This is a genomic window from Pseudofrankia coriaricola, assembly GCF_032027725.1.
Lineage (GTDB): Bacteria > Actinomycetota > Actinomycetes > Frankiales > Frankiaceae > Pseudofrankia.
The window spans coordinates 1-44,400 of the sequence record NZ_JASNFO010000080.1 but is presented as its reverse complement, the minus strand read 5'-3'; the positions used below and the strand labels follow the sequence as shown (position 1 = coordinate 44,400).

Here is a 44,400-nt window from a genome sequence, read left to right as displayed (position 1 = left end):
TTTGTGCCGCCCACCCCGGGGCGGGGGCGGGGGGGGGGTTCCGGGCCCCCGCCCCGGCCCCGGCGTCGGCTCCGGCCCACCGCCGGTCAGGCTGCCGTGCGTCGCCACGCGAGTGGCTGTGCGGCGGTCGGCTGACGGGCCGGAGTAGCTCGCCGCCTGCCGCTCGATGACCGGGTGGGAGGCGGGTCCGGCCCGGGCGCAGTCAGCCTGGCCGTTTGAGCATGATTCGCGACCGAACGTGCAGAGACGGACACGTTCGGGAAGCGGTACACCTCAGAGTATGAGCGAAACCTCCGGTGCCGGCACAGGCGACGCCGCGCACGAGCCCACCTCCGACCACGAGCCCGCCTCCGCCCACGAGCCCGCCTCCGCCCACGACGCCACTGTGCGGCGGTCCTTCGGCCAGCAGACCCGGCTGTTCAGCGGCGAGACCGCGGTCTTCGCCGCTCCTCAGGCGGCACCGCCGCCGCCGTGGCTCGGCCCGTTACACTCCGACATGATCGTTCTCGACCTGGCCTGCGGGGCGGGCCATCTCGCCGAACAGGTCGCCCCACATGTGCGGCAGGTCGTCGGCATCGACCTGACCGGCCCGCTGCTGCGCCTCGCCGCCGAGCGGCTGGCCGTGGCGGGCATCACGAACGTGCTCCTGCAGGAGGGCAACGCCAGCGCGCTCCCGTTCCTGGACGGCTCCTTCGACCTGGTTCTGTCCCGGGCGGCGCTGCACCACTTCCCGCGGCCCGGCGCGCCGGTCGCCGAGATGGTCCGGGTGTGCCGGCCGGGCGGGGCTGTGGCGATCTCCGACATGATCGCGCCCAGCGCCGAGCTGCGCGAGCCGTTCGACGCGCTCCACCGCAAGATGGACCCGTCGCACGCCAGCGCACTGCTCTACCCGGAGCTGGCGGAACTGCTGCGGTCGGAGCTCGGCGAGCTGGAGCACGACGAGGTCGTGGGCCCCGGGAGCCTTCCCCTCGAACGGATCCTCACCGACGTGGCCGACCGGGACGCCGTCTACGCCGACCTGCGCGCCGAGCTCGCCGGCGGCTCGCCCACCGGTTTCGGCCCGACCCTCACGGACGGCCAGATCCAGGTCTCCTTCACGACCGCGACGTTCAGGGCGACCAAGGCGGCGGCGTAGCGGGCGGCCCAGCGGGTCCCGGTGGGCTCAGTCATGTACATGACACTCGACCACTCCGACATTGATGGATTATCGCTGTCGTGGAAGATGATCGGACCTCGGTGCCGGACGAGTTGTTCGAGACGCTCAGCCGCGCGGACGCGTGGCCGCAGTGGGAGGAGCAGGCTCCCGAGGTTCGGTCGATGTACATCCGCTGGGTAGCCAAGCCGAGAAGAGCCAGCGAGCGACGCTCGCGAGCTGACGTGACGGCCTACCACGCATTCCATGGAACACTCGACAAGGCGATCCAGCGGCCGCGCGTGTGGAAGGCCCTGCTCGAGTTCGTCGGGGATGCGGTTTCCTGACCGGTGCCCTCGTCCGGCACCACGAATGCCGCGGTCCGGCGGGCGGGCGCTCGTCGCGGTCAATGAGTGCGGTCGACGCGGGTCGCCCAGCAGCCACGGCTCGCGTTGTGCACGTGGACGTGGTCGCACGCCTCTTGGGCGAAGAAGCGATCGAGTGTCGCGGCGAGGTCGGTGCCCGCGATCACGGCTGCGTCGGTCATCATCGCGTCTCCGTCGAAGGCGCGGACAGACAGTTGCCGGCCGGTGAGCTGCGTCGGGAGGGCGTGCGGGTCCTGCGGGGGATCGCAGGGGGCGCGGTGCAGAAAGATGGGGCTCGCCGAGCGGTACGGGCTGTCGGCCGTGAACGGGTCGTGCGACACGAGGACCACCTCCTCGCCGACGGCCGCGTCCCGCAGGCACTGCCGGCACGGGTAGCCCGGATAGGCGTCGACGGTGTACACCGGCGCGTCCGGGTTGGTGGCACGCAGCCGGTCGGCCTCGCCAGGATCGATCGGCTGGAGGCGGTAGGCGGTGGTGATCGTGGTCATGCCTCGATGATTCGGTCGACGGCCCGGCGTGTCTGGCGGGTTTTCGCCATCTCGCTTCCGAGCGGGTCACGTCACGGTTCCGGTGCCTGCCAGCCACGGCTACACCGGGGTTACGAGAGTGCGTCCGAACTTGTGGCAGTTCGGTTGGCCGGGTCACAGGGCGTCTTGGCGGTGCGCCGCCCCCACTCGCCAGGATGGGGTCCATGTGGTTGGCGTCGCCGTTGCCGGTGGGGGAGAGGCTGTGGGCCGAGCTGGGCTCGCCTCGGCGGGCCCGCCGGCTGGGTAGCAGCCCGCGATCGCGGGTGTGGCGGGTGGAACTGTCCGGCACACCCGTAGTGGTCAAGCAGCTCATCGACGCGCCGGAGGCCACCGAGAGATACGCCCGCGAGGTGGCCGCGCTGAAGCTCGCGGCCCGCGCTGACCCGCCCGTGGCGCCGATGCTGCTCGGTACCGATCCGGACGAGCGAGTCCTGGTCCTGGAATATCTGGAACATCGGCGCCCGCGCGAGGACTGGGTGGTCGACTACGCCGAAGCGTTGGCCCGGCTGCACGCTTCGACAGGAGCCGAGGACACGGGCGCCCTGCCGGCCTGGTCCGGCCCGACCCATGACGACGTCGACTCCTTCCTCCGACTTGCCGAGGCGCTCGGCGTCACCGTGCCCGCCGGAGTTCGCACCGAGCTGGACGACGTCGTGAACCGTCTGGCCCGCTCGCCGGGCAGTGCCCTGCTGCACGGCGACCCCTGCCCGGGCAATGACATGCACACCAGCGGCGGTGTCAGGTTCATCGATTTCGAACAGGCGGCGCTGGGCGACGGGCTGATCGAGCTCGCCTACCTGCGCATCGGGTTCCCGACCTGCTGGTGCGTCACCGCCCCGCCGCGGCCATCGCTAGAAGCGGCGGAGGCCGCCTACCGCGCGGCATGGCGCCAGGAGACCGGTCTCGATCTCTCCGGCGATCTCGTCGACGCGTGTGCCGGCTGGCTGCTACGAGGCGATGCGCTGGTCGAGCGGGCCCGGCGTGGGACCGCTGACCACCTGGCCAGGATCCCAGGCCGTGACTGGCGTTGGGGCACGGCGACGGCCCGCCAGCGGCTCACCCATCGCCTCGGAGTCCTCAGCCAGTTGGCCGCTCACGGTGGCGAGCTGGAAGGACTGGGACAGCTCGCCGCGACCATGCGCGACACCATCCTCACTCGCTGGCCCGCGCTGCGACCGCTGCCCACGCGACGACCATGACGTGGCTGCCGGCTCGGCGGCGAGATAACGGGCGGAGGGGAGCGCCGGAGCGATCCGTCGTCTCCCGTACCCACGACCGTCAGTCCTCGCCGGAGAACCGCTCCCAGGCCGCCTGCTTGGACACGCCGAGCGCCGCTCCGATCCGGGTCCAGCTGATTCCCCGGCCGCGTAGGACGTCCACGTAGTCATGGACGGCGGCATCGGCGTGGGCCACAACCGCCTGAACCTTGGCCAGGCCGGCCAGCAGGTCGTCGTCCGGCCGCTCGTCCCACGCGCCGAACGCGGGCGCGGGTTCGTCGGCGATGATCGTGTTGCACAGGTCCACACACTCGTTGCAGATGTAGACACCTGGGCCGGCCACCAGCTTGGTCACCACGGCCTTGTCCTTGCCGCAGAACGAGCAGCACAACTTCTCCAGCCGGCCCTCGCCTGGCACCGGGGTCCGTGTAGTCGCCATGGCGTCAGGCTAATCTTGACGGCCAGCATCGTCAAGGTTGCCCTGACGGACCCGAACCGCCGCCGCGTCGCCCGACAACCGCTTCGCGGAGGATGTTCCGCAAACGAGATCATGACTTGGACAATGGCCCTGGCAGCCGGCCTCGGCGGCAGCGTCATGGCCGACATGAGGCCGTCGCGGGCCGCGATCACGCTGCTGAACTACCACCTCGACCAGCTCATCCGCCCCGGGCCGCCCGCGTCCTGAGATCCGGAACCGAAGCCGAGCTCTCCATCGCCGGCGTCAGGAGTCGGTTTCAGGAGCCGACTGTGAGGAGGGTCTTGCCGACGGTGGCGCGGGCGGCGATGGCCGCGTGCGCGGCCGCGGCCTCCTCCAGGGGGAAACGCTGGCCGATCAGCGGGCGCAGCCGGCCGGCCGCGGCCGCGGCGAGCGCCGACCGGAGGTGGCGGTGGTTGTCCCGCGGGCCCGGCCGGTCGCGGACGACCGTGATGCCCCGCGCCGCGGCCGCCTCGTCGGGGACGCTTGCCCAGGAGCCGCTGGTCAACCCGTAGGAGATCATCCGGCCGCCGGGGACGAGCAGGTCGACGGCCGCGCGGCCGACCTCGCCGCCGACGCCGTCGAGGAGGACGTCGACGCCGCCGGTCTCGGCCCGGACCTGGTCCGGCCAGGCGGGGTCGAGGTAGTCGACACCGACCTGGGCGCCCAGCTCGCGGGCGAGCGCCACCTTGCGGGCGCCGCCCGCCGCGGCGACGACGGTCGCGCCGGCGGCGCGGGCGAGCTGGACGAGCATCGAGCCGACCCCACCGGCGGCGCCGTCGACGAGCACGCGGTCGCCGGGCGTGACCGCCGTCGCCGCGACCAGCCAGGTCGCGGTGCGCCCGTCGGCGAGCACGGCGGTCGCCGCCTCGACGCCGAGACCGCCCGGCACCTCGGCCAGGTTGTCGACGGCGACGGCGGCGCGCTCGGCATAGCCGCCGAAGCCGCCCGTGCTGGCCACCACCCGCAGGCCCTTGAGGGCGGGGTCGACGTCCGGGCCGAGCGCGGTCACGACGCCGCCGACACCGTTGCCCGGGATCATCGGCGGGCTGACCGGGAGCGGGCCGGGGGCGTTGCCGGACCGGATGAGCGTGTCGAGGAAGGTCACATTCACCGCCTCGACCTCGATGACGACCTGTCTGGGCCCGGCGACGGGCTCGGGCGCCGTCCCGGTGACCAGGACCTCCGGACCGCCGAACCTGGTCAGGTACACCACCCGCATGCCGTGCTCCTCCGCTCTCGCCCGCCGTACGCCCTAGCCAGTTCACAACCTGCAGTGGGCATGAGGTCAATCCCACCCCAGTCGAATTGTCGGTGGTGTCCGTGACAATCCGCGTCGGGGGCAGGGTGGTCACGGCTCGGAGGTGCGGCGATGGCGTTCGATGTGGAGCTCGCGGAGCGGGTCAGGGACGTGCTCGGGCCGCGGCCGGGGCTATCCGAGAAGCGGATGTTCAGCGGGCTGGCGTTCCTGCTCGACGGGAAAATGATCTGCGCGGTGATGAGCCGAGGGCTGATGCTGCGGGTGGGTCCGGACGCCTACCCGGCCGCGCTGATCCAGGACGGGGTCGGGCCGTTCGAGATGCGCGGCCGGGCGATGACTGGCTGGGTGCTCGTCGACCCGGAGGCCCTCGCCGACACCGACGCGCTCATCGAGTGGGTCGACCTGGGCGTCCGGTTCACCGCCACCCTGCCCGCGGGCGGCAGCAGCAAAGCGAGATAGCCCCAGGGGTGCCGCGTGGGATCGCCGCTGTGCGGCGGCGGGTGACCATGCGGCGCGTAGGCGTGCCTCCGCGGAGGCCCGTTCACGAGCGAGCGAGGTGTCAGCTATGCGTGTGCCACGGCTTCGGGTTGGTGCGTTGCGCGGCAGGTGACCGCGCTGGCGCGCAGGCGTGCCTCCGCGGAGGCCCGGCCCACGAGCGAAGCGAAGTGGGTTGGACCGCAGCGGAGGTCGCCGGAGCGCACGTGAGCGGAGGAGGACGGCGCGCGGAGGTCCCTTCCGCCGCGAAGCAAGGAAGGGGCCGGAGCGCGCCGCCCGGACGGAGCGAACCAGAGACACGGTCAGCCGACGCGGTCCGCGGGGCCGGACTTCACCGCCTCGACGAGGTGGCTGATCTGGGACTCGCTGAGCTTGCCGCAGCTGGCCAGGTCGGCCTCGCTGATCATCCCGACCAGGCGGTGGTCCTCGATGACCGGCATCCGCTGGATGCGGTGCTCGCTCATGCGCTGCAGGACCTCGTCCACGTCGGCGCCCGCGTCGACGTAGAACGGCTTGCCCTGGGCGAGCTGGCTCGCGGGTGTCGTCGCCGGGTCGGAGCCGGCCGCGACACAGCGCACCACGATGTCGCGGTCGGTGATGATCCCCTGCAGCCGGTCGTCCTCGCCGCAGATCGGCAGCGCGCCGACACCCAGGTCGCGCATCTTGCGGGCGGCGTCCTGGAGCGTCTGGCTCGCGCCGATGCAGGTGGCGTCGGGATGCATGATCTCGCGTGCGGTCGTCGTCATCACGGTCCTCTCGTTGACGCGTGGTCACCGCGGACGCGAGCACCGTTCCCAGCCGCGTCCTCGCACGGGGCCACTCGGATGGCCGGCCGGCCGGCGCGGGCACGGTCGCCGTTGGCCGCGCCCCGGGGCCGCCCTTGTGTCGGTCGACAGCGCCGGTCGGCCGCCGGCTGCCCGTCGCCGAGACGCCGGTGAGGACCTGCGCCCCGGGCAGGCCATCCCTGGGATGACCGAGGCGCGGCGGGCCGGCTGGCCGCCACCTGCATACCCGCTCGCCCCGCTCACAAGCCCCGCCCCCCGGGACGTTGATCGCTCTACGCGGCCCCGCGCGGTGTGATCTCACCCGCGGTCACTGTGATCCGCGGCGGCGACGAAAGACCGAACTACTCCGTACGCAGGCCGTCCGGGCGCATGAGGCGGTAGAGCACGGGCAGGCTCGCCGCCGTCGTGCCGAGGACGACGGCGGCGGTCGCGACCGAGATGGTCGCGATGTTCGCCCAGTCGAAGCTCGGCGGCAGGCCGACCATCCGCAACAGCGCCGCGCCGAGCCCCATCCCCAGGCCGACCGCGAGCGCCACCCCGAGCACCATCGGCACCCCCGCCTGCCAGAGGACGGACGCCGCCAGGGTGCGCCGCCTGGCGCCGAACGCCACCAGCACCGCCAGCACCCGGCGCCGCTCCCGCAGCTGCTCGACCATGGTCACCAGCAGGCTCGCGCCGACCATGCCGAGCACCGCGGCGATCCCGACATACATCGACATCCGGATCTGGCCGAAGATCGGGTCGACGACCGTGCGCTCGAATCCCAGGACATGCGCCAGCGGGTCGACCCGGGCGGCGGCCACCGCGACCTTGTCGTAGGCGTCCGGCTCATCGCGGTCGACGTCGATGTAGCCGTAGGGGACCAGCGTGTCGAGGAGCTCCGGGCCGACGGCGCGCGGGGTGGTCAGCACGAGCGTGCTGACCGGCGCGTCCGGACGGGTGGCGACGACGCCCGCCCCGGCGGGGATCACCCAGGCGCGGCCCGCGTCGGACAGGCCGGCCAGGTAACCGCCCGCGCGCACCTGGGTGCCGGGACCCGGCAGGGCGGCGGCCGACGGCGTGCGGGCTGTCGGGTCGGCGAGCTGCTCGGGGCTGATCACGGGCGGCGCGCCGCCGCTCGAGGAGGCGCCCGGGACCGCGAGGAAGGTGTCGCCGTCGGCGCAGCTGGGCAGGGTGGCGAGCCGCCTCAGAGAGGCGCAGTCGGCGACCGCCAGGGTCGCGGACAGCTGGCTGTTCGCCTGGTCGCCGCCGATCGGGGCGACGGTCGTCATCCCGCCCGAGGCCCACGCCCACACCTGGCGCGCCGCGGGCACGGACGCCAGTGCCCGCCCCAGGTCGGCGGCGGTCGAGCCGGGGGAGCCGGTCTCGACCATCAGCCTGGTCACGCCAGGACTCTCGCCGCCCGGGCCGAAGCTGACGCGGCGGGTGAACCGGTCCTCGGCGACGGAGAAGACCATCTGCAGCGCGATGGCGCCGGTGACGGCGACCGCCACGGCCGCGACCGCCCGCACGGTCGTCGCGCTGTCCAGCTGCAGCCGGCGCACCGCCAGCTGCCAGGCCAGCGGGCCGGGGCCGAGCCGGCGCACGGCCGCGTCGAGCACCCACGGCAGCAGGACGGTCACCCCGACCAGGACCAGCACGACGCCGGCGGCGAGCTGGGCCTGCTTCCCCCGGCCGAAGACCTCCTCGCCGCCCGCGTGCAGGGGCAGCAGCAAGGCGATGCCGACCGCGGGCATCGCCAGCCGCCACCACAGCCGCCGCCTCGTCGTCGGGGCGAGGCGCACCACGCCGAGCGGCTCGATCACCACCCGGCGCAGGGAGAACAGGGTGATCGCGACCGCGCTCGCCGGCACCGCGACGAGGACCAGCGCGGCGAGTGCCGGGCTCGGCCGGATGTCGCCCGCGAACACGCCACTGCCGAACAGCGTGACGCGCTGCGCCAGCGGGCGCCCGGCGGCGAACAGCGCCACGCCGGCGGCGCAGCCCGCGAGCGCGCCCGCCAACGCCCCACCGGCCGCGATCCGCCGCGCCATCCCCGGGTCGGCGCCGACGAGCCGGACCGCGGCCAGCTGCCGGTCACGCGCCTGCGACCCGAACCGGACGGCGGCCGCCGTGAACGCGCCGATCGGCAGCAGCAGCACGGCGACGATCACGATGATGAGCATCGTCAGCACGGCCGGCACCGACGCGTCCCGCTGGGGGGCGCCGAAATGGTCGATCCGGAACCCCTGGCCGCTACCCGGCGCGGCGTCCGGCCGCCGATCCCGCGGCTCCCCGATGTAGACGTACAGCTCGTGGGGACCGGCGAGCCCCGCCGCGCCGATAACGCCGACCCGCTCGAAGGGCAGCCGCGCGGCGAGCAGCGCGCCGCGTGGCCCGTCGAGCAGCCGGGCGAGCGCGGGGGACACCATCATCTGACCGGGGCCGGGCAGGGCGGACAGGCCCGGTGGCACCGGCGGGTGCGCCCCGTCCGGCCGCACCACCAGCCCGACGACCACCTGGCCGTGCGTGGTGGTCTCGTACGGCTCCGCCACGACGGTGGTGTCGCTGGGGGCGAGCGGTCCTCCGACGAGGTAGGACGACGGGTCACGGTCGGCGCGCCGGTCGTCGCGGGCGCCGAGGATCGCGGGCGTGGACGCCGCGACCAGCAGCAGCGCGACACCGAGCCCGACGCCCACGCCCGTCATCGCGGTGCGCAGCCACGCCGACGGCCCGCCGGCCAGGGTGAGACGCGCCCCCAGCAGCAGCTGCGCGAGCGACGCGCGGGCCCTGCGCCCGGCCGCGGCCCCAGTGGTGGTCGCGGTGGTCCTGGTCACGACGGGGGCGTTCATCCGGCCAGCGACCTGGTCCGGCCGTCGCGGACGACGACCTCCCGGTCGGAGTAGGCCGCGACCCGGGCGTCGTGGGTGACGAGCACGACCGCCGTGGCCGCCTCCCGGGCGGCCTGGGTGAGCAGGCGCATCACCTCCTCGCCGTTGAGCGAGTCCAGCGCCCCGGTCGGCTCGTCCGCGAAGATCACCCTTGGCTCGGTGACGAGCGCCCTGGCGACGGCGACCCGCTGGCCCTGCCCGCCGGACACCTCGCCGGGCCGCTTGCCGGCGACGTCGTCGACGCCGAGCCGCGCCAGCTGCGCCCGCGCGCGCTCGCGGGCCGCGCGGCGGCCGACCCCGCCGAGACGCAGCGGCAGCGCGACGTTCTCCGCGGTGGTGCGGGGGGGGACGGGCTGCCCCCTCCTCACCCCCCCCCCCCCCCCCCCCCGCCGCGGCCCGCCCCCCCCCGCCTCCGACATCGCCGACAGCCGCCGCGTCCCGTAGTGGACCTCGCCGGCGTCGGGGCCGATGATGCCGGCCAGGCAGTGCAGCAGCGTCGACTTGCCCGAGCCGCTCGGCCCCATCAGCGCGACGATCTCGCCCGCGTCGACGCGCAGGCTCGCCCCGTCGAGCGCCGGCGTCGCCCCAAACCTCTTGCGCAGCTCCACGGCGGCGAGCAGGGCGCCTGACGTTCCCGAGGGGTCCGCCGGCCCGGCCAGGCCCACCCTGGCCGGCCCCGTGCCTGGCGCGCCGGCCGACGCCGCGGACGCCGCGGACGCCGCCACGGCGCGGGCGGACGGGTCGCGGGGGGTCATGGCCGGGCCTCCTCGGCCTGGGGCGACCGGATCGCGTTCCGGAGCGCGTCCAGCCGGGCGGCGGTCAGCTCCAGGAAGCGCAGGTCGGCCTCCAGATGGAACAGTGCGTGGTCGCAGACGAGCTGGTCGGCGAGGTCGCCGCCGGTCTTGCGGCGGGTGAGCGTGCGCATCGCCGTGAGGTGCTCGGCGCGCTGCCGGTCGAGGACGTCGGTGGCGCTGCGCCCGGTGAGCAGGGCGACGACCAGCTTGGTGTACAGCCCGCTGTGCAGGTACAGGTCCGGCCTCTCCGGCTGGGTGAGCCAGTGCTCGACGTCCGTGACGCCCGCCTCGGTGATCGCGTAGCGCTTACGGTCCGGCCCGTCGCCGGGCGTCACGCCGTCGACCTCGACCAGGCCGTTCTTCAGCAGCCGCGACAGCGTCGCGTACACCTGCCCGTAGTGCAGCGGCCGATCGTGCCCGAACCGTTCGTCGTAGCTGCGCTTGAGGTCGTACCCATGGCGCGGCCCGGCTTCCAGCAGCCCGAGCAGCGTGTGGCCGATCGACATGCGCAGGACTATACATGGCATGTATACATGCCATGTATACCCATGCTTCGGTCGTCGGGGGAGGGCGGTCAGGGGAGGGTGAGGACGCGGGGCCCGTCGTCGGTGATGGCGACCGTGTGCTCGACGTGGGCGGCGCGGCTGCCGTCGGTGGTACGCAGCGACCAGCCGTCCGGGTCGGTGCGATAACGGTCCCGGCCGCCGGCGAGCAGCATCGGCTCGATCGCGAGCACCAGGCCGGGGCGCAGCGGGAAGCCGCGGCCGGGCGGGCCGTCGTTGGCGACGTGGGGGTCCTCGTGCATCCGCCGGCCGATGCCGTGCCCGCCGAACCCCTCGGGTATGCCGTAGCGCTCCCGCCGGCAGACCCGGCCGACCGCGTGCGAGATGTCGCCGACCCGGCCGCCCGGGCGCGCGGCCGCGATGCCGGCGGCCAGCGCCTCCTCGGCGGCGGCGATCAGGCGCAGGTCCGCCGGGTGCGCGGTGCCGACGGTGAAGCTGGTCGCGGCGTCGCCGGTCCAGCCGGCGAGCTCGGCGCCGCAGTCGATGCTGACCAGGTCGCCGTCGCGCAGCCGGTAGCCGTCCGGGATGCCGTGCACGATCACGTCGTTGACGGACGCGCAGAGCACCGCCGGGAACGGGGTCGGAGCGAACGAGGGCAGGTAGCCCTTGAACGTCGACGTCGCGCCCGCGTCGGCGAGCACGCGCGCCGCGGCCTCGTCCAGCTCCAGCAGGCTGGCGCCGACGTGCGCGGCCGCCCGGGCCGCCCCCAGCGCCCGCGCGACCACCTGCCCCGCCGCCCGCATCGCCGCGATCGCCGCCGGTGACTTCAGCTCGACCATGCTCATCTCCTCCATCCCGGGCCGTGCGCCGCCATTCCGGCTCGTCTGGTCCGGCTGGTCCGGGTCTTGGCCCGATCTCGCCCCTGTGTGGTCCCGGTCCGCGCAACGACGCGGTTAACGACCCCAATAACTATCCCGGTATTATTATCACGGGACTAGGATGCTGCGCATGGTGCGGACACCGCTGACCAGCCATGAGCGCGCGCGGGGCGAACGGCTCGGGGCGCTGCTGCGGGCCGCCCGCGGCGAGCGCAGCATGGTGCGCGTCGCCGAGCTCGCCGGCGTGTCGGCCGAGACCATCCGGAAGATCGAGTCCGGCCGGATCCCGACACCCGCGTTCTTCACCGTCGCCGCGCTCGCCACCGTCCTCGGCATCTCGCTCGACGAGATCGCCGCGGCCTGCGCCAGTCCCAGCGGCGTCGCCGACGCCCTCGACTACGTCGCCAGCCGCATGTCCGCCTGACCCCGGCGCACCCGCGTCGTGGCCAGGCGCCGGCCGACGCCGCGGACCGGCGGGCAGGGCGGCGTTCGGCGCTGTCCGGCTGGTGACGTTCCGGCGCGGCGGCGGCGCCGGAGCCTAGGCTTCGCGCATGCGGATCTTCGACGATCTGGAAGCCGAGCTGGACGACCTCGACCGGATCCTCGGCGGCCTCGACCAGGCGTCCTGGGCGGCACCCTCGGCGGCGGCCGGCTGGAGCGTCGCCGACGTCGTGCTCCACCTGGCCCAGACCGACGAGACGGTGGTCGAGACCATCGCCGCCGGCCCGGCCGGCGCCCTCCGGTCCGTCGGCGGGGTCGACGAGACCACCTCGGTGGACGAGGCGATGGACGCCTGGGTGAGCCGCGAGCGGGCGGATCCCACCCAGGTATACGCCCGCTGGCGCGCGGCCAGGACCGCCGCCCTCGAGGTGCTGCGCCGGGCCGACCCGGACACGCCGGTCACGTGGGTGGCGGCCCCGCTGCGACCGGCGGCGCTCGCCACGACCCGGCTCACCGAGCACTGGGCGCACGGCCTGGACATCACCGAGCCGCTCGCGATCCCGTTCCCGGACACCGACCGGCTCCGCCACGTCGCCTGGCTCGCGCACCGCACGCTGCCGTACGCGTTCGCGTCCGCCGGTGAGCGGGCGCCGGCGGTCCGTTGCGAGCTGACCGCCCCGGACGGTGTCACCCGCTGGGAGTACGGCCCGGCCGACGCCGCCTGCGTGGTCAGCGGCCCGGCCGGTGCCTTCTGCCGCGTCGCCGCTCGCCGTCTCGCCCCCGAGTCCTCGGGGCTGGTGACGCACGGCCCCGACGCCCCCCGCGTTCTGGACCTCCTGCGTACCTACGCGCTCTGACCCGCGCCCGTGCCCTGAGACACCGTGGTCGACCACAGATTGCGCGGCGGCGGTGGGACTTACAGCGTTGTCCACGCTGTTGACGGCCGGGCCGCACCCGAAAAAGAATCTTGATGTGTAAGCCGGAGGGTCCGGTCACGGTCCGCGCCAAGGCAAATGCGCGGGCTGGGCGCGGAGAGTGACCAGATAAGGCGGGTGCGTGGACCATCGCGCGACGCGCCGCTACCGGGTCTGTGACCTGCGCGATGCCACGGGGTGGGACGTGCCACCGCGGCCTCAAGTCACCGCGAAACGTACCCTCGAGATCTACCTGGCCGTTACCGTGTCGACACATGGAGCTGGAGTACCAGCGGCTGTACCTGCCGCCGTGGACGGACCGGCGGACGGCGCAGACGGTCCTGACCATGCATGCCGAGTTCGGAGGCTGGGAGCTCGAGCGGCTGCGGCTGCTCCCCGACGGCTCGCGGCGCGTGGTGCTGCGCCGCCGCCGACGGCCGGGCAGCCTGCCCGGCTACCTCCCGACCTGACCGGACCTCGCCCGAGGTGGAGCCGCCGGGCCGGGCACAGGCCCGGCCCGGCACTGACTAAGGCACGTATGCCAGCGTGAACGCCAGCGTGGCGTAGACCGTCATCAGCGTGGCCGAGGCCGCCAGGGCGAACGGCCAGACGGTGCGCCGGCCGAGCGCGAGCGCCGCGACCAGGACGAACGGGAACGCGCCGAACACGTAGCGCTCCGAGGAGTCCAGGTTCGAGCCGGTGAACACGGTGAGCAGCACCAGCGCGCACCAAACCGAATAGCTCGCCGGCAGCAGCCGGGTCATCAGCACCAGCGCGACCAGCGCCACCAGCAGCCACGGCACGTGCAGCCCCGTGCCGACCTCGCCGTGGATCGTGCCCTGTGCCGCGTCCCACAGCACCGACAGCGGGTTGCCTGCGGCGCCGTGGCGGGCCGCGTCGCGCTGCATGGTCAGCGGCGCCAGGCCGTCGTGGTACGTCGCCGCGGACCAGGCCACGTAGATCGCGGCGCCGGCGGCCGGGGCGACGACCGCGCCAAGGCGCGGCAGCCACCAGCGTGGGCTGGCCGAGCGCGGCCCGCGGGCCGCCTCGATCGCCATCGGCGCGACCAGCAGCAAGCCCAGCGGCCGGCACAGCCCGCTGAGGAGCCCCGCGAGCGTGGCCAGCCCGAACCGCCCGGAGCGGGCGGCCAGGAACGCCCCGATCGCGAGCAGCATCGCGGGCGCCTCGGCGTAGCCCATCGCCAGCACGAACGCGGGCGGGGCCAGCGCCGACAGCCAGATCACCCGGCGGATCGCCGGGTCCGGGAACCCCTCGGCCCGGGCCAGCCGGGCGAGCAGGACGGTGAGCGCGAACGCCAGCGCGTTGACGACCACCAGCAGCACCGCGTCCTGGCGCCCCGCGAGGCCGGGCAGCGCGCACAGGCCGCGCACCAGCAGCGGCAGCAGCGGGAAGAACCGGCGGCTCTCCTCACCGGCGCCGCCGTAGCCGTGGGACGCGATGCTCTCGTACCAGCCGGCGTCCCAGCCGAGCAGGCCGGAGTGGTCGAGCCTGCCGCCGTTGTCGGCGACCGAGCCGGCCAGGAAGTGGACGAGGCCGAGCGCCGCCGCGACGACGACCCGGCCGGCCACCCAGGCGGCGGCGGCCTCGGGCACGTACCAGCGGGCGAGCCGTCCGCCGCGGGCGACATCGGGAGCGACGCCGTCGGACAGGCCGAACCGCTGCCGGGCACCGGAGCTGCCGCGGGCGGCCGCCGGGTCGGCGAGCACGACCAGCATGTTGTCGATGTCGTCGGTGTAGCGGCCGGACCGCTCGGCGTCCCGGCGCATCGCCCGGTGCGCGCCGGGGCCCCGCCGCTCCACCGGCCGTGCCGCCGCGGGCCCGTACGCCTCGAACCGGGGCCCGGCCGCGTCGCCGGCCCCGTCCCGATCCGGGAAGTCGGCGGCACCCACGTCGCCCGCGCTCGACGGGGCGGCCCTGGTGGCGGCGCCCGCCGTCAGGGCGAGCCGCCCGCCGGCCGGCTCCGCCGGGGCGGTGCCGGCCGCGGCTGGCACCGCCCCGGCGAGTCTCGCGGGGGAGGCGTCCAGCCCCGGCGCGGTCTCCTCGCCAGAGGACGGGGACCTGGCGGGCGGTCGTGACCCGGCCGCCCGCCCATCATCCGGCGTGTCGGTCATGCGGGTGGGAACCGGACGAGCTGGTAGTTCTCGTACACCTCAGCCGGCTTGCCCTGCTCCATCTCCAGGCTGGGTTTCGGCCGCTTGTTCTGGATCTCGGTCTGGATCTGTAGGCAGAGCGTCTCGTAGGTCCGGTAGCCACCGGAGTCGGCCATGAAGATCGTGTGGTCCTTGCCTGCCTCCGCCAGCGCCCGCTCCGCGAGCTTGACGCCGTCGGCGGCCTTGTTGCGCTCCTCGTAGTCGACCCAGTTGACCCGGTCCGGCGGCCCCCACGTCGGCACGAGGTGGACCTTGAGACCGGCCGGGATCGTGCGGGCCAAGCCGGGGCCGAGCTGGTCGGGGCAGATCAGCAGGAGGTCGCCGGGCTTGGCCTCCCGCTTGAGGATCGACGCCACGTCGGTGGCCTGCGTGCGCTGCATCTGGACGTCGGTGTAGCCGCCGATCACCCCGGCCAGAGCGCAGACCGCGACGGTGCACTGGACGAACCGCTTGTGGCGTACGACCGTCGCGCCGAGGCCGACGACCAGCAGGAACGGCACGAACGCCGTCGCCGTGTACCGGTCGGCCCAGGCGTTGCCGACGACCTTGCCGGCCGTGACGGCGACCAGCAGCGTCATCGTGGACAGCAGGAACAGGGTGCGCCCCGGTTCCCCGCCGCGCAGGTCGATCAGGACGAACCGGCCGCCGAGGCCCCGCCCGGCGATGCCGAGCGCGACCAGGCAGGTGATGAACAGCAGCAGGATCCGGCCCACGGTCGACGGGCCGCCGGCCCACTGGCCGTAGGCGTGCGAGATGGCCGCGTAGGTCGCGGGCTCGCCCCACGGCGTGCCGGTGTGCGCCGACTGGAAGCGGAACTCGCTGAGCCACGGGGAGAACACGATCGCCCCGCAGACGATCCCGAGGGCCGCGGCGAACGCCCCGCGCCGCCCGGCGGCGGGGAACCGCGGCCGGGCGGCCGCGGCGGCGGCAGTGCGCGCCGCGGCACCGGCGGCCGAGTGGCGCGCGGCCTTCGCGGCCGCGGCGCCGGTCCCGGGCAGCGAGGGCGGGTCGGCGGCGACGCTGCCCGCCGGCAGGCCCGCGACAGCCAGGCCCTCGTCAACGGCGTCCTGGGTGGCCGGGTCGACGGACGGGCCGTCGTCCGGCCGCCCGGCGCTGGCCCGGTCGGCGTGGCCGAACAGGAGCTTCGGGCGCCACCACAGCAGGACCAGCCAGCCGCCGACCGTCAGCAGCAGGTAGAGGCACCAGTAGTGGGTGAGCGCGAGCGAGCCGGCCGCGAGCGCCACGTAGACCACCGACAGCGCCGTGGGCTTGCGCAGCGCCCGCTCGATAGCCAGGCCCCCGAGCGCGGTCAGCAGCACGATCAGGCTGTACATCCGGGTCTCGGTCGCGAAGCGCAGCGCGAACGGCGAGGTGATGTAGAAGACCACCGCGAGCTGGGCGGCCCGCTGCCCGACGACCCGGCGCGCCAGCAGGTACAGCGGCCAGACGGCGACCAGGTTGATGATCGCCGACAGCGCCCGCACCGCCGAGTTGCCGGCACCGAACAGGCTGATCCAGGCGTGCAGGATCAGGTAGTAGAGCGGCGGCGAGCCGTCCTCGCGCAGGCCGGTGAACATGGTCGGGCCGTTGCCCGTCAGCGGCATCTTGGCGATCGCGACGCTCTGCGCCTCGTCGAGCCACAGGTCCTGGCGGGCGGTGAACCGCACCACGACCGCGACCGCCAGGATCAGCAGCATCACGGCCTGGTAGATCCGATCCGCGCGCCCGGGGCGCGGCCCCGGCGTGTCGACCGGCTCGGGGATGCGCTCCGCCGGCCGGACCGCGACGTCCGTCACGGTCTGTCCTCTCCGTCCCTGTTCGTCGGGGGGCCTGAGCCACCCGAGACCTTCCACTCCCACCGCGGGGCGGGCGGGTCCATCTGTGGTCCCGTCCCGGCTTCCGTGCCAGCAGGAGGGTGTTTCACGGCACTCTCGCTGTTGTCCGTCTGCTGCCTTCGTTTGTCGGTCCGCTGCCTTTGGACCCTGCGTGCCCTGGTCCGCTGTGGTGCCGCCGTGGCCTCCAGCGGCGCCATGCTGCGCCCGGCAGTGGCTCTACCGAGGCCCGAGGCCCGCCGTCGAGGGGCAGGCAAGGTGGCGCCGCCGGCCGCCGGCCGGCGTGCGCGCCCAGTCTTTCACGGGCTGTCGGGGCGTACCGGTTCGCCCCTTGCGCCGTCTGTCCACCGGTCCATCTCGCCTTCCCTTGCGTACCAGTGGTGATCGTCTCATCGCCACGGGTCGATCGCCGCGTCGCGCGGTCCGCCGCACCGCGGCCGCCGCGCCGGCGCCCCGCTAGGTGGACGGCCGCGGTGCGGCGGACCGCCGTCCGGGCCCGTCTGGGCCCGTCTGGGCGTGGTCTGGCAAGGTGCGGTCATGGCCTCACCCGTCCGCGATGCGCGCGTCGTCACCCTCCGCGTGGCCCGGGGGCTTCAGCCCGCGGCCCGCCGGAGCCGGCATGACGGCTGACATCCCCGGCGCGGGTCGCGGTGACGTGGCCGGCGGCATGCCGGCCGCCGAGGCCGTCGGCACCGACGTGAGCGGCGGCGTGAGCGGCGGCGTCGAGACCAGCGCCGCTGCCGGGGCCGGGGCCGCCAACGCCACCGACGTCGCGACGACGGGCCCGCCGGCGCCGGGGGACGGGCCCACCGCTGTCGGCCAGTTCGGTGGCGGCGCCCAGACGCCCGAGGTGGCGCCGCCGGGGCGGTCGTCCGAGCCGGCGGCGGTCACGAGGCCGGTCGCGGGGCTGGTGGCCGCGTGGTGCGCGCTCGCGGTCGGGATCGCGGCGAAGGACGGCCGCTACGGTGGCTGGGCGATGTCGGCGGTGCTCGTCGGCTGGGGAGTGGCGGCGGTCACGGTCGCCCTGCTGGGCGGCAGCCAGGGCCCGGCGAGCTGGCTCGGCCGGCCCGTGCGGCTCGCCGCCCGCCGGCTCGGCCGGTCGACGCCATGGCTGTCGTGGCGGGTGACGTGGGCCGCCGTCGCCCTGGTGGTGGGCCTCGGGCCGGTGCTGCGCCACCCCCGTTACTACGGCTCCGGCGGGTTCGCCGAGCTCGCCGACTGGTGCTCGATCGCCGCGGGCCTGCTCGCCGCGGCCGGCGTCGCCGCGGGCCTGCTCGCCGCGCGCCCGGAACCCTGGCCGCCGGCCCCGACCTGGGGGCTTGGCGCGCTGCGCGGCCACCGCGTCTTCGACGCCGTGGTCGCCCTCGCGGCCGCCGCGGGGGTGGCGACGGTGCTCGCCGCGCCCGACCCCCAGATCGACGTGTTCCACCTGCTCCAGGCGTCCGCGCGCGGGCTCCCCGACGGCGTGAACATGTACCACCAGGTGTGGCTGACCGGCCGGCCCGGCGACCTGCACGGCGGGCTCGTCGACGTCTACCCCTACCTGCCGGCCACCTCGGTGCTGCTCGCCCCGTTCCGGCTCCTGCTCGGCGACGTCCGCTACGGGCTGCTCGCCGCGCTCGTCGTCGCGGTCTACGCCGTCCGGGCGCTCGGCCGGCGAGAGGCGCCGTGGGTGCCCGTCGTCCCGCTGCTGGTGCTGGTCTTCCCGGAGTCCTGCTACGCGCTGGAGCAGTCCTGGACGGAGCCGTTGCTGGTCGCCTGCCTGGCCGTGATGGTGTGGGCGGCGTGCGGTGGCCGGGGGGTGCTCGCGGTCGTCGCGTTCGCCGTGGCGCTGGCGAGCAAGCAGCACGTCGTCCTGCTGGTCCCGGTGGCGGCGGCGTGGCCCGCGTTCGGCCGGCGGCGCGCCGCAGCGGCCTGCGGGCTCGGTCTCGCGTTCGTGGCGCCGTGGGTGCTCGACGACCCGGGCGCGTTCTTCCATGACGCCGTGCGGACCAATCTCGGCTACTCGGTGCTCGACCACTCGCTGTCGGTGACCGGCTGGGCGCACCACTTCGGCGTCAACCTCGGCTTCGGGACGACCGCGGTGGCGCTGGTGGCGGCCTACCTGCTCGCCTGGCGGGCGCGGGGCGACGCGGCCGGCTTCTCCGCCGGCGGCGCGCTGGTCCTGCTGACCGTGGTCGAGCTGAACAAGCAGTCGTTCTTCAACCACTACACCCTGCCGATGGCCCTCCTGGTCCTGGCCATCGCCACCACACTGGCCCCGCCCCGGCCGGCCACCGAGCCTACTCAGGCCAGCCCGTAGACGTCGCACGGCTCTCACTGCCAGGAGGCCCCGTCGGGCGCACCCGTCAGACGTCGCACGGCTCTGACTGTCAAGAGGCCCCGTCGGGCGCACCCGTCCTAGACAACGCAACTCGGCCACCAGCCGTGACAGCGCATCGGCGCACTGCCAACGCGACCCATCTCTGGACCCCGCCCCACGCCGGCCCCGGCCGTACACCTCAGCCCCGAAACCAGGCCGGGAGGGCGCTCAGCGCCCGACAGGCGCCGCCGCGGGCGGTCGCGCAAGCGACCTTCCCGCAGGCGGCGCCCTATCGCAGGGTGGTGAAGCGTTCCAGCCAGGCGCCCTCGTACAGGGGCTTCTTGTTGACGAGGACGCTGCGGTCGCGGCGGACGCCGAGCTGCTCGGAGACCAGGCTGCACGAGCCCTCGAGGAACCGGTAGCCGTCGGCTCCGACCAGGAAGATCGCGTGGTCGGGGCCGGCGAGCGTGTTCAGGGAGCGGGCGAACTCGTCGCTGTTGGCCTGCTGCATCCGTGCGGCGTAGTCGACCCAGTCGACGAGCGCCGGGCCGGTGGAGTCCGCGTAGGCGACCTCGCGCAGGTCGGTCTCGCCTAGGCGGGTGAGCGCCCGGTACACGGCGGGGCCGAGTTGGTCGGGGCAGAACGCGACGACGTCGCCCGGCCTGGCCTGCTTGGCGATCTCCGCCGCTATCTCGCTCGCCTGGGTGCGCTCGGTCCGGGCCAGCTGGTAGCCACCGACGAGGCCCGCGAGCGAGGCGACGATCAGCACCCCGCTGCGCCAGCGCTTCGACGGCAGGATCGACACACCCAGCGCCGCGAGCATCAGGCAGGCGGGCAGCGAGATTCCGGTGTAACGCTCCGCGTACGCGCTGCCGCCGAACATGTTCACCACGTAGGCCAGCGTCAGCGGCGCGAGCCACACCGCGGCCAGGTAGCGGCCCGGCATCCGCCCGGACGGCTTCACGACCAGCTCGCGGCCGCTCGGGCGGCCGGTCAGGCCGATGAGCGCCCCGCCGAGCAGCACCAGGCCCAGCAGCGCCCCCGTCGACTGCGGGCCGGCCCAGTCGAACACCGTGTCCAGCAGCACCTGCGCCTGCACCCGCGGCGCCCACGGCGTCCCGGTGTGCAGCATCTGGAACAGGAACGACGGCATCCACGGGGCGAACAGCACGGCGGAGGCCGCCATCGCGGCGAACGCGCGCAGCGCTGGGCGGCGGTAGCGGGGACGGCGCCGCGACTGCAGCAGCAGGAACGCCGCCACCGTGAAGATCAGCAGGAACGTCCAGTAGTGGGTGTAGACCAGGGCCGCCGTCGCGAGCGTCAGTAATGCCAGCCGCCACGGCGACGAACGGTCCAGCGACCGGACGAGCGCGAGCCCGAACGCGAGCACCAGCAGGACGACCATCGAGTACATCCGGGTCTCGCTGCCGTAGCGGATCGCGTACGGGGAGCAGGCGAACAGCAGCAGCGTCGCCCGGGCGACCCGGCGCGGCGTGGCCTCGTCGCCGTTGCCGTACGCGGCGGCGAGCGTGCCCACCCGGGCGCCGGCGGCCCACGCCAGCGGCAGGGTCCCGAGCGACAGCACCCCGGACAGCGACCGCACGGCGACGTCCCCGTCGCCGAACATCTTGATCCACACGTGCAGCAGCAGGTAGTACAGCGGCGGCGCGCCGTCGTGGCGCAGCGCCGAGAGCAGGCCGCCGACCGGCCGGTGCGCGATCTCGACGGTGAGCGACTCGTCGAGCCACAGGTGGCTTGTCGTCGCGAAGCGCAGCACCCCGCCGACCAGCACCGCGGCCGCGATGAGCACGAGCGGCAGCCGTCCGCCCACCCGCGCGGCCAGCGGGCTTCGCCGTGCCCGGTCGCGCAGCCTCGCCCAGAGCGCCACCAGCCACAGGCCGACGCGGTGGGCGACGCCCAGCGGTCCTCCGGCGCCGGCGGCCGGGTCTCCGCCGGCGGTCCCGCCCGGCGCGCCGTCCGCCGGGCTGTCCGTATCGCTCTCGGGGGCCGTGACAGCCAAGAGGGAGCCTGTCTGCGCGGGGCCCGCCGTCGGGGCCGGCTCCCGGACGCCGGCGGCCGGGACGGAGGGGGCGGCCGACGGCGCGGGTTCCCGGTGGCGCGGCGGGCCGGGGTCGACCGGCGGCGCCTGGCGCGGGACGGTGGCCGTCGCCACGGTGTCCGCGGGTGGGTGGATCGACGCCTGCGCGGGGACGGCCGCGGCGGTCAGCTCCGGCGGGGCTGGTGCCGCCATCGAGGTGTCGTCGCCCGACGGGTACACGGTCGGGCTGGCGGATGGGTCGATGTTCACCCCACGGACGCTACCGAGGCCCGGGATAGACCAACGAGGCCGCCATCCCCGGCCGGTTCCGGTTGGTCTGGTGTCGCCCGCGGCCCGCCGGACCATGCGCCAGACGCCGCGCCCGGCGCCGCCGGTTCGCGGCCGCCCAGCCGACTGGTCGCGGCTCACTCGACGGACTCGGTCACGTGCCGGCCACCACCCGAGGGACCTGCCGTCGGCCCGCGGCGCCGACGCCCCCATCCGTTACGTCCTCGTCGTCGTCGTCCGGCTCGGTGGGCTCGCCCGCCTCGGCTCCGGCGAGCAGCGGCGCGAGCAGGGTCACCCGGCGCCGGCCGCCGGCCGTACGCACGGCCTGGCGCAGGGCCGGGCCGCCCACGCACACGATCGACAGGTGGCCGCGGGCCCGGGTGATCGCCGTGTAGACCAACGGGCGGTTGAGCATCCGGCCAGCCTCCGGTGGGAAGACGGTGACCACCGCCGGCCACTCGCTGCCCTGCGCCCGGTGCACCGTCACAGCCCAGCCGTGCCGCAGGTCGCCGAGCACGCCGGCCGGCACCTCCAGCGTGCCCCCGGGGAACGTGACGAGCAATCCACCGCGGTCGGCGAGCTTGGTGACCACCCCGATCTCGCCGTTGGCGAACCCGACGTCCAGATGGTTCGCCGTCGCGACCACCCGGTCGCCGACGTCGAACCCGCTGACCGCCCCCGGGCCCGGGTTGAGCGCCGCCTTCAGCGCCGTGTTGAGGGCGGCCGTCCCCGCCGGGCCCGCGTGCACCGGGGTGACGACCTGCACGTCGGCCGGCACGATCCCGAGGACCCGGGGGATCGAGTCGGTGACCAGCTGGACGACGCGGCGCGCCGCCTCACCCGCCGAGCGGGCCATCACGACGACCACCTCCCGGTCCGGGCCGCCCGCGGGGGGTGGCAGGTCGCCACCGCGCACCGCCGTCGCCAGCTGCGCGATCGCCCCGCCGGCGGACTGCCGGTACAGCCGGGAGAGCTCCGTGATTGGCGCCACGCCCGACTCGATCAGGTCGGTGAGCAGCTGGCCGGGGCCGATGCTCGGCAGCTGCGCCGGGTCGCCGACGAACAGCAGGTGGGTGCCGTCCGCGCAGGCCTCCACCAGGGCGGCGGCGAGCTCCGCGTCGACCATCGACGCCTCGTCGACGACGACCAGGTCGGCGTCGAGCGGGTAGTGCTCGCCGCGGGTGAACCCGCCGCCCCTGCCCTGCGCGCCGAGCAGCCGGTGCAGCGTGCTCGCCGGGGCGTCGCACAGCTCCTCGAGCCGCTTGGCCGCCCGCCCGGTCGGCGCGGCGAGCGCGACCTCGGCGCCCGCGGCGCGGGCGAGGCGGACGACGGCGGCCACGGTGCGGCTCTTCCCGGTCCCCGGGCCGCCGGTCAGCACGCTCACCCCGACGGCCAGCGCCGTGCGCGCCGCGGCGAGCTGCACCTCGTCAAGCCCGTCGGTCAGGTCCTCCTCGCCACCGCCCGGCGCGCCGGGCGCCGGGCCCGCGAGGACGGCGGGGCCGTCGTCGCCAGGCGCGCCGGCGGCGCTGTCGGTGCCGGCGGCGCTGTCGGTCTCGTCGCCGGCGTCGTCCGGCTGGCCGGTGCCCGTGCCGGTGCCGTCGTCGAGGCCGAAGTCGAGCTCGGTGGCCAGGTGTGCCGACGCCTGGTCGTCCTCGTCCCCGTCGGTGGGCCGGGCCAGCCCGCCGTCCGCGAGCGCCCCGGCACCGGCGCGCGGGCGGCGCCGCCCGCCCGGGCGCAGCGGCTCGGCGGTCACGGTGAGCCGTTCGATGCCGTCGGCGATGGCCTGCTCGGCCATCGCGTACCGCTCGAGGCTCATCCGGTCGTCGACGAGCACGAGGCGGCCGTCCCGGGCGGCGTCGGTGAGCGCCGCCGCCGGGTCGCTCACGCCTTCGCGGGCGGCCGCCGCCAGCACCGCCTCGACCGGCCCCGCCGTGTCCCCGGCGCGGGCGGCGGCCTTCGCGAGCAGGTGGATGAGCACCCCGGGCCCGCGCCGCGGGTCCTCGCGCCCGAGCCCCATCGACCGGGCCAGCCGGTCGGCGTGGGTGAGCTCGGCCTCCCCGCCGACCAGCAGCGCCCAGGGGTCGGCGCGCAGCTCGTCGGCCGCCTGGGCTCCCAGCTCGTCGCCGACCCCCCGGGCCAGGCGCACCGGCAGGTCGGCCGCGGCGAGCAGCTCGGCGACCTCGTACTTCCCGGAGGCGGCGCGGAACGAGTCCAGCAGCCGGCGTGCCCGCGGCCCGCTCACCCCCTCGACGGCGGAGAGCCTGGCCAGGTCGACGTCGGCGGGGCGGCGGATGCCCGCGCCGGCGAGCCGGGAGGCCGTGGTCCGCCCGAGCCCCGGCCACAGCCCCGCCGCGCAGAACGCGCCGAACAGAGGGTCGGCGAACGGGGGGTCGGCGGCCGGAGGCGCCTGGCCGGGGACCGGCGGGCGGTCGTCCGCCGGGGCCCCCACGGCGGCGGTGGCGAAGCCTGGCGCGCCCATGGTCCTCCGGGCGTCAGGGGCAGGGGAGGTCTGGTCCGGCATGCCCGAAGCGTAACCAGCCCCGGGCCACGTCCCGGTAGCCTGACCGCCGCCGCGCCGGGGTCGGTATGGGCCGTTTCCATCGCGGCCTGGGCCGCCCCGCGCACCGCCGGCCCACGTCCCGGCGCCGCCCCCGCCGGCCGCGGCTTCGTCCTCGCGCGCCCCCGTCCCGCGGGCCCTTGTGCCTCGCCGCGCCGGCGGGCCTCGGCCGTCAGGCGCCGGCGGAAGGGCTCACCGGTCGAGGATCTCGGCGTCGACGATCTCCTCGTCGGCGCCGCGGCGGATGGGACCGGTCGGGGGGGTCACCGGCGTGGAGTCGGTGGGGTAGAGCTCGCCGTCGAGGATGTCGGCCATGGCGGGACCGCGCGCGGCGCGGTGGCGGCCGGTGCCGGTCCGCGGCGCGGCCGGCTGCGCCGGGCCCCCTGCGCCCGCTGGGCCCCCCAGGCCCCCCGGACCCGCTGGGCGCGCAGCCTCGCCCGGCGGCGACGTCGTCGGACGCGGCGGCGCGGTGCGCGCCCCCGAGGCGCCGGTGGCCGCCCCGGGTGCCGCGCGCGGCGGAGGAGGAGCGGTGGGCGTGGGCGGAGCTGGGGCTGTGGGCGGCGACGGTGCGACCGGTGCGACCGGTGCGACCGGTGCGACCGGTGCGGGCGGTGCGGGCGGTGGGGCCGCGTCGCCCGGTCGGGCCGGCGGCTGCTCCGCGTCGTCGGGCGGCGCTTCGGCGCCGGCCCTGGCGAGGTCGGTGACCGCGCGCTCCATGTCGTCCGAGGCGACCAGGCCGCGCAGCCGCAGCATCGCGCCGAGCAGCTCGCCCTGCTGGCGGCGCAGGGCCTCCAGCGACGTGGCCGCGCGGGCGATCTCCGCCTCGAGGTCCTCGTGGCGCTCCCTGGCGAGCCGGCGCGCCTCGGCGACGGCGTCGGCGAGCAGCTTGCCAGCCTGTTCGCGCGCCTCCAGGGTGATCGGGTGGTGCGCCCCGGCGTCGCTGACCACCTCGTAGAGGGTCTGCTCGGCGACCAGCCGGGCCCCGGCGACGATCTCGTCGGCCATCTGCTGGGCGATCGTGAGTATCCGTCCGATCCGCTCGCCCAGCCGGGCCGCGGCGTCCAGGTCGTCGGCCGCGCGCCGGTCCCGCTCGTGGCGCAGCGCGGCCTCCGCCGCGGCCACCCTCGCCGTCAGGTCGCTGGAGTACCGCCACAGCGCGTGCATGTACCCGTCGACCTGCTCGGAGTCATAGCCCCGGGCGACGACGTCGAAGGCGGGCCGAGGCGCGTCGGCCCCGTCGTCGGGCGGGTCGCGGTGGTGCGGCGCCATATACCAGCCCCCTTACGTCTGCACCACGTCAAGGTCTACACCGAGTAGTGCGTCTACCAGCATCCGGGTAAGCGCCGGCGTGTCCGTGTCGTCCCCGCCCGGCGAGGCGTGGCCCGCGAGGGCACGGTCCGTCCAGCCGTCGACGGCGGCCAGCGCGGCAGGCGTATCCAGGTCGGTGCCGAGCGCGCCGCGCACCTCGGCGAGCAGGGCGGTGGCGCCCGGTACGGCGGGCAGGGCCGCCGCGGCCCGCCAGCGGGCCAGCCGCGCCTCGGCGGCGGCGAGCTCGGCCGGGGTCCATTCCCAGTCCTCGCGGTGGGAGTGGGCGAGAAGGGCGAGCCGGATCGCCGCCGGGTCGACGCCACGGCCGCGCAGCCGCGAGACGAACTCGAGGTTCCCGCGCGACTTCGACATCTTGTGCCCGTCGAGGCAGACCATGCCCGAATGGACGTACCGCTGGGCGAAGGGGTTGCGTCCGGTCGCCACCTCGGCGTGCGCGGAGGAGCACTCGTGGTGGGGGAAGACCAGGTCCGCGCCGCCGCCCTGCAGGTCGATCACGTCGCCCAGGTAGTGGCGGGCGATCGCCGAGCACTCGATGTGCCAGCCCGGCCGCCCCGGGCCGAACGGCGACGGCCAGCTCGGCTCGCCCGGCCGCTCGGCCCGCCACAGCAGCGGGTCGAGCGGGTCCTTCTTGCCGCGCCGGTCCGGGTCGCCGCCGCGCTCGGCGGACAGCGCGCGCATCGCCACGGCGTCCAGGCCGCTGACGTAGCCGAACCGGGGTGCCGCGGCGACCGAGAAGTACACGTCGCCGTCGAGGGAGTAGGTCGCGCCCGCGGCGGTGAGCTCGGCGACCATGTCCACGATCAGCGGCACCGCCTCGACCACGCCGATGTAGTGCCGCGGCGGCAGGATCCGCAGCGCCGTCATGTCGGCACGGAACAGGTCGGTCTCGCGGCGGGCGACGTCGACCCAGTCGACGCCGTCGCGGGCGGCCCGCTCCAGCAGCGGGTCGTCGACGTCGGTGACGTTCTGTACGTACCGGACCTGGTAGCCGGCGTCGCGCAGCACCCGGTTCACCAGGTCGTAGGTGAGGTAGGTGAAGGCGTGGCCCAGATGGGTCGCGTCATACGGCGTGATCCCGCAGACGTACATGGTCACCGCCGGCGCCTCGGCGCCTGCCCCGGCCTCACCGGGCAGGGCGGGGCCGACCGGCTCCAGCCGGCCGGTGGACGTGTCGACGAGCCGTGGCTGCTGGCCCCGTCCGGGCAGCGTGGGAACGGGACAGGCCGGCCAGCTGTGCATGTCAGCCAGCGTAGCCGGGCCCGGGACGCGCCTCGGGTGACTCCGGGCAAGCGCGATCAACGACTCGAACCGCCCGGATGTCGGCCCCGGTCGGTAGCGTGAGCACGCCCGGGCGCGCCGGCCCGGCTGGCTGACGAGGGAGGCACCCGGTGTCGACGGTGCTGCTGGTGCGCCATGGGCTCACCGCGCTGACCGGGAAGCTGCTGCTGGGCTGGACGCCCGGCGTCGGCCTGGACGAGCGGGGGCGGGCACAGGCGCGAGCGGTGGCGGCGCGGCTGGCGGGGGTGCCGCTGGACGCGGTCGTGAGCAGCCCGCTGGACCGCTGCGCCGAGACCGCGGCGCACATCGCGGCCACCCGGCCCGAGGGCGTGCCGCCTCTGGAGGTCCAGCTCGACGACCGGCTCGGCGAGTGCCACTACGGCGACTGGACCGGCCAGGAGCTCGCCACCCTGGTCAAGGACCCGCTGTGGAAGGTCGTGCAGGCGCACCCGAGCGCGGTGACGTTCCCCGGGCCGGAGGGGGAGGCGCTGCGCGACACCCAGGCCAGGGGGGTCGCGGCGGTGCGGGACTGGAACACCCGGCTCGGCAAGGACGCGACCTGGGTCGCGTGCTCGCACGGTGACGTGATCCGCGCGATCGTCGCCGACGCGCTCGGCATGCACCTGGACATGTACCACCGGATCACCGTCGACCCGTGCTCGGTGACGGTGATCCGCTACGAGGAGCGCCGGCCGTTCGCGCTGCGCCTCAACGACCTCGGCGGCGCCGTCGACGACCTTCTCCCCAGGCCGAAGGAGCAGGGGCAGCAGCAGGCCGGAGGCGCGAACGGCCAGGTGGCCGGCTCCCGTCCGGCCCAGGCCGACCCGGCCGACGACGACGCGGCGAGCGACTCGATCGTCGGTGGCGGCGCCGGCGTCGTGCCGCAGGTCTGACGCGCGGCGGGCACGGGCAGCCCTCGCCGCGTCGACGGCCCAGGGGCAGCCCCCTCGGCGGCCGGTGGGGAGCGGCGCTGGTCGGCGCGCGGCCCTCCCAGGCTCGGGCGGTCGACGGAACGGGCCTGGAGGGATTCGGGCCCGGCCACACGAGCCCGGCCACACGAGCACATCGGGACGGATGGTGAGGTGGTCCTGGTCACAGGTGACGGGGTCGGGACGGCGGGGCGGGAGACTAGGACGGTGGACGCGGCAGCGGGCGGCCCTGGGCCCGTGACGGGGCGGCGGGACGACGACGAGACCGCCGGCGCCGGAGCCGGTGGAGCCCGGGCGGGCGGTGCCAGGGCGGGCGGTGCCCGGGCGGATGCCGCGGCGGCGGGCGCCGTCGCGGCGAGCGGCGCGGGCGTGCCCGCCGCGCGGGGCGAGCCCGCCGTACCGGCCCGGCTGGAGCCGAGCGACGCCGGGGGGCTTTCCGCGGAGGCGGCGCTCGAGCTGCTGCGCACCGGGGAGATCGCCGTCGAGGGGCGCCTCGTCGAGGCGAGCAACGCCACCCTGTTCTGCGCGGTAAGCGCCGGCGGCGCCCGGGCCCACTGCGTGTACAAGCCGGTGCGTGGCGAGCGGCCGCTGTGGGATTTCCCGGACGGGACGCTGGCCGCCCGCGAGTACGCGGCCTACGAGCTGTCCGAGCAGCTTGGCGACGGGCTGGTCCCGCCGACCGTGCTGCGTGACGGCCCGTTCGGCGTCGGGATGGCGCAGCTGTGGATCGACGTCGACGAGACCGTCGACGTGGTCGACCTGGTGCGCGCGGGTGACAGACGGCTGCGCCGCGTGGCCCTGTTCGACGCCGTCATCAACAACGCCGACCGCAAGGGCCCTCACCTGCTGCCCGCGCCGTCCGGCCGGGTCTACGCGATCGACCACGGCGTGACGTTCCACGGCGACGACAAGCTGCGCACCGTGCTGTGGAACTGGCGCGGCCAGCGGTTCGACGCCGCCGAGTGCGCCCTGCTCGACGGCCTGGGCGCCGCGCTCGACGGCGCGTTCGGTGAGAAGCTCGACGACCTGCTCACCCAGTCTGAGATCGCGGCCCTCGCGGCCCGCGTCGACCGGCTGCGCAGCCGCGGCCGTTTCCCGCAGCCTTCCGACGACTGGCCCGCCATCCCCTGGCCACCGTTCTGACCCCACCGCGCCTAGGGCCCGTGCGCACGGCCCGGCCCACCGCGGGGCGCGGCTGCCGGCGCGCCGAAAGATCCCGGCATGCACGGGCGCCGGGGCGCCCTGCTAGGGAAGCAGTGGCCTAGGGAGCGGTGGCCTGGGGCGCGGTCGCCGTGAGGGCGCGCAGGAAGTCGAGGGTGACGTCGTGCAGGCTCGCGACGCGCAGGAGACGGGCCGAGAGCTCGGCGATGTCCTCCGGCGCGGGCCGGTGCCCGCCGACGGGCGCCGGCGCCGGCTCCATACCGGCGGGCAGCCTTGCCAGGGCCGCGGCCCTGGCCGCCCCGGTGGCCAGGGCGGCCTCGGTCGTGGCCGCCACCTCGGCGAGGCTCGGCAGGCCCGGCACCGAGGGGACGAGGACAGTGCGGCAGCCGGCGCGCAGACCGGCCAGGGCGCCGGTCGTCGAGTCCTCGAGCACGACGCAGCGGGCCGGGTCGACGGCGAGGGCCGCCGCGGCGACCAGGTAGGGGTCGGGGAACGGCTTGCGCCGCGCCACCTCGTCGCCCGCGACGGTGATGGTGAACAGGTCGCGGCCGAGGGTGTCGAGAACCGGGTCCATCAGCGAGCGGAACGACGACGACACCAGCGCGGTGGGTATGTCGGCGGCGCGCAGCGCCGCCAGCAGCTCCGGCGCGCCCGGCCGCCGCATCACCAGACCGGGGGTCCTGAAGAGCTCGACGGCGCGGTCCACCAGGAAGCGCGCGGCCTGCGCAGGGTCCCCGTCGACGCCCAGCATCGACAGCATGAGCGGCACGGCGGTGTCGACGCCGTGCCCGAGCATCGCGTGCTTCATCTCCGGGGTGAACGGGCGGCCGTAGCTCGCCGCCAGCTCCTCCTCGGCGATCGTCCACAGGTGCTCGGTGTCGACCAGCAGCCCGTCCATGTCCAGCAGGACGGCGGCCGGCGGCGCGTCTCCCGCGGAGCCGGGAAGGGCGGCGGCAAGGGGGCCGGGGAGCTCGGGGAGGCCCATGGCAGCGCCGGTCACAGGGCGGGGACGAGGTCGGTTCGCACGCCGGAAGCCTACCGGCGGCTCGACGCCGGACCCGGTGCCCGGTCGGGAGGCCGACGCTGCCGGCGCCCCCGGGAAACCGGGCAAATCGGCGCGCGCAGCCGGACAAATCGGGCTTCCCGGCGGGCGTGCCGGGGACGAGCCGGTCGAAGCCGCCAGTCGGTGCGGCGCTTACCCAGCCGGCACGGCAGACTTGACCGGGCGCGCTCCGGAGTCCAGCCCGCCCGGTCGGTCGAACCGGCCGAGTGGCCAGGTACACCGATGCGGGGCGATATGGGGCGCTCGACGGGCGGTGTCACCGAGAGGACGTACGGTGGCACCGTAACGGCAGCCGCCGGCGGGCGGCGGGAGGTGGTAGGTGATCGAGTTCTCCGGTGTCGGACAGCTCCGGTCGCCGGTTGTCGTCGCCGCCTTTGAGGGGTGGAACGACGCGGCCGACGCGAGCTCCGCGGCGGTGGAGCACCTGGAGACGGTGTTCGGTGCCAGGGTCATCGGCGCCATCGACCCGGACGACTACTACGACTTCCAGGTCAACCGGCCGACTGTCAGCGGCGTCGACGGCGAGGCTCGCAAGATCTCCTGGCCGACCACCCGGCTGTCGGTCGCCCGCCCGCCGAAGTCCGACACGGACCTGGTGCTCATCCGCGGGCTCGAGCCGAACATGCGCTGGCGCGGCTTCACCGAGGAGCTGATCGAGGCGGTGCACGCCCTGGGCAGCGACATGGTCGTCACGCTGGGCGCCCTGCTCGCCGACTCGCCGCACACCCGGCCGGTGCCGATCAGCGGCACCGCCGGCGACCCGGCGACCGCGGCCCGCCTCGGCCTGGAGTCGTCCCGCTACGAGGGGCCGACCGGCATCGTCGGGGTCTTCTCCGACGCCTGCGCGCGGGCGGAGCTCGCGAGCGTGTCGTTCTGGGCCGCCGTGCCGCACTACGTGGCGAACCCGCCGTGCCCGAAGGCCACACTCGCGCTGCTTCGCCGCGTCGAGGACCTGCTCGACCTGGAGATCCCGCTCGCCGACCTGCCGGAGCGGGCACGCGCCTGGGAGCGCCAGGTCGACGAGCTGGCCGCCGGGGACACCGAGGTCGCCGAGTACGTCCGCTCCCTGGAGTCCCGCGAGCCGGAGACGGCGCTGCCGGAGGCCTCCGGCGACGCCATCGCCCGCGAGTTCGAGCGTTACCTGCGCCGCCGGGGCCAGTGACGCCGGGTAGTGGGTGACACCCAAGTAGTGGGTGACGCGACGTCGTGGCGCCGGACGCGGCGGCACCCGATGCCGGGCCGTGCGGGGTCGTTCACGATCACCCTCGGCGACGGTGTGATGATATTGGGGTGAGGCCGGGGGAGTCACCGTACTGGGACTTCTTCGTCACCTACGCGGCCGGCGACGTGATCTGGGCGGAATGGATCGCCTGGCAGCTCGAGGACGCCGGCTACCGCGTGTTGCTCGAGGCCTGGGACGGGGTCCCAGGGACCTACCAGGCCGCCGTGGCGGACCAGGGCATCGCACACGCGGCCCGGGTCATCGCGCTCGTCTCGCCCGCCTACCTGCGGCCCGGCCCGCACCACCAGGCCCGGAGCGCCGCGCTCTCACGGGACCAGGACAGTCCGGCGAGTACGCTGCTACCGATCCAGGTCGAGCCCTGCGACCCCGTCGGGCTGCTCCGCGAGATCCGCCCCATCAGGCTGTTCGGCTATGACGACGACACGACGCGGGCGCGCCTGCTGGGTCTGACGGCCGCCGCCGTATCGGGCCGTGCGAAGCCGTCCGTGGCGCCGCGGCTGCCGGGCGCAGATCCGCCGGCCGGGCACCGCGCGGCCGCGCCGCCCACCCTCCCCGCGGCGCGCGGCCCGGAGCCCGGCCCCGTGGCGGACAGGCTCGGCTCGATCTGCGCCGACCTGGCCGTGGACTTGCGACGGCAGGCGCGGGAGGAGGGGCGGCGTCGGGGCGACAACGCACTGCGACCGGCGACCGTCCGGTGGCAGCCGGCCGACGAGGCGATCTTCGAGGGCTGGCCGCTCCTGGTCAGGCGGGCTCTCGACCGCGCGTCCGGGGTGCGGGCACCGACGCCGGACACCTGGGCCACCGGGCCGGGCCAGCTCGCCCGCGGGCCGGATCTGCACGCCACCCTGCGCCAGGTGCCCACCCGCCGGCTGGTCGTACTCGGCGCCGCCGGCTCCGGAAAGTCGACGCTGCTTTACCAGCTGCGGGCGGACCTGCTGGACTCGCTCGACGCCGGCCGGGGCGACGCGGTGCCCGTGCTGATCCACATCTCGTCGTGGACGCCTCGGCCCGGCGAGCCTACCTTCCGGTCCTGGCTGGTGGAGATGATCGGCGGGTTCCCGGCACTGCGCCGCCTCGGCCGCGCCGCCGCCCGCGAGACCGCCGGTGACCTGCTCGACGAGCATCGCCTCCTGCTGCTGCTCGACGGGCTCGACGAGATCTCGCCGCGGTATCGCGGCCCGGCGATCGACGAGATCAGCAGGCAGCTCGACCAAGGCCAGGAGTTCGTCCTGACCTGCCGCACCCGGGAGTACCGGGACGCGGTGAGCCCCGGGGAGGGAGCCGAGACGAGCCTGGCCGGCTCGGCGGGCATCGAACTGTGCCCGCTGGACCTGGGCGTCGTCGAGAACTACTTGCGCGACGTGCGCCCGGGCCAGCGGACGTTGGACAGCTGGGAGCCTGTCCTGCGCACGCTGGCCGGCGCGCCGTCGCACCCGGTGGCGCTCGCGCTGACGAACCCGCTCGCGCTCGCCCTCGCCATCCAGGTGTATATGCGCCCAGCCGGCACGGGACGCCGCGACGACCCCGCCGAGCTGCTCACCCGGGGCTTCGCCGACCCGGGCAGCGTGCGTCGGCATCTCCTCGGCGCGCTGATCGCGGCCGAGTACCCGGCGGGCCGGCGTGGCTGGACCCGGGAGCGGGCTCAGCGCTGGTTCAGCTTCCTCGCGCACCATCTGGAAAGCGAGGGCGGCGGCCCGGACCTCGCCTGGTGGCGGCTCGCCGCGCACGTGCCCGGCCCGATGCGCCACCGGCTGCTGCTCGCGGCGGGCACGGCGGTGTGGGTCCCGCTCGCGGTGGCCGCGCTGGCGACGGGGGCGGCCGGCTCGGCGGCCCGGCGCCTGTTCGACACGTCGCCGCCCTGGCAGGGCGTCGGCCTCGTGCTGGCCGTGTCCCTGTGCTGGTGCGTCGGGATCTGCTGGCTCGTCTTCTGCGCCCCTCCGCACGGCGGCGGGCTGCGGCACTGGGGACGGCGCGCACCCGCATCCCGGGTCTGCTGGTCGCGGGTGCCCCGCGCGCGGGACGGCACGCGGCGGCGCACTAGGGCGCTGCCGACGGGCCTGCTCACGTTCGCCGTCACCACGTCGGCCCTCTCGGCGGTGGTCGACGCCGGCCCGGCGCGCCTCAGCACCCCCCTGATCCTCGCCTTCTGGTTCGCCACGGGGCCGGCGGCGGCGGTGGCCGTGGCGCTGCTGTCGCGGTTCACCACGGACGAGATGGCCGCCGGGGCGCCGGCCGGCCCCGCGCAGGCCAGGTCTGGCGACCGGCGGCGGTTCGTGCTTCTCGCCGTCCTGCTCGGCGGCGCGGCGGGCCTCTGCCTGCTCGCCGCGGTCGGCCTGCTGTTCGCCCTGCCAGCGCGGGTGACGCCGCGGCTCGCCGTCGGGGCCGGGCTCGTCGTCGGCCTCGGGTATGGCGTGCCCTACGGGCTGGCCCGTGCCGCGACGCTCACGACTTGGCCGGCGTACACCGTCACGCGGCTGTGGCTGGCCTGGCGGGGCGATCTGCCCTGGCGCCTGGGCGCTTTCCTCGACGACGCCCATGACCGGCGGCAGATCCTGCGCCGGGTCGGCGCCGTCCATCAGTTCCGGCACATCGAGCTGCAGCGGCAGCTCGGCGGCAATGTCCCCGACCCGCTGGCGGCCCGGCTGGCCGAGCAGACCGCGACGCACGTGCGCGCCCTCGCTGTGGCCGGCCCCGTGATCCCCCTGCGGTGGCAGGCCGCCGCGCCCGAGCTCGCGCCGCCGTGGCCGCTGCTGCGGGACGTCGCCGGCGGCTGGCCCGGCGGATCGCCGGAGGCATGGGCGGAGGGACCGGACGGGCTCGCCGGCACTGGCACTCGGCTCGCCCCGTCGTTCGCGCGCATCCCGACCCACCGGCTGGTCGTCCTCGGTCCGGAAGGCTCAGGGCGGACCACATTGCTCGCCGCGCTGGCCCGCGACCTGCTCGCGGCCAGGCTGCCCACCGGCCCGGTGCCCGTGCTGCTGTCCCCGCGCTCGTGGGATCCCGAGCGCGACGACCTGGCGACCTGGCTCGAGTACGAGATCGGCTGTCGGCACACCTGGCTCGGCTGGCGCACTGCGGCGGTGAGCCGGGCTGGGGCGCTGCTGGCGCGGCGCAAGGTGCTCCCCCTGCTCGACGGCCTGGAGGAGATCCCGGCCGAGCGGCGGGCCCGGGCGTTGGACCGGATCGGCGACTGGCTCGCGGATGGCCTGCCGCTGGTGCTGAGCTGCGCCCCGGAGGCCTGGCGGGATCTCGTCGAGGCTCCGACGGCCCCGCGTTCCCACGCGCGGCCAGCCGGCGCCCAGGCCAGGTGGGGGCTCGCCCGGCGCCGGCTGCCGGTCGACGCGCCTACGCCGATCGGCCGGGCGATGGCCCGCAGCCCGCAGCCGGCGGACGATCCGGCCGGCCGCGGCGCGGGCGCGTCGGAGGCCGGCGAACCGGCCTGGCCGAGCCGGCTCGCGCGGCTGGCGGCCGCGGTCGTCGAGATCCGCCCCGTCGGCCTGGCGGGCGCCGCGGCGTACCTGGCCGCCAGCACACCAGGGCCCGATGGCGTGTCCTGGGACCCGCTGCTGCACCGGGCGGCCGCGGACCCGGCAGGGCCGGTCGCCGGTGCGCTCACGTCACCGCTCGTGCTGAGCCTGCTGGCCGATGGCTATGGCAAGCGGCGGGTGGCCACGGGAACGGCCGGGCGGGCACCTGCCGAGCTGACAGACGCGAGCCGATTCCCCACGGCGGGCTCGGTCCAGGAACATCTGGCGGTGCTCCGGCTGCGGCGGGCGCTCGCCCCCGATGACGCCACCGCACCGGCGGTTCGCGCCGCCGCGGTCCGTCTTCGGGCGCTGGCGCACCTGGCCCTGTGCCTCGACGGTCAGCCGCTCGCCAGTGCCCAGCGTTCCACCGGCGGTCGAGAACGCGACCGGTCGCAGGCTTTGGCCGAGTTCGGCTGGTGGGACACCCAGACCTTGCTTGCGGTTCCCGCCGTTGTGACGGCCCTGGGGGTGCTGAGCGGTGTCCTGACGCTCGGCATCATGATCGAGATGGCGGGGCTCGCGGTCGGGCTGGTGTCCGCCGTCGGGATCGGGCTGCTAGGCGTCGTCGTGACGCGGCTGATGCTGGCACGGACCGGGATGGGCGCCGGGCCGGTGCCGGCGATTCGGGACTATGCGCGGCCCGCGGGGCGGGACCGGACGGCGTCCGGGCCGGTGAGCCGGTGGCGGCCGGCCGGGCCCCGCGCGGTGCTGCGCCGCTGCCGCTGGACGGTGCCCGCCGCCGTGGTCATCACGGCTGTGAGCTGTGGCGTCTCCCGCCCGGTCTGCCGAGCGGGCGGGATGACGCCGCTGACCTGGCCCTGGGGGCCCGCCTCGACGCCGGCCACAGCCGCCGCCGTGACCGCGGCGGCGCTGAGCTGCGCTCTCATGATGACCGCGTGGGGGCGGTACCAGCTCTCCCGCTGGTGGCTGAGCCGTCAGCTGGGAACACCGGCCGACCTGATCGGTGTCCTAGAGGACGCCGCTGAACGCGGTGTCATCCGGCAGGTGGGTGACCGGTGGATGTTCGCGCATCCCTGCATGCGCCGAGCCCTGGCAGCAGCCGCCACCGTCCGGGCCGACGGTCGTGACCCGCCGGCCTAGGCAGTGGAGATGGCGCGCAGGACGTTCATGCGGGCGGCGCGCAGGGCGGGGAAGACAGCGGCGGCGACGCCGAGGACACCGCCGAGGATGAGCACCACGACGATCGTGGCGGTCGGGTAGGCGAAGCTCGTGATGCCCTGGCTCTTCAGCGCCGTCACCAGCGCCCAGCCGAGGAAGCTGCCGACGCCTACCCCGAGCGCCGCGCCGAACAGCGCGATCACCACCGACTCCAGGACGATCACGACCCACATCTGCCCGCGGCGCAGGCCGACCGCGCGCAGCAGGCCGATCTCCCTCGTCCGTTCGATGACGGACAGGGCGAGCGTGTTGACGATGCCGAACAGCGCGATGAGGACGGCGAGCGCGAGCAGGACGTAGACGAGCCCGAGGATCTGGTCGACCTGCTTGGACTGCTCGGCGATGAACTCGGACTGGTCGTAGACGTTCACGCTCGGCACCGCCTTCGCCGCGGCGTCGATCGCGGACCGGACCGTGGCCGGGTCCGCGTTTGGCCCCCGTTTGACCAGGACGAGGAAGTTCTCGTCGGCCGCGGCGTGCTTGACCCATGCGGGCTGGGTGAGCAGCGCGTTGGGCGCGATGCCGCCGCCGGCGAACGTGGCCGCGAGCGTCAGCGTCTCCTGGCCGTTGCTGAAGGTGATCTTCACGGGTGAGCCGACGCGGGCACCGATCTTGGTCGCCGTAGTCTCGTCGATGGCGACCTGGCCCTCGCGCAGGTGGATGTCCCCGGACGTCACCTTCAGCTTCAGCAGATCGCTGATCGCCGCCGGGTCGCCCGCCCAGAAACTGTCGGACGTGCCCCGGTCCGCTATGGCCGCGAAACCACCGCTGATCGCGGCGACCGTGACCCCAGGCTGTTTCGCGACCGTCTGGCCAAGCCGCGGGCTGAACGACGTGGCGAACCCGGGGCTGAACATCAGGTAGTCGGCCCCGACGCTGTTCGTCACCGTGTCCTTCACCGACACCTTGATCGACTGACCGAAGATGGCGAACGCGCTGACCAGCGCGAGGCCGATCATCAGCGCGGACGCGGTCGACGCGGTCCGCCGCGGGTTGCGCATCGCGTTCTGCAGCCCGATCCGCCCGACCACGCCGAACAGCGCCGGCAGGGCCGCCCCGATGACCCGGGTGACCGGCCGGGCCAGCACCGGCGACAGCGCCGTCACCCCCAAGAAGATCATCACCGCGCCGACGCCGACCAGCGGGGTTCCCGACGAACCTGGCCGCGACAGCCCGACGACGACGGCCCCGGCGCCGAGCAGGGCGCCGGTGACACCGGCGAGCGCCCGCATCCGCAGCGACCGGGCGGCGATCGTGTACGAGTCGCGAAGGGCGGCGATCGGCGGCACGGTCGCGGCCTTGTGGGCGGGCACGACGGCGGCGGCCGACGTGACCAGCACCCCCACCAGGTACGACACGACGGCGGTGCGGGGCCGGAAGACCATGGCGCCGGTCGGCAGCTCCACGCCGAAGGCGCCCAGCGCCGACTGGAGCAGCGCCGCGAGCGCGACCCCGCACACCAGGCCGGCCGTCGCCCCGAAGAAGCCGATCAGCGCGGCCTCCACCTGCACCGAGACCTGAACCTGGCGGCGGCTCGCGCCGATCGCCCGCATCAGCGCCAGTTCCCGGACGCGCTGGGCGACCAGCATCGTGAACGTGTTGAAGATGATGAACGCGCCGACGAACACCGAGATCCCGGCGAAGATCAGCAGGGCGGTAGACAGGAAGGCCAGCCCGTCGCGCACGGCGGTGGCGTTCTCGTCGGCGAGCTGGTGACCGGTGATCGCCTCGACGTCGGGGGGCAGCGGCGCCGCGGCGACCTGTCTCGCCAGCTCCTCCTGCGAGACGTCGTTCGAGGCCAGGTAGACCGCGGAGAACTGGTCGGGCTTCAGCATCAGCCGCTGGGCGTCGGCCAGGGTGAAGGCGGTGACGGGGGTGCCGGCGAGGCCGTCCTGCCCGTTCATCCGGAACGTGCCGACGAGGGTGAACGCCGGGCGTTCCTCGACATCCATCGCGATCTTCTGGTTGAGCTGGAACCCGTACCGGTCCGCGGTGGCCTTGTCGACCACGACCTCGCCGTCGGCGTTCGGGGCCCGGCCGGTGGCGATCTCCTGCACCGACGTGGGCTGGCCGCCGGTCCAGTTGATCGCGATCGCCGGGGTGGTCGGCTGGGCGATGGACTTGTCGGTCGCCGGGTCGAGCGGCGCCACCTTGCCCCTAACCTGGCCGACGACCGCCACCTTGGGGAACTTCGCCCGCAGCCCGTCGACGAGCGACGCCGGCAGCGGGGATCGGCCGTCGTCGCTGGTCGGGTCGACCTTGTTGACCGCGCGGACGTCGACGCTGACGTTCTTGGTGATCCCGGCGAACAGCGACGTGAACGTCGCGTTCAGCGTGTCGGTGAGCACCAGCGTGCCGGAGACGAAGCTGACGCCGGCGACGACGGCGAGCGCCGAGAGGAGCAGGCGCAGCTTGCGGGCGAGCAGGCTGCGCAGGGTTGCGCGCAGCATCCTCAGGTCCACCGGCCGGTCTCGTAGCCGCCTGTCTCGTAGCGGCCGTCGTAACGGTCCACCTCGTAGGCCTCACGGCCGTCCTGGTCGCCTCGGGCGTCATCCGGCCGGTAGCCGGAGCGGGGCGCCGGGCGCGGCTGGTAGCCGCCTTCTGGAGCGCCGTAGCCGTTGGGGACGCCGTACGACTCGGTGTCGTCGGGCGGGTAGCCGCCCCGTGGGTAGTGGCCGTTCGGCTCCTCGCCGTAGCCGGCGTGGCTGTAGCCGTCGGCCGGCGCGTACCCACTGGCCGGGGGACCGTAGCCGTCGGGGTAGGGGCCGGGCTCCCCGTAGGGGTCGATCTGGCCGGGGCCGTCGTCCCCGCCGTAGCCGCGGCGCGGGCCCGGCGGACCCGGCTCGCGAGGGGCACCGGTGTCGCGGCGGTACGGGGCGCGCCAGGGTGGCTGCTGCTCGCCCGCGGGCGGCCCGGGCGCCGGGTAGCCGGTGGTGTCCTCGCCGGCCGGGTAGCCGCCGACCGGCTCCGCGGGCGGATAGCCGCCGCTCGGCTCGCCGGCCGGGTATCCGCTCGGCTCGGCGGGCGGGTAGCCGCCCGTGGCCCGCCGCGGCGGCGGGTAGCCCTCGGCGCCGTGCCTGGCCAGCGGGAACTCGTCGGTCTCCTCGACCACCGGATACCCATCGGCACCGCGGGCCGGCGGCGGCCCGCCCCGCCCGGCGCCGAGGTCGGGCCGGGCCGGGCCGCGGCCGTCGCGCGCGGGCCCGGTGCCGCGCCGGTAGCCGGGATCCGCGTACCCACCGGCCCCGGCCCCGGCCCCGGCACCTGCTCCGGTGCCGCGCCGACCCGTGGCGGGACCGGGGCCGGTGGGTACGCGGGCGGCGTTCGCGCCCGTCGCCGACCGTCGCCCCTCGCCCGGGGGCGGCATCGTGGGCCGGCGCCGCGTCGGCGGGCGCTCGCCGTCGTCCCAGCCCGCGCGGCCGCCGTCGTCTCGCCCGCCGCCGGTGTCGCGGCGGGCGGGCGCGCCGTCGCGGCCGGCCGCGCGCGGCGCGGTGGTGCCCCGGCGGGACGGGCGGCCGCGGCCCGGCTGGTCCAGGTTCTTCATCCGGTCGAGCACCGCGTCCGCGGTCGGCTCGAGCATCGTGTCCACGATCCGGCCGTCCGCGAGGAAGATCACTTCGTCGGCGTAGGAGGCGGCCTTCGGGTCGTGGGTGACCATCACCACGGTCTGGCCGAGCTCGCGCACCGAGTCCCGCAGGAACGACAGGACCTCGGCGCCGGAGGCGCTGTCCAGGTTGCCGGTCGGCTCGTCGCCGAAGATGATGTCCGGCCGGGTGATCAGTGCCCGGGCGCAGGCGACCCGCTGCTGCTGGCCGCCGGACAACTCGGTCGGCTTGTGGTTCAGCCGCGGGGCCAGGCCCACCGCGTCGACGACCAGCTGCATCCACTTCTTGTCCGCCCGACGCCCGGCGATGTCGAGGGGCAGCGTGATGTTCTCCGCCGCGGTCAGCGTCGGCAGCAGGTTGAACTGCTGGAAGATGAAGCCGATCCGGTCGCGGCGCAGCTGGGTGAGCTGCCGGTCCGACAGGCGCGAGAGCTCCACGTCGCCGATGAACACCCGGCCGCCGCTGACCGTGTCGAGGCCGGCCAGGCAGTGCATCAGCGTCGACTTGCCCGAACCGGACGGCCCCATGATCGCCGTGAACCGGCCGCGGGGGAAGTCCAGGTCGATGCCGCGCAGCGCGGACACCTCGGTGTCCCCGGAGCCATAGACCTTCGTCAGCCGCTCCGCCCGGGCGGCCAGGCGCGGCCCACCCGAACGGCCCGCCGCGGTGTCGGCGGCCCGTCCGCGCACTGGGCTCATCGGTCTTCCTTTCGCGCGCCCTGGAGTTCGGTGGCCATCGCTGCCCGCGCCGGCCGGCCTCGCCCGGCGAGGCCGCCGGCCGGGTCGTCATGCCGCTGGGCGGACAGGCCAGGCTCGCGGACGGCCACCAGCCCGGCCGCCGGGCGGGGAGCGCCGCCGCGCCGCCAGGGTGTCGGACGCCTGGCTCGCCCGTTTGGTTGACCGCTCGTTGTCGGGCCGATGGCAGTCCCGCCGGCCCCCGCGCCGGTGGGACGCGGTTCGCCCACCCCCGGCCGCCGACCAGCCGCCGTCATCGGCCCAGCCCCGGCCGGGCCGGCCACGGCGGGGGCGGCTCGGCCGGCCCGAGGCGATCGATCGCAGACGCGCCGCACCTACGCATCGTGCCTGATTCCCTCGGATCCGCGGCGCCCGCCCGGTCTGGCGGCGGTATGGGACTCGTTCCGTACCCGCCAGCCGCTACCCCTCCGCCTCGCAGACGGCGGGGGCGGTGTCGTCGGCCAACGGCGCCTCGGGCAGCGGCGGTGGCGTGCCGCCGAACGCCGGGCAGCGGGACTGGTGGTCGCACCAGCCGCACAGCTTGCTCGGCGTCGCCCGCCAGTCGCCGGTGCGGTGCGCCCGCGAGATCGCCGCCCAAAGCGCCTGCACCCGCCGCTCGGTCGCCAGCAGGTCGTCGACGTCCGGGACGACCCGCAGCCACGTCCGGTCTCCCAGGTAGTACAGCCGCAGCTCCCTCGGCACCACCCCGCGGGTCCGCCACAGCAGCAGCGCGTAGAAGCGCATCTGGAACAGCGCCGTGTTCTCGAACGCCGGGCCGGGGGAGCGCCCGGTCTTGTAGTCGACGACCCGCAGCGCGGGGCCGTCCGCTGTCCGCGCCTCGTCGAGCCGGTCGACGTAGCCGCGCAGCCGCAGCCCCGAGTCCAGGACGTGCTCCACGTAGAGTTCCCGGGCGGCCGGCGCGAGCCGGCGCGGGTCCTCGAGCGCGAAGTAGCCGGCGAGCAGGTCGCGCGCGGACGACAGCCACCCGGCGAGCTCGTCCTCGTCCGCGAACATCGCCGCGAGCTCCGGCTCGCGGGCCCGCAGGTCCGCCCACGCCGCCGGCAGCAGCTCCTCGGCGGCCGCCGGGGTGCGCCCGGCCGCCGGCAGGTCGAACAGCCGCTCCAGGACCGTGTGCACCATCGTCCCCCGCGTCGCCGCGAGGCTCGGCGGCTCGGGCAGCCGGTCGACGACGCGGAAGCGGTACTTCAGCGGGCAGCTGACGAAGTCCGCCGCCCGCGACGGCGACAGCGACCCGACGATCTGGGGCCGCTGCTCCGGCACGGCCGCGGCGTCGCCACGGCCTCCGGCGACTGGGGCGTCACCTGGCGGCACGGCGCCGGGGAGCCCCGCCGTGCTGGTGGCCGGAGAGCCGTCCGCGGCGAGAACCGTCCCGGCCGTCGCCAGGCCGGCGGTCCGCGGATCGCCCGTGGCGGGATCGCCCGTCACGGGATCGGCCGTCGGGTCAGCGGCGGTGCTCATGGCCGCCACCCTAGGGCGCACCTGTGACATGCCGTCCGCCGAGGTCCTCCCAGCCAGCGGGCACCGCCCCTTGGGCCGGGACGCGCCCGCGCGGCGGCAGCCTCGGCCACCTCACCGGCTCCCGGCGAGACCGGGCGAGCCGGCCGGCGGCGTTCCCCGGGCCGTCTCCGCCCGGGCGGAGACGGCCCGGGCGGAGACGGAAACGCCCGCGAACGTGGTCCGCGAAACCTCCCGGGCACCGGCCGGACGACGGCGGGGCTGTCCGGGAACGGGTGCCGGCAGGCGCCCCCGGTTGAGATTCGGATAAGAAACCGGGCGCTAAAGGAAAAGGACGGAGGCCGATCGGGTGGATCGCCGGGGAGGCGGCCGTAGCATCGGTGACATGGCCGACCAGCCCGATCCAACGGGCCCGAACGCGCAGGCTTCCAGCACCCCGCCCGCGCAGCGCCCGCCGGGGTTCCGGATCGGGCGGGTCCGCGGCGTCCCAATCTACGTCTCGCCGCTGGCGGTCGTCTTCGCGGTCCTCGTCGCCACGGTCTACGCCGACACGCAGCGCTCCCGGCTCGTCGGCCCCAGCGACTCGCTCGTCCTGCTGCTGGCCACCATCACCGCGGTCGGCTTCCTCGCCTCCATCCTGCTGCACGAGATCGGCCACGCGCTGGTCGCCGAGCGGTTCGAGCTGCGGGTGCGCTCGGTCACCGTGCACGGCTTCGCCGGCTTCACCCAGCACGAGAAGGAGCCGCAGTCGGCCGGGCGGCAGTTCCTGCTCTCCTTCTCGGGGCCGTTCGTCAACGGCCTGCTCGCCGGGCTGTGTTATCTCGGCCTGCTGGGGGTCCCGTCGCACAGCTCGATCGGCGTGGTGCTGTTCGACCTGGGCCTCACGAACCTGCTGCTGTTCGGGTTCAACCTCCTGCCCGGCCTGCCGCTCGACGGCGGCGGCGTGGTTGTCGCCGCGGTCTGGAGGATCACCCACAGCCGGCTGCGCGGCCTGCGCGGCGGCGCCTACGGCGGCTTCGTCGTCGCCGCAGCCGTCGCCGTGTTCACGCTGCGCTACCCGTCCAGCGGCTTCTACACCCTCTACATGCTCGCGCTCGCCGGCTTCATCGGCTTCGGCGCCTACCAGTCGCTGCGCGCCGCCGACCTGCGCGAGAAGCTCCCCGACCTGCGCGCCGGCCGGCTGATCCGCAAGACGCTGCCGGTCGACGGGTCGGTGCCGCTCGCCGAGGCGCTGCGCCACGCCCAGCAGGCCGGCGCCACCGCCATCGCCGTCGTCGACGACACCGGCAGCCCCTCCATGATCATGAACGGGGCGTCGGTGGACGCGATGCCCGAGCACCGCCGCCCCTGGGTCGGCATCTCCGAGGTCAGCAGGACCATCGAGCCGAACATGATCCTCGACGCGGACCTCGCCGGCGAGGAGCTGCTCAACCACATCCAGCGCCACCCCGCGTCGGAGTACCTCGTCACCCAGAACGGCCGGCCCGTCGGCGTGCTCGTCATGGTCGACCTGGTCGCGCGCCTGGACCGGAACGCGGCCCAGCGAATGGTGGGGCGGGCGCCGGGGCGCCCGCCTGTCGGGCGATAGGCGCCCTCTCCACCTGGTTCCGTGCCCTGCCATGCGGCGGGCGCGGTGCGGCGGCGGCAGCCGGTAATCTGCCGGGACGTCCTGGGCCGAATGGTCGTGGGCGCGCAGATGCCGCCACAACAGGCAGGAAGGGAACATCCACCCCGTGAGCGAGACCAACGGCGCCGTCGCCGGCGCGAACGACCACGGCGAGGCGGGCGGGCCGGCCGGGGACGCCTTCGCCGCCACCTCCCGCCCGACGGGTGAGGCGGCGCATCGGCGCGGGCCGTTCGCGAAGGGCGACCGGGTCCAGCTCACCGACCCCAAGGGCCGCAAGCACACCGTCGTGCTCGAACCGGGCAAACAGTTCCACACCCACCGCGGCGCGCTCGAGCATGACGCGCTCATCGGCGCGCCCGAGGGGATTGTCGTCACCAGCACCGGCAACACGCCGTACCTGGCGCTGCGGCCGCTACTGAGTGACTTCGTGCTCGCGATGCCCCGCGGCGCCGCCGTCGTCTACCCCAAGGACGCGGCGATGATCGTCGGATACGCGGACGTCTTCCCCGGCGCGCGGGTACTCGAGGCCGGTGTCGGCTCGGGCGCGCTGTCCTGCTCGCTGCTGCGCGCCGTGGGCGACGGCGGCCTGCTCGTCTCCTACGAGCGCCGCGCCGACTTCGCCGCGATCGCCCAGCGCAACATCGAGGCGTTCTTCGGCGCACCGCACCCGGCCCACCGGCTACACGTCGGCGACCTGGCCGACGCGGGCGAGACCGACATGGACCGCGTCGTGCTCGACATGCTCGCGCCCTGGGAGGTGCTGCCCGCCGCGGCGCGGGCGCTGGTGCCCGGCGGGGTGCTGTGCGCCTACGTCGCGACCGCGACCCAGCTCTCGCGGACCGTCGAGGCGCTGCGCGAGCACGGCTCGTTCGCCGAACCCGCCGCGTTCGAGACCATGCTGCGCGACTGGCACCTGGACGGGCTCGCGGTACGTCCCGAGCACCGGATGATCGGCCACACCGGCTTCCTCATCACCGCCCGCCGGCTCGCCGACGGTGTCACCGCCCCGCCGCGCCGCCGCCGCCCCGCCAAGGGCGCCCTAGCCGAGCCCGACGCACCCACCCCCGCCGCCCCCTCCGAGCCCCAGGACACCGCGGACATCACGCCCGCAGACGACTGACACAGGGAACTAACCCGGGACCTCGGAGGCACAGAGACGGGGTCGGCGCAGAAGGCTGTGTCTCTGGTTCGCTCCGTGCGGACACGGCCCTCCGGCAGCCCGCTCGCCTGGCGGCTCGCGGGCTACCTCCGGGCCGTGTCCTCCTCCGCGAACGTGCGCTGCGGCGACCTCCGCTGCGGCCCCCCTACGTCGCTTCGCTCGTAGGAGGGCCTCCGCGGAGGCGCGCCTCCGCGCCAGCTCGGTCGCCTGCCGCTGTGACGTCA

At 75.4% G+C, this 44,400-nt stretch carries 33 protein-coding genes; 15 read left to right on the top strand and 18 right to left on the bottom strand.

Annotated elements, in window-relative coordinates; genetic code table 11:
* Nucleotides 1–280 precede the first annotated feature (280 nt).
* Nucleotides 281–1,135, top strand: coding sequence for a class I SAM-dependent methyltransferase (locus QOZ89_RS34825; protein ID WP_312628026.1), 855 nt, complete (start codon nucleotides 281–283; stop codon nucleotides 1,133–1,135).
* An 80-nt stretch (nucleotides 1,136–1,215) separates the two neighbouring features.
* The gene (locus QOZ89_RS34820; RefSeq protein WP_312628024.1) at nucleotides 1,216–1,479 is read left to right on the top strand and encodes a YdeI/OmpD-associated family protein; all 264 of its coding nucleotides are present in this window, start codon (nucleotides 1,216–1,218) and stop codon (nucleotides 1,477–1,479) included.
* A gap of 59 nt (nucleotides 1,480–1,538) precedes the next feature.
* On the opposite strand, the gene QOZ89_RS34815 is transcribed toward QOZ89_RS34820, so the two are convergent.
* On the bottom strand, nucleotides 1,539–2,006 hold the full coding sequence (locus QOZ89_RS34815; protein ID WP_312628022.1) for a DUF1203 domain-containing protein: 468 nt from the start codon (nucleotides 2,004–2,006) through the stop codon (nucleotides 1,539–1,541).
* A gap of 203 nt (nucleotides 2,007–2,209) precedes the next feature.
* Between QOZ89_RS34815 and QOZ89_RS34810 the strand changes: the two genes are divergently transcribed.
* Nucleotides 2,210–3,244, top strand: a complete 1,035-nt coding sequence (locus QOZ89_RS34810) for a phosphotransferase (protein ID WP_071050395.1) — start codon at nucleotides 2,210–2,212, stop codon at nucleotides 3,242–3,244.
* A gap of 79 nt (nucleotides 3,245–3,323) precedes the next feature.
* Here the strand turns inward: QOZ89_RS34810 and QOZ89_RS47775 are convergent, their stop codons facing one another.
* Entirely contained in the window at nucleotides 3,324–3,701 is a 378-nt protein-coding gene (locus tag QOZ89_RS47775; RefSeq protein ID WP_071050396.1) for a ClpX C4-type zinc finger protein, read from the bottom strand.
* A gap of 111 nt (nucleotides 3,702–3,812) precedes the next feature.
* On the opposite strand from QOZ89_RS47775, the gene QOZ89_RS34800 reads away from it, so the two are divergent.
* The gene (locus QOZ89_RS34800) at nucleotides 3,813–3,947 is read left to right on the top strand and encodes a hypothetical protein (RefSeq protein ID WP_274536568.1); all 135 of its coding nucleotides are present in this window, start codon (nucleotides 3,813–3,815) and stop codon (nucleotides 3,945–3,947) included.
* A gap of 49 nt (nucleotides 3,948–3,996) precedes the next feature.
* Here QOZ89_RS34800 and QOZ89_RS34795 read toward each other — a convergent pair whose 3' ends face one another.
* Nucleotides 3,997–4,959: a zinc-binding dehydrogenase gene (locus QOZ89_RS34795; RefSeq protein ID WP_312628020.1), complete on the bottom strand. Its 963-nt coding sequence runs from the start codon at nucleotides 4,957–4,959 to the stop codon at nucleotides 3,997–3,999.
* 150 nt (nucleotides 4,960–5,109) lie between these two features.
* Between QOZ89_RS34795 and QOZ89_RS34790 the strand changes: the two genes are divergently transcribed.
* Nucleotides 5,110–5,457, top strand: a complete 348-nt coding sequence (locus QOZ89_RS34790) for a TfoX/Sxy family protein (protein WP_071050405.1) — start codon at nucleotides 5,110–5,112, stop codon at nucleotides 5,455–5,457.
* A 338-nt stretch (nucleotides 5,458–5,795) separates the two neighbouring features.
* On the opposite strand, the gene QOZ89_RS34785 is transcribed toward QOZ89_RS34790, so the two are convergent.
* The 5 genes from QOZ89_RS34785 to map all read right to left on the bottom strand — a co-directional run bounded on the left by QOZ89_RS34785 (nucleotide 5,796) and on the right by map (nucleotide 11,284).
* Complete coding sequence (locus tag QOZ89_RS34785) at nucleotides 5,796–6,239, bottom strand: CBS domain-containing protein (protein WP_071050406.1); 444 nt, start codon at nucleotides 6,237–6,239, stop codon at nucleotides 5,796–5,798.
* A 380-nt stretch (nucleotides 6,240–6,619) separates the two neighbouring features.
* Nucleotides 6,620–9,109, bottom strand: coding sequence for an FtsX-like permease family protein (locus tag QOZ89_RS34780; RefSeq protein WP_312628016.1), 2,490 nt, complete (start codon nucleotides 9,107–9,109; stop codon nucleotides 6,620–6,622).
* The gene (locus QOZ89_RS34775; RefSeq protein WP_312628014.1) at nucleotides 9,106–9,903 is read right to left on the bottom strand and encodes an ABC transporter ATP-binding protein; all 798 of its coding nucleotides are present in this window, start codon (nucleotides 9,901–9,903) and stop codon (nucleotides 9,106–9,108) included. The genes QOZ89_RS34780 and QOZ89_RS34775 overlap by 4 nt, the downstream gene beginning before the upstream one ends.
* Complete coding sequence (locus QOZ89_RS34770) at nucleotides 9,900–10,448, bottom strand: PadR family transcriptional regulator (protein WP_071050408.1); 549 nt, start codon at nucleotides 10,446–10,448, stop codon at nucleotides 9,900–9,902. Before QOZ89_RS34770 ends, QOZ89_RS34775 begins: the two co-directional genes overlap by 4 nt.
* Before the next feature lie 68 nt (nucleotides 10,449–10,516).
* Nucleotides 10,517–11,284 (bottom strand): type I methionyl aminopeptidase, encoded by a 768-nt coding sequence (map, locus tag QOZ89_RS34765; RefSeq protein WP_071050432.1) that lies wholly within the window; start codon nucleotides 11,282–11,284, stop codon nucleotides 10,517–10,519.
* A gap of 169 nt (nucleotides 11,285–11,453) precedes the next feature.
* Here map and QOZ89_RS34760 point away from each other — a divergent pair, with 169 nt between their 5' ends.
* The 3 genes from QOZ89_RS34760 (at nucleotide 11,454) to QOZ89_RS34750 (ending at nucleotide 13,148) form a co-directional block, all read left to right on the top strand.
* Nucleotides 11,454–11,747 (top strand): helix-turn-helix domain-containing protein, encoded by a 294-nt coding sequence (locus QOZ89_RS34760; protein WP_071050433.1) that lies wholly within the window; start codon nucleotides 11,454–11,456, stop codon nucleotides 11,745–11,747.
* Nucleotides 11,748–11,874: 127 nt separating this feature from the next.
* Nucleotides 11,875–12,621, top strand: a complete 747-nt coding sequence (locus QOZ89_RS34755) for a maleylpyruvate isomerase family mycothiol-dependent enzyme (protein ID WP_071050409.1) — start codon at nucleotides 11,875–11,877, stop codon at nucleotides 12,619–12,621.
* Nucleotides 12,622–12,953: 332 nt separating this feature from the next.
* Nucleotides 12,954–13,148: a DUF5703 family protein gene (locus QOZ89_RS34750; RefSeq protein WP_007518323.1), complete on the top strand. Its 195-nt coding sequence runs from the start codon at nucleotides 12,954–12,956 to the stop codon at nucleotides 13,146–13,148.
* A 57-nt stretch (nucleotides 13,149–13,205) separates the two neighbouring features.
* On the opposite strand, the gene QOZ89_RS34745 is transcribed toward QOZ89_RS34750, so the two are convergent.
* Complete coding sequence (locus tag QOZ89_RS34745; RefSeq protein ID WP_312628008.1) at nucleotides 13,206–14,810, bottom strand: hypothetical protein; 1,605 nt, start codon at nucleotides 14,808–14,810, stop codon at nucleotides 13,206–13,208.
* A complete protein-coding gene (locus QOZ89_RS34740; protein WP_312628006.1) occupies nucleotides 14,807–16,645 on the bottom strand; it encodes a glycosyltransferase family 39 protein in 1,839 nt (612 codons plus the stop codon). Before QOZ89_RS34740 ends, QOZ89_RS34745 begins: the two co-directional genes overlap by 4 nt.
* Before the next feature lie 655 nt (nucleotides 16,646–17,300).
* Between QOZ89_RS34740 and QOZ89_RS34735 the strand changes: the two genes are divergently transcribed.
* Nucleotides 17,301–18,983 carry a glycosyltransferase gene (locus tag QOZ89_RS34735; RefSeq protein ID WP_312628004.1) on the top strand — a complete coding sequence of 561 codons (1,683 nt, stop codon included), beginning with the start codon at nucleotides 17,301–17,303 and terminating at the stop codon, nucleotides 18,981–18,983.
* A 289-nt stretch (nucleotides 18,984–19,272) separates the two neighbouring features.
* Here the strand turns inward: QOZ89_RS34735 and QOZ89_RS34730 are convergent, their stop codons facing one another.
* The 4 genes from QOZ89_RS34730 to mshC form a co-directional block, all read right to left on the bottom strand.
* Nucleotides 19,273–21,387, bottom strand: a complete 2,115-nt coding sequence (locus tag QOZ89_RS34730; protein WP_312628030.1) for a glycosyltransferase family 39 protein — start codon at nucleotides 21,385–21,387, stop codon at nucleotides 19,273–19,275.
* A 76-nt stretch (nucleotides 21,388–21,463) separates the two neighbouring features.
* Nucleotides 21,464–23,788 carry an AAA family ATPase gene (locus QOZ89_RS34725; RefSeq protein WP_083419046.1) on the bottom strand — a complete coding sequence of 775 codons (2,325 nt, stop codon included), beginning with the start codon at nucleotides 23,786–23,788 and terminating at the stop codon, nucleotides 21,464–21,466.
* Between the two features lie 270 nt (nucleotides 23,789–24,058).
* Nucleotides 24,059–25,135, bottom strand: a complete 1,077-nt coding sequence (locus QOZ89_RS34720) for a hypothetical protein (protein WP_312628000.1) — start codon at nucleotides 25,133–25,135, stop codon at nucleotides 24,059–24,061.
* 12 nt (nucleotides 25,136–25,147) lie between these two features.
* Nucleotides 25,148–26,434: a cysteine--1-D-myo-inosityl 2-amino-2-deoxy-alpha-D-glucopyranoside ligase gene (mshC, locus tag QOZ89_RS34715; RefSeq protein WP_312627998.1), complete on the bottom strand. Its 1,287-nt coding sequence runs from the start codon at nucleotides 26,432–26,434 to the stop codon at nucleotides 25,148–25,150.
* A 149-nt stretch (nucleotides 26,435–26,583) separates the two neighbouring features.
* Here mshC and QOZ89_RS34710 point away from each other — a divergent pair, with 149 nt between their 5' ends.
* Together QOZ89_RS34710 and QOZ89_RS34705 are read left to right on the top strand one after the other, a co-directional pair.
* The gene (locus QOZ89_RS34710) at nucleotides 26,584–27,366 is read left to right on the top strand and encodes an MSMEG_4193 family putative phosphomutase (protein WP_071050413.1); all 783 of its coding nucleotides are present in this window, start codon (nucleotides 26,584–26,586) and stop codon (nucleotides 27,364–27,366) included.
* A 405-nt stretch (nucleotides 27,367–27,771) separates the two neighbouring features.
* The gene (locus tag QOZ89_RS34705) at nucleotides 27,772–28,545 is read left to right on the top strand and encodes an SCO1664 family protein (RefSeq protein WP_083419056.1); all 774 of its coding nucleotides are present in this window, start codon (nucleotides 27,772–27,774) and stop codon (nucleotides 28,543–28,545) included.
* A gap of 118 nt (nucleotides 28,546–28,663) precedes the next feature.
* On the opposite strand, the gene QOZ89_RS34700 is transcribed toward QOZ89_RS34705, so the two are convergent.
* Nucleotides 28,664–29,548: an HAD family hydrolase gene (locus QOZ89_RS34700; RefSeq protein WP_397428896.1), complete on the bottom strand. Its 885-nt coding sequence runs from the start codon at nucleotides 29,546–29,548 to the stop codon at nucleotides 28,664–28,666.
* A gap of 397 nt (nucleotides 29,549–29,945) precedes the next feature.
* Here QOZ89_RS34700 and QOZ89_RS34695 point away from each other — a divergent pair, with 397 nt between their 5' ends.
* Together QOZ89_RS34695 and QOZ89_RS34690 are read left to right on the top strand one after the other, a co-directional pair.
* Entirely contained in the window at nucleotides 29,946–30,788 is an 843-nt protein-coding gene (locus tag QOZ89_RS34695; RefSeq protein ID WP_071050414.1) for a PAC2 family protein, read from the top strand.
* 128 nt (nucleotides 30,789–30,916) lie between these two features.
* The gene (locus QOZ89_RS34690) at nucleotides 30,917–35,497 is read left to right on the top strand and encodes a TIR domain-containing protein (RefSeq protein ID WP_312627994.1); all 4,581 of its coding nucleotides are present in this window, start codon (nucleotides 30,917–30,919) and stop codon (nucleotides 35,495–35,497) included.
* Here QOZ89_RS34690 and QOZ89_RS34685 read toward each other — a convergent pair.
* From QOZ89_RS34685 to QOZ89_RS34675, 3 genes are all read right to left on the bottom strand, one after another.
* Nucleotides 35,494–38,025, bottom strand: a complete 2,532-nt coding sequence (locus QOZ89_RS34685) for an ABC transporter permease (protein ID WP_071050416.1) — start codon at nucleotides 38,023–38,025, stop codon at nucleotides 35,494–35,496. The two genes, QOZ89_RS34690 and QOZ89_RS34685, sit on opposite strands and share 4 nt — an antisense overlap.
* A gap of 2 nt (nucleotides 38,026–38,027) precedes the next feature.
* Complete coding sequence (locus tag QOZ89_RS47770; RefSeq protein WP_397428895.1) at nucleotides 38,028–39,878, bottom strand: ATP-binding cassette domain-containing protein; 1,851 nt, start codon at nucleotides 39,876–39,878, stop codon at nucleotides 38,028–38,030.
* A gap of 456 nt (nucleotides 39,879–40,334) precedes the next feature.
* The gene (locus QOZ89_RS34675; RefSeq protein WP_241841923.1) at nucleotides 40,335–41,393 is read right to left on the bottom strand and encodes a RecB family exonuclease; all 1,059 of its coding nucleotides are present in this window, start codon (nucleotides 41,391–41,393) and stop codon (nucleotides 40,335–40,337) included.
* A 382-nt stretch (nucleotides 41,394–41,775) separates the two neighbouring features.
* Between QOZ89_RS34675 and QOZ89_RS34670 the strand changes: the two genes are divergently transcribed.
* Together QOZ89_RS34670 and QOZ89_RS34665 are read left to right on the top strand one after the other, a co-directional pair.
* Nucleotides 41,776–42,978 carry a site-2 protease family protein gene (locus tag QOZ89_RS34670; protein ID WP_071050417.1) on the top strand — a complete coding sequence of 401 codons (1,203 nt, stop codon included), beginning with the start codon at nucleotides 41,776–41,778 and terminating at the stop codon, nucleotides 42,976–42,978.
* A 145-nt stretch (nucleotides 42,979–43,123) separates the two neighbouring features.
* On the top strand, nucleotides 43,124–44,137 hold the full coding sequence (locus QOZ89_RS34665) for a tRNA (adenine-N1)-methyltransferase (RefSeq protein WP_083419050.1): 1,014 nt from the start codon (nucleotides 43,124–43,126) through the stop codon (nucleotides 44,135–44,137).
* The last annotated feature ends 263 nt before the right edge of the window (nucleotides 44,138–44,400 follow it).

Coding starts and splice junctions, on each gene's coding strand:
- QOZ89_RS34825 (WP_312628026.1), top strand. CDS start 281: ATGAGCGAAACCTCCGGTGCCGGCACAGGCGACGCCGCGCACGAGCCC.
- QOZ89_RS34815 (WP_312628022.1), bottom strand. CDS start 2,006: ATGACCACGATCACCACCGCCTACCGCCTCCAGCCGATCGATCCTGGC.
- QOZ89_RS34810 (WP_071050395.1), top strand. CDS start 2,210: ATGTGGTTGGCGTCGCCGTTGCCGGTGGGGGAGAGGCTGTGGGCCGAG.
- QOZ89_RS47775 (WP_071050396.1), bottom strand. CDS start 3,701: ATGGCGACTACACGGACCCCGGTGCCAGGCGAGGGCCGGCTGGAGAAG.
- QOZ89_RS34800 (WP_274536568.1), top strand. CDS start 3,813: ATGACTTGGACAATGGCCCTGGCAGCCGGCCTCGGCGGCAGCGTCATG.
- QOZ89_RS34795 (WP_312628020.1), bottom strand. CDS start 4,959: ATGCGGGTGGTGTACCTGACCAGGTTCGGCGGTCCGGAGGTCCTGGTC.
- QOZ89_RS34790 (WP_071050405.1), top strand. CDS start 5,110: ATGGCGTTCGATGTGGAGCTCGCGGAGCGGGTCAGGGACGTGCTCGGG.
- QOZ89_RS34785 (WP_071050406.1), bottom strand. CDS start 6,239: ATGACGACGACCGCACGCGAGATCATGCATCCCGACGCCACCTGCATC.
- QOZ89_RS34780 (WP_312628016.1), bottom strand. CDS start 9,109: ATGAACGCCCCCGTCGTGACCAGGACCACCGCGACCACCACTGGGGCC.
- QOZ89_RS34775 (WP_312628014.1), bottom strand. CDS start 9,903: ATGACCCCCCGCGACCCGTCCGCCCGCGCCGTGGCGGCGTCCGCGGCG.
- QOZ89_RS34770 (WP_071050408.1), bottom strand. CDS start 10,448: ATGTCGATCGGCCACACGCTGCTCGGGCTGCTGGAAGCCGGGCCGCGC.
- map (WP_071050432.1), bottom strand. CDS start 11,284: ATGGTCGAGCTGAAGTCACCGGCGGCGATCGCGGCGATGCGGGCGGCG.
- QOZ89_RS34760 (WP_071050433.1), top strand. CDS start 11,454: ATGGTGCGGACACCGCTGACCAGCCATGAGCGCGCGCGGGGCGAACGG.
- QOZ89_RS34755 (WP_071050409.1), top strand. CDS start 11,875: ATGCGGATCTTCGACGATCTGGAAGCCGAGCTGGACGACCTCGACCGG.
- QOZ89_RS34750 (WP_007518323.1), top strand. CDS start 12,954: ATGGAGCTGGAGTACCAGCGGCTGTACCTGCCGCCGTGGACGGACCGG.
- QOZ89_RS34745 (WP_312628008.1), bottom strand. CDS start 14,810: ATGACCGACACGCCGGATGATGGGCGGGCGGCCGGGTCACGACCGCCC.
- QOZ89_RS34735 (WP_312628004.1), top strand. CDS start 17,301: ATGACGGCTGACATCCCCGGCGCGGGTCGCGGTGACGTGGCCGGCGGC.
- QOZ89_RS34730 (WP_312628030.1), bottom strand. CDS start 21,387: ATGGTCCGGCGGGCCGCGGGCGACACCAGACCAACCGGAACCGGCCGG.
- QOZ89_RS34725 (WP_083419046.1), bottom strand. CDS start 23,788: ATGGGCGCGCCAGGCTTCGCCACCGCCGCCGTGGGGGCCCCGGCGGAC.
- QOZ89_RS34720 (WP_312628000.1), bottom strand. CDS start 25,135: ATGGCGCCGCACCACCGCGACCCGCCCGACGACGGGGCCGACGCGCCT.
- mshC (WP_312627998.1), bottom strand. CDS start 26,434: ATGCACAGCTGGCCGGCCTGTCCCGTTCCCACGCTGCCCGGACGGGGC.
- QOZ89_RS34700 (WP_397428896.1), bottom strand. CDS start 29,548: ATGGGCCTCCCCGAGCTCCCCGGCCCCCTTGCCGCCGCCCTTCCCGGC.
- QOZ89_RS34685 (WP_071050416.1), bottom strand. CDS start 38,025: ATGCTGCGCGCAACCCTGCGCAGCCTGCTCGCCCGCAAGCTGCGCCTG.
- QOZ89_RS47770 (WP_397428895.1), bottom strand. CDS start 39,878: ATGAGCCCAGTGCGCGGACGGGCCGCCGACACCGCGGCGGGCCGTTCG.
- QOZ89_RS34675 (WP_241841923.1), bottom strand. CDS start 41,393: ATGAGCACCGCCGCTGACCCGACGGCCGATCCCGTGACGGGCGATCCC.
- QOZ89_RS34670 (WP_071050417.1), top strand. CDS start 41,776: ATGGCCGACCAGCCCGATCCAACGGGCCCGAACGCGCAGGCTTCCAGC.